Origin of the sequence: Ereboglobus sp. PH5-5, from assembly GCF_029504805.1 — a bacterium.
GTDB lineage: Bacteria > Verrucomicrobiota > Verrucomicrobiia > Opitutales > Opitutaceae > Ereboglobus.
The window spans coordinates 115,103-159,984 of record NZ_JAQFIT010000010.1 but is presented as its reverse complement, the minus strand read 5'-3'; the positions used below and the strand labels follow the sequence as shown (position 1 = coordinate 159,984).

36 protein-coding genes, 1 other RNA gene and 1 pseudogene (1 of these 38 cut by a window edge) are annotated in these 44,882 nt (G+C 58.8%); 17 read left to right on the top strand and 21 right to left on the bottom strand.

The window, feature by feature from the left end:
* Positions 1-283: 283 nt before the first annotated feature.
* Positions 284-439 carry a transposase domain-containing protein gene (locus tag M2103_RS08410; RefSeq protein ID WP_277509927.1) on the bottom strand — a complete coding sequence of 52 codons (156 nt, stop codon included), beginning with the start codon at positions 437-439 and terminating at the stop codon, positions 284-286.
* Between the two features lie 213 nt (positions 440-652).
* Here M2103_RS08410 and M2103_RS08405 point away from each other — a divergent pair, with 213 nt between their 5' ends.
* Positions 653-2,470, top strand: a complete 1,818-nt coding sequence (locus M2103_RS08405; RefSeq protein WP_277509926.1) for a hypothetical protein — start codon at positions 653-655, stop codon at positions 2,468-2,470.
* Between the two features lie 339 nt (positions 2,471-2,809).
* On the opposite strand, the gene M2103_RS08400 is transcribed toward M2103_RS08405, so the two are convergent.
* From M2103_RS08400 to M2103_RS08390, 3 genes are all read right to left on the bottom strand, one after another.
* Complete coding sequence (locus M2103_RS08400) at positions 2,810-4,738, bottom strand: glycoside hydrolase family 127 protein (RefSeq protein WP_277509925.1); 1,929 nt, start codon at positions 4,736-4,738, stop codon at positions 2,810-2,812.
* A gap of 215 nt (positions 4,739-4,953) precedes the next feature.
* Positions 4,954-6,015 carry a FecR domain-containing protein gene (locus M2103_RS08395; protein ID WP_277509923.1) on the bottom strand — a complete coding sequence of 354 codons (1,062 nt, stop codon included), beginning with the start codon at positions 6,013-6,015 and terminating at the stop codon, positions 4,954-4,956.
* A gap of 28 nt (positions 6,016-6,043) precedes the next feature.
* Positions 6,044-6,607 (bottom strand): sigma-70 family RNA polymerase sigma factor, encoded by a 564-nt coding sequence (locus M2103_RS08390; RefSeq protein WP_277509921.1) that lies wholly within the window; start codon positions 6,605-6,607, stop codon positions 6,044-6,046.
* Between the two features lie 323 nt (positions 6,608-6,930).
* Here M2103_RS08390 and M2103_RS08385 point away from each other — a divergent pair, with 323 nt between their 5' ends.
* Positions 6,931-8,007, top strand: a complete 1,077-nt coding sequence (locus M2103_RS08385; protein WP_277509920.1) for a glycoside hydrolase family 43 protein — start codon at positions 6,931-6,933, stop codon at positions 8,005-8,007.
* Positions 8,008-8,326: 319 nt separating this feature from the next.
* On the opposite strand, the pseudogene M2103_RS08380 reads toward M2103_RS08385, so the two are convergent.
* Positions 8,327-8,770 (bottom strand): annotated as a pseudogene (locus M2103_RS08380) (Gfo/Idh/MocA family oxidoreductase); the annotation flags it as partial.
* 348 nt (positions 8,771-9,118) lie between these two features.
* Between M2103_RS08380 and M2103_RS08375 the strand changes: the two are divergent.
* The gene (locus M2103_RS08375; protein ID WP_277509918.1) at positions 9,119-9,682 is read left to right on the top strand and encodes an IS3 family transposase; all 564 of its coding nucleotides are present in this window, start codon (positions 9,119-9,121) and stop codon (positions 9,680-9,682) included.
* Positions 9,683-9,888: 206 nt separating this feature from the next.
* On the opposite strand, the gene ssrS is transcribed toward M2103_RS08375, so the two are convergent.
* The 5 genes from ssrS to lpxA form a co-directional block, all read right to left on the bottom strand.
* A non-coding RNA gene (gene ssrS, locus M2103_RS08370) (6S RNA) lies at positions 9,889-10,071 on the bottom strand.
* A gap of 120 nt (positions 10,072-10,191) precedes the next feature.
* The gene (locus tag M2103_RS08365; RefSeq protein ID WP_277509917.1) at positions 10,192-10,524 is read right to left on the bottom strand and encodes a hypothetical protein; all 333 of its coding nucleotides are present in this window, start codon (positions 10,522-10,524) and stop codon (positions 10,192-10,194) included.
* Between the two features lie 234 nt (positions 10,525-10,758).
* Entirely contained in the window at positions 10,759-11,721 is a 963-nt protein-coding gene (gene folE2, locus M2103_RS08360) for a GTP cyclohydrolase FolE2 (RefSeq protein ID WP_277509916.1), read from the bottom strand.
* 103 nt (positions 11,722-11,824) lie between these two features.
* Positions 11,825-13,477, bottom strand: coding sequence for a S8 family serine peptidase (locus tag M2103_RS08355; RefSeq protein WP_277509915.1), 1,653 nt, complete (start codon positions 13,475-13,477; stop codon positions 11,825-11,827).
* 37 nt (positions 13,478-13,514) lie between these two features.
* Positions 13,515-14,288, bottom strand: coding sequence for an acyl-ACP--UDP-N-acetylglucosamine O-acyltransferase (lpxA, locus tag M2103_RS08350; RefSeq protein ID WP_277509914.1), 774 nt, complete (start codon positions 14,286-14,288; stop codon positions 13,515-13,517).
* A gap of 126 nt (positions 14,289-14,414) precedes the next feature.
* Between lpxA and serA the strand changes: the two genes are divergently transcribed.
* The gene (gene serA, locus M2103_RS08345) at positions 14,415-16,004 is read left to right on the top strand and encodes a phosphoglycerate dehydrogenase (protein ID WP_277509913.1); all 1,590 of its coding nucleotides are present in this window, start codon (positions 14,415-14,417) and stop codon (positions 16,002-16,004) included.
* Between the two features lie 243 nt (positions 16,005-16,247).
* Here the strand turns inward: serA and M2103_RS08340 are convergent, their stop codons facing one another.
* Together M2103_RS08340 and M2103_RS08335 are read right to left on the bottom strand one after the other, a co-directional pair.
* Entirely contained in the window at positions 16,248-16,751 is a 504-nt protein-coding gene (locus tag M2103_RS08340; protein WP_277509912.1) for a hypothetical protein, read from the bottom strand.
* Positions 16,752-16,802: 51 nt separating this feature from the next.
* Entirely contained in the window at positions 16,803-17,231 is a 429-nt protein-coding gene (locus M2103_RS08335; RefSeq protein WP_277509911.1) for a hypothetical protein, read from the bottom strand.
* Between the two features lie 268 nt (positions 17,232-17,499).
* On the opposite strand from M2103_RS08335, the gene M2103_RS08330 reads away from it, so the two are divergent.
* Positions 17,500-17,766, top strand: coding sequence for a hypothetical protein (locus tag M2103_RS08330; RefSeq protein WP_277509910.1), 267 nt, complete (start codon positions 17,500-17,502; stop codon positions 17,764-17,766).
* Positions 17,767-18,093: 327 nt separating this feature from the next.
* Here the strand turns inward: M2103_RS08330 and M2103_RS08325 are convergent, their stop codons facing one another.
* From M2103_RS08325 to M2103_RS08295, 7 genes are all read right to left on the bottom strand, one after another.
* Positions 18,094-18,417: a hypothetical protein gene (locus M2103_RS08325; protein WP_277509909.1), complete on the bottom strand. Its 324-nt coding sequence runs from the start codon at positions 18,415-18,417 to the stop codon at positions 18,094-18,096.
* 214 nt (positions 18,418-18,631) lie between these two features.
* Positions 18,632-18,976, bottom strand: a complete 345-nt coding sequence (locus tag M2103_RS08320; RefSeq protein ID WP_277509908.1) for a hypothetical protein — start codon at positions 18,974-18,976, stop codon at positions 18,632-18,634.
* A 351-nt stretch (positions 18,977-19,327) separates the two neighbouring features.
* Complete coding sequence (locus tag M2103_RS08315; protein ID WP_277509907.1) at positions 19,328-21,316, bottom strand: FAD-dependent oxidoreductase; 1,989 nt, start codon at positions 21,314-21,316, stop codon at positions 19,328-19,330.
* Positions 21,317-21,376: 60 nt separating this feature from the next.
* Positions 21,377-22,792 (bottom strand): sulfatase, encoded by a 1,416-nt coding sequence (locus tag M2103_RS08310; RefSeq protein WP_277509905.1) that lies wholly within the window; start codon positions 22,790-22,792, stop codon positions 21,377-21,379.
* 67 nt (positions 22,793-22,859) lie between these two features.
* Positions 22,860-24,644 (bottom strand): FAD-dependent oxidoreductase, encoded by a 1,785-nt coding sequence (locus M2103_RS08305; protein WP_277509904.1) that lies wholly within the window; start codon positions 24,642-24,644, stop codon positions 22,860-22,862.
* A 293-nt stretch (positions 24,645-24,937) separates the two neighbouring features.
* Entirely contained in the window at positions 24,938-26,383 is a 1,446-nt protein-coding gene (gene pyk, locus M2103_RS08300; RefSeq protein ID WP_277509902.1) for a pyruvate kinase, read from the bottom strand.
* Between the two features lie 225 nt (positions 26,384-26,608).
* On the bottom strand, positions 26,609-29,920 hold the full coding sequence (locus M2103_RS08295; RefSeq protein WP_277509901.1) for a TonB-dependent receptor: 3,312 nt from the start codon (positions 29,918-29,920) through the stop codon (positions 26,609-26,611).
* Positions 29,921-30,189: 269 nt separating this feature from the next.
* Here M2103_RS08295 and M2103_RS08290 point away from each other — a divergent pair, with 269 nt between their 5' ends.
* Both M2103_RS08290 and ndk read left to right on the top strand, forming a co-directional pair.
* On the top strand, positions 30,190-30,372 hold the full coding sequence (locus tag M2103_RS08290) for a hypothetical protein (protein WP_277509900.1): 183 nt from the start codon (positions 30,190-30,192) through the stop codon (positions 30,370-30,372).
* Between the two features lie 81 nt (positions 30,373-30,453).
* Complete coding sequence (gene ndk / locus M2103_RS08285) at positions 30,454-30,894, top strand: nucleoside-diphosphate kinase (protein WP_277509899.1); 441 nt, start codon at positions 30,454-30,456, stop codon at positions 30,892-30,894.
* A 220-nt stretch (positions 30,895-31,114) separates the two neighbouring features.
* On the opposite strand, the gene gpmI is transcribed toward ndk, so the two are convergent.
* Entirely contained in the window at positions 31,115-32,725 is a 1,611-nt protein-coding gene (gene gpmI, locus M2103_RS08280) for a 2,3-bisphosphoglycerate-independent phosphoglycerate mutase (protein ID WP_277509897.1), read from the bottom strand.
* Between the two features lie 133 nt (positions 32,726-32,858).
* On the opposite strand from gpmI, the gene M2103_RS08275 reads away from it, so the two are divergent.
* The 3 genes from M2103_RS08275 (at position 32,859) to M2103_RS08265 (ending at position 35,220) form a co-directional block, all read left to right on the top strand.
* A complete protein-coding gene (locus M2103_RS08275) occupies positions 32,859-34,007 on the top strand; it encodes a ferrochelatase (RefSeq protein WP_277509896.1) in 1,149 nt (382 codons plus the stop codon).
* 170 nt (positions 34,008-34,177) lie between these two features.
* Positions 34,178-34,816: a MotA/TolQ/ExbB proton channel family protein gene (locus M2103_RS08270; RefSeq protein ID WP_277509894.1), complete on the top strand. Its 639-nt coding sequence runs from the start codon at positions 34,178-34,180 to the stop codon at positions 34,814-34,816.
* Positions 34,813-35,220 carry a biopolymer transporter ExbD gene (locus tag M2103_RS08265; protein WP_108825240.1) on the top strand — a complete coding sequence of 136 codons (408 nt, stop codon included), beginning with the start codon at positions 34,813-34,815 and terminating at the stop codon, positions 35,218-35,220. The genes M2103_RS08270 and M2103_RS08265 overlap by 4 nt, the downstream gene beginning before the upstream one ends.
* Positions 35,221-35,295: 75 nt before the next feature.
* Here M2103_RS08265 and M2103_RS08260 read toward each other — a convergent pair whose 3' ends face one another.
* On the bottom strand, positions 35,296-35,991 hold the full coding sequence (locus M2103_RS08260; protein ID WP_277509892.1) for a hypothetical protein: 696 nt from the start codon (positions 35,989-35,991) through the stop codon (positions 35,296-35,298).
* Positions 35,992-36,052: 61 nt separating this feature from the next.
* On the opposite strand from M2103_RS08260, the gene M2103_RS08255 reads away from it, so the two are divergent.
* From M2103_RS08255 to nifJ, 7 genes are all read left to right on the top strand, one after another.
* Positions 36,053-36,712, top strand: coding sequence for a metallophosphoesterase (locus M2103_RS08255; protein ID WP_277509890.1), 660 nt, complete (start codon positions 36,053-36,055; stop codon positions 36,710-36,712).
* Positions 36,713-36,772: 60 nt separating this feature from the next.
* Complete coding sequence (locus tag M2103_RS08250; RefSeq protein ID WP_277509889.1) at positions 36,773-39,319, top strand: DEAD/DEAH box helicase; 2,547 nt, start codon at positions 36,773-36,775, stop codon at positions 39,317-39,319.
* A 122-nt stretch (positions 39,320-39,441) separates the two neighbouring features.
* The gene (locus M2103_RS08245; protein WP_277509888.1) at positions 39,442-40,203 is read left to right on the top strand and encodes an amino acid ABC transporter substrate-binding protein; all 762 of its coding nucleotides are present in this window, start codon (positions 39,442-39,444) and stop codon (positions 40,201-40,203) included.
* 55 nt (positions 40,204-40,258) lie between these two features.
* The gene (locus M2103_RS08240) at positions 40,259-40,909 is read left to right on the top strand and encodes an amino acid ABC transporter permease (RefSeq protein WP_277509887.1); all 651 of its coding nucleotides are present in this window, start codon (positions 40,259-40,261) and stop codon (positions 40,907-40,909) included.
* 22 nt (positions 40,910-40,931) lie between these two features.
* Positions 40,932-41,684: an amino acid ABC transporter ATP-binding protein gene (locus M2103_RS08235; RefSeq protein ID WP_345783550.1), complete on the top strand. Its 753-nt coding sequence runs from the start codon at positions 40,932-40,934 to the stop codon at positions 41,682-41,684.
* 97 nt (positions 41,685-41,781) lie between these two features.
* Positions 41,782-43,320: an ATP-binding cassette domain-containing protein gene (locus tag M2103_RS08230; protein WP_277509885.1), complete on the top strand. Its 1,539-nt coding sequence runs from the start codon at positions 41,782-41,784 to the stop codon at positions 43,318-43,320.
* A gap of 536 nt (positions 43,321-43,856) precedes the next feature.
* Positions 43,857-44,882, top strand: partial view of a pyruvate:ferredoxin (flavodoxin) oxidoreductase gene (gene nifJ / locus M2103_RS08225; RefSeq protein ID WP_277509884.1) — the 5' end (the start) only. The gene runs 2,625 nt beyond the window's last position; 1,026 of the gene's 3,651 nt are visible here — the first part of the coding sequence; it begins with the start codon at positions 43,857-43,859; its stop codon lies beyond the right edge, outside the window.

Sequence of the window (44,882 nt, the reverse complement as noted above, 5' to 3'; positions counted from 1 at the left end):
GTCTTCGCAAAACTCAAAAGCGACGTGCGCAAAGCCTCGCCACGCGAGCATGAGAGCCTGATCAGGGCCGTTGCCGCGTCGGTGCGCAGTTTCACGGCGCGCCAATGCAACAACTTCTTCGCCCACGCACATTATGCGACCAATTAATTAGGAATTGCTCTAGTTCATCCGTAAGTGACAGTTCTGGTGCCTACAAGCGAAGTATTGATGGTAACCAATGATGGATCAAAATAGTCACCATTCATAGATAGCAATGGTGACTATTTCTATATATATTCGCGCGTTATTTCCCGCCGGGAGTGACCCAGTTGGCGGGCAAAAGCGGCACCAGGTCGTCCCGGCTGGTCATCGCCGGCAGGCGCGAGAGCACGTCGCGCAGGTAGGCGAGCGGATCCTTGCCATGTCGTCGGCAGGAGATGACGATCGTCCCATGTGCCATCTGCGTGCAAGATACACTATATCAGGGGTTTTGGGTTCGAGCTTCGCAATGGGCGCGGAGTCTATTTCTCGTTTGGCGGCAAGAGTAAACGTGAGTGAACCCGCTGGTCATGAGACCGCGAGGAAAATCGGATTAAAGGAAATTGTCATGCCGCGCATCTTGTATTGAGTCACCCGCGCAAACATCAAGGAACCCTCCCCCCTCCCAATCATCATGAATTCCGCACGCCGCATATCAGTGATCATCGGACTCCACATGTTGTTTTTCCTCGCGGCGCCCGCGTTTGCGGCGCCCAAGCCCGCGCCCGTGCCGCCAGACAGCGACATTGTCAACTTGCCCACCTACACGGTCACCGATGTGCGCATACTGCCTCCGCCCGAATCGTGGCGCTACGCCGCAATCCCCGGATTCGAAATCCTCTCCAATGCCAGCAATCACACGACCAAGCGTTTCCTCAAGGAGTTTCAGCGCGTCCAAATCGGCATGGCGCTGATCTGGCCCGAAGTCATCACTGCCAAGCCCAATGTCCCCACGCTTGTTCTCTTCTGCGCGAACAATTCGTTCCGCGCATTCATGCCCGACAAGAGGCCGGCTGAGGATATGTTCATCACCCCCACCAGCCTCTTCGTGGAAGACAAGGAACGGGGCGCTATCATCATCAATTTCGACACCTTCGAAATATTCGCCGACAATGGCAGTCGGTTTATTATCGATCCCTACGCGGAATTTTCACGGCAATACTCGCGGTTCGTCATGCACCGCGCCAATGGTGGCCGCCCGATTCCGCTTTGGCTCGAAACAGGACTGTCGCGATTGTTCACAACGATCGAGCTTGAGAAAAAAACACTTGAGTTCGGACAGATTGAGGGCGGGTTCACAGCCAAAGACTTTTCCGTCCCCATTGATTACACGCACATCGACGACGGGAACACCATCGGCATGGAAACACCCTACGCCCTGCGCCCGTTTCAATCCGTTGATTCGGCAAACGGCAATATCAACGGCTTCCCTCACACAACGCACGGAGCCGGCAGTCTCGCGGAATTCACATCGCGGCCCAAATCACTGTGGGTGTTTTCCATCGAAAAACTTTTCAGCGACAATCCCGACGACCGCAAAATCGCATATTGGAGCACCGAATGCTACGCCTTCCTGCACATGTGCCTATACGGGGAACAGAAAAAATACCAACAGGCAGTTCTCGACTTCGCGAAACTCGCCTGCGCCCGCCCCGTGACCGAGGAGGATTTCATCCGCTGCTTTGGCAAGGACTACAAAACCATGACCAATGTGCTGCGCAATTACGTGAACATTCCAAATCATCAATATGTGCAGCTGAAGCCGACACGAAACTCCGCGCCCCTGCCGCGCCCGCGCGCCGTCGCGTTCCGCGAGGCAACGCAAGCGGAAGTCGGACGCATCAAGGGGGAAACCCTCCGCCTCGCCGGACACCCCGAGGCGTCGCGCCAGGAATTAATCGCGCCCTACCTGCGCAAAAAGAGCGACGCCGGACTCCTCGCCTCGCTGGGACTCCTCGAATCACTCGAGGGTCGCAAGGAGCGCGCGCGAAAATTTCTCGAGGCCGCCGCCCGTGAAAACGCCATTCGTCCGCGCGCCTATGTCGAACTTGCGCGTCTGCGCCTCGACGAGGCGCTCGCCGACCCCAAAGGAGAGAACGGCAGGCTCGATGCCGATCAAACCGCCGCCGTGCTCGAACCCCTGTATATAGCCCGCACCCAGCCGCCCTCAATGGAAGAGGTTTACATGCTCATTGGAAGCGCATGGTCGCACAGCGCCGTGCCCCCGGCGCCGGGCCACCTCAACGCGCTTCTCGAAGGCACGCTGATTTTCCCCAAAAACACCGGCCTTTTATATCAAGCCGCGGAACTGCTGGTGCAAAACGGCGACACGCAAATCGGGCGGCAGCTCATCAGGCTCGGCCTCGCCGTTTCAACGAATCAGGCGACTCGAAAACAATTCGAAGTCCTGCGCGCCAAGCTGCCTCAAAACTCCGATGCCTCGCTAAACTGAATGCGGTGAAAAATATTGGCTTCGTCCCGCTTTTAGGGCTGTTCCGGTTTAAATTGGCGCAAGGGAATGCCTTTTGACAGGGCGAACTGTCCCGGTGAGCCCTGCCTAAAATGCGACAGAATAACCCCATAGTTCTAATACCAACGTCCTTAATCAATTAGACCTTTGGTAGGGGCGTCGTTTGCGACGCCCGGTTTGAGAATCATTCGTAGGGTAGGGGCGTCGCAAGCGACGCCCCTGCGACGAAAAATATAAAAACTTTGGGACGTTGGTATAATTGCGCAAAAAACTCGGGCAAGCCCGTGCAAAAAGGCGCGGTTTCACTGTTGCCTTGTTTTATCAATTCAAACCGTCGCCATTTTTATCAATTTTCCAATATATTCCGTAACGCTCAAAATGAACTCTATAAAACGGCTCGAATATTAACCCGTGCGGAGATGTTTCCACGGGGAGGCGCAGCCGCACGGGTCTGGAGGTTGTTTTTTTCATTCGCCGGGGAATCGTTTCAACCGGCCCCCGGAACCGGGGCAAATTTTCCCATGCGATTGTGTTTTCCGCGGTCGTCCCCATTGTTGACCAAAACGAATCAGGCAGGTTTTCCGAGCCAAGCCTCGCCGCGAGCACATAGGGACCGCGCATGAACGCAAAAAAATCATCGCACCCCGGCAACGGCTCGGTGCGCACGCTCATGGGAATTTTCAAACGGATTTCATTCTTGTTTTTCCATGGCCCGGAAAGCTCCCAGTATCCGGATGCGTCACAGGTCGGCGCGGCCCGTTTTCCATTGATCTCAAACTCGCACGCATCGGACGCCCATGACGGCTTGCGAATCAACAATTTCGTCGCGTCGCCCCCGGGTGCGTGCAGGACAAAAGTCACCTCTCCGCTTTCCGGCAAGTCGCTTCGTTGCTCCAGTGTTATGCCACGCTCATGAAGCTCAACCCGGGACGAGATGAAAAGATTAACCATCACCCCGCCCTCCTTTTTTGCATATATGAATTTCCCGAGTTTAGCCGGGCTTTCCATCCCCGTCTGCTGGCAGCACCAGAACGATTTGTCGCGCGAGCCATACACACGATAATGCCCCGGACGCATGGAGGTGAAGTAGCAGCACATCCCGTGTATCGGATCATACGCCGACAATATATGATTCAGCAAAACCCGCTCGTAATAATCCGCCATGCGGGCGCTGGGTTTCGCGGTGAACAACGCCTCCGTAAGCCTGAGCATATTGGCCGAGTTGCACGTTTCCGGACCGCCCTTGAGCAGCACGCGCCGTGGAAATTCCCCGCTTGGGAAAAAATGCTCGCCCGTGCTGTTCCCACCAATGGCCCATGTGTGATTTCCCGTGACAATTTCCCAGAAATTGAAGGCCGCCGTCGCGAAACGTCCGTCACCGGTGTGCGCGTGATATTTAAAAAAGCCCGTAAACTTGGGAATCTGCGTGTTGGCATGCCAGCCGTGCAAAATATCTTTTCCCTCGGACAAAGGTTTCCACATCGCCGCGTCGTGCAAGCGTCCCGCCCATTTTAGATACTTGGGATCGCCGGTCAGCTCGTATGCAAGCACGTAGGACTCGTTGATCGAGCCATGCTCGCACACAAGCATTTGCTGCACTTGCGCGTCGGTGAGCTTGTCCAGCACCTCGGTGCCAAACCAATCGGCCAGTCCCGTGAGCAACGGAAGCGCGTCGCGGCAGTCGCACCCCCGGTATGCCTCGCCGAGCCCGAGCATCAATTTGTTGATCAAATACACGGGAGCCCACGCGCCGTTGAGCGTGGGATTGTTGCTGCGAATGTTTCCCGACGCCACTTGCCCGAACAGCTCCCGTCCGTTCTTTATCCCCATTATAAATCCGTCCTTTCCGGCGCGGCGGCATTCATTGAGCTCGCCCAACGTGTAACGCAACCGATCCATGAGCGCCGGATCGCCCGTCGCCTGCCACATCATTGCAAGCGACGAAATATAGTATCCCAAAAAACCGCCGCGCAACGGTCCCGCGCCCCACACCTCCTCGGATTCCCAGCCAGCGTAAGCATCCGCCTTTGGCGCAAGGCCCGCCTCAACTCTATAAAAATGCAATAATGCATCCGGATTGAGCCATAGAAGATAATCCTTCCCCTTGTTTTGCAGCGCCTTGAACTCGGGATCAACAACCTTGATATCCCCCAATGAAAAGTATTCCACCGCCGGCGCCACCACCGGATTGATTCCCCTTAAGGTTTGCCCAGGCGCGCGCGCGCACACGACAAACAAAACGGCAAGCATGACGCGCGCCAAATGGAGCGAATTACATTTTTGAAAAAAGGCCGGCATTGGAATCATGAAGAGGCTTCGCAAAAAGGACATGATTATAGATGCGCGTGCGGCCTTTCCCTTCTAAATGAATCCGCAAAAAACGACGGGCACCCGAGCAGCGCGCCATTTCACCCCGCTTAAAATTTAAAATCGCCCAAACACATGCCCAATCTCCAATCAACGGGCTATCTGCGGTTTTCTTTATATAAAGTGATCGTGTTGCCCTTGCACTCCGACCTGATGCCGAATCCATTTCGCAGGAGGCTCACAAGATTTTCCACTTGGTCAGACCGCAAGGTTGCGCTGACGATCGTGCCCGCCAGTTCGGGTTCCGCCAAAACCAGCTGGATCGGCGCGTTGCATTTGTTGACCTCCTCCACAATGTCCGCAAGCGGCCGCTCGGAAAAATCCAGCAAACGGGGATGCCACGCGATCATCTCATCCATGCGATGCGTTTCCACCGCCCTCACAACCAAACCCGGATTCATCGACTCCAGCGTCACGACGGCGTATTGCCCCGCGTTTACGAGTGCGTTTGCGACGCTCTTCGTCGAATCGTCGGGCACCGTCTCGCGCGGGGCTTGCACCTGAACCTTGCCTGAGGTTACCAGCACCTCGATGGCGGCTCCTTCGTGTCGCACGTTAAACGAGGTGCCCACGGCCCGCACGTTCACGCCGTTGATATTCACAATAAACGGACGATTGGGATCTTTCGCCACGTTGAAGTTCGCCTCGCCGTGCTCCAGTCGCACATGACGTTCCGTTGCTGTATACAAAACCTTGATCGACGCGCCCCGGTTCAACTCCACGATGGTGCCGTCGTCGAGTTTCTGCTGCTCAATGGTGGAAATCGGCTCGTGCGTGGTGGCGACGCCCGGAATGGCGGCGACTGGCGGCAAATGTCCGGGAGCCGGCTCTAAAAACACCAACGCAAAAATGCAGGCTGCTGCCGCGGGAAGCGCAAGGATGCCCCCAAGCAACAGGCGGCGTTTTGAAAAAAACGCGCGCCAAGCCGGGTGCGACACCGCCAGCAAGTCGCGATTTGGCCGCGAGGCGTGCACGGGCCGCCAATCGGCAAGAATATCGAGCCGGTCCCAGTGCAAGCGTTGGCGTTCCAATTCCGCGCCGTGCGCGGAGTCCGCCATGAGCCATTCCAGAAATTCATCCTGCTCGGCGCCAGTCATGCCGGCGTCAATGCGGATGGCCCATTTTGCGGCCTCTGAGGTTATTCTGTCATGTTTGCTCATTAAAAAATCCTGTGTTTTCGGTCTGCGATCAGCGGAGTTTGTGAGGAATCCCCGTGTTGCTGTCGCGCTTCAAGTGTTCCCTAAAAAATGCGTTGAGTTTTTTGAGCGCAAATACGGATTGCACCTCCACGGTGTGCTCGGCGATGCCGAGTTCGGCGGCGGTCTCCTTCTGGGACATTCCGTAGATTTTTCTTAATGTGAGCACTTGTCTGCATCGGTCTGGCAAGGATTGTATGGCTTTGGTGAGCAGTTCCAGCTCCTCGTTGCGCGCGACGGCATGAGGAACATCGGCCGCTTCATCCATGATGCTCGAGCCGTCGATTTCCGTTATGGGTTCTTCCTTCGCAACCGCCCGGTGACGCGCCCTCATGAGGGCAAGATTGCGGGCTGTCACAAAAAGAAACGCCTTCGGCGAGCGCACCTCGCGATTTGCATGCGCCTGAAGCACGCGCGCAAACGCCTCCTGCACGACATCATCAATTTCGCTGTGGTTGTAGACAAACTGGCTCTTGAGCCATGCGCGAAGCATCGGCTCGTGGGGAAGCAGGTTTTCTTCAAACCACCGTGTTGGGTCCGAGGTATCCGGGGGCATGGGCAAATCTGAACGCACATCCCTTTTACGCGCAAGTCATCAAGTTTTTTTATTTTTAAAAAATCACTAACGGAAAAAAAACTGACGCGCATCGTAGCTTGTAATAAGCAGGAGACAACGTCCCTGGGACAACCGAAGCCGGATTATGCCGCAAGCAAACTCCCATAGGCCTTTCAATCGAACATCAAAACATTCGCGCCACCAACGCATGCTTGCCGCGGAATTCACAGGCGCGCACAACAGACTAACCACAAACAAAATGATGAAACACCGCCGGATTGACACAGCCCCGCCAAACTTCCCATGAGTCATCCGACTTCCCGATGAAACACCGCGCCAAAATCACATCAATCTTCGCATCCGTGTTTGCGGCCGCATGCGCGTTCATCCTCGCCGCCTCATGCCGCGACAAAGGCGCGCCGCGCGCAACTGCCGCCGTCAGTTTCGTCAATCCCATAGGCACCGGCGCCGACCCGTGGGTGGTGCAACACAAAGGTCATTACTACTGGACGCTCACGGACACGGATCGCGGCGTTGCCATTTGGCGTTCCGACAGTCCAGCATCGCTCGGCAAACGCCAGATCGTCTGGCGCGCCCCGGCAACAGGCCCATATTCAAAGGAGATTTGGGCACCCGAGCTGCACTTTCTTGACGGACGCTGGTATATTTATGTCGCCGCGTCGGAAGGCAACAACGCCAGCCACCGCATGATCGTTCTTGAGGGCCCCTCCGACGATCCGGTGGGCGAATACACATTCAAGGCCGAGCTTTACACCGGCGACCACATCGAGACCGGCGAGCTGAACCGCTGGGCGGTTGACGGCACCATCCTCGAACACGAAGGCAAGCGTTACTTTGTGTGGTCGGGCTGGGAGGACGAGCGCGACATCTCGTGGCTTTACGCCGCGCCGATGAGCAACCCGTGGACCGTTTCGGGCAACCGTGTGCGCCTCTGTGCCAATGATGATTTTCAATGGGAGCGAGTGGGCGAGTCCATGAAAGCCCGCGGGCTCAACGAGGCGCCGCAAATCCTCCAGCGCGACGGTCGCGTGTTTATCGTGTATTCGGCGAGCGGCTCCTGGCAACACACCTATAAAATGGGAATCCTCGAGCTCACTGGCGACGATCCGTTGGCGCGCAACGCCTGGCGCAAGCACCCGTATCCGGTTTTTTCGCCGACAGCCTCGACCTTTGGAATCGGCCATGCCTCTTTTGCGAAATCGCCCGACGGCAAACAGGACTGGCTCGTTTACCACGTCAAGGAGGAGCGCAAGGACGGCTGGAGCCGCCTCATCTTTGCGCAGCCCTTTTACTGGACGCCGGGCGGCTTCCCCGATTTTGGAAAACCCGTCACGCGCGCCGTCCCCATCCCCGCCCCCGGCGCGGCCCATACGCGATAGCAATCGTCGGATCATTGTTGAATTTCGGGGGAGAAGTGTTTTTTGGGAGGGTGGAAGTAAAGCGATAAGGCTCGAGAAGGCCGGAGGTGGAGGCAGGACGCGAAGGTCGAGTTGAGGCGCCTTTTCACGGAGCAATTGAGCTGGTTTTTTGTGAGCGCGGGAGAGGTTGGCGCGGGCGAAGTTTTTCATGTCGAAAAACTCATTTTCGATCGTGGCGTGAACGCTTTCGACATCGGCGTTGCAGTTGGGGCGCGCGGGGGATTGAAGCGGTGGCGGGCGCACATGCCTAGGTTGGTGCCGTGGAAGCCGTCGGGGCGAGACCGATGGCGCCGCCTTGGATAAGGTCACCGGCGTGCATCGCGGCTTCGACGTGAAGGCGCTCGCTGAAATACACCATGTATTTGCGGCTGGTGCGCGCGACGGCGGCCTTGGCGTCGTCGAGTTGGGCGAGCGTGGTGAAGGGCGTCTTGTCGGTGAAGTAGTCCTTGCCGGCATCCATGACACGAATGCCGACGGAGCCGCGCTCGTTGGGGATCGCGGCGGCGGCGACGAGTTTGACATCGGGCTGGTCGAGGATTTCGTCGAGGGAGCGGGCGGCGCGGGCCCGCGGAAATTTTTCCTGAAAGGCGGCGACTTTTTTCGGGTCGGGATCGTAGACACATTTCAATTCCGCGCCGGCCTCGATCAGGCTGTTGCACTGGCCGTGGATGTGGCCGTGGTCGAGGTGCGCGGCGGCGAAGACAAACTCGCCGGGCTTGACCACGGGGGGAGGTTTGCCCCGGGGGGCGTAGTGAGGTTACCCCTGATTTGTGGACAGGAGGTGCAGACATAACCAGAAAAGAAAAAGAAACATGCTAAAAACAAAACCAGCCTACACGACGGAATTCAAAAACGGGGTGCTCGCCTATCAGACGAGCACGGGAACGAGCCCCAGGCTCACCGCCGAGCACTTTGGTGTTTCGGCCAACAGCTTGAGGGAATGGCAACGCCGAGCAGGAGCTCCGGCGCCTGCGCCGCGAGAACCGCGCCCTGCAAATGCGCTGCGAGATACTAAAAAAACGGTGGCCATCTTCAGCGACCCGTCCGCGAACGCTATGCCCTGATAAAACACATGAAAAACGATTATCCAATATTGGTGCTGTGCGAGATGCTGAGCGTTTCGTGCGCCGGCTACTATGCGTGGGAAAACGGCTCGCGGGACCGGCGCGCCCAAGGCGACGCGCTGCTGCGCGCCTCGGTGCGCGAAGTCTTCGCCGCCTCCCGGCAAACCTACGGCTACCCGCGGATGCGCGCCGCACTGCGTGCGCGGGGGTGGCGCACTGACATCACCTATCTGGAAACCGCGGAAGGCTGGCTCTATCTGGCGGTTCTCATCGACGCGCACAGCAGGCGCGTCCTAGGCTATGCGTTCAGCGCGTCGCTGGCGACCGACTTTGTCATCGTCGCATTGCAAATGGCCATGTTGCGCCGTCGCGGCAACTGTTACGACAACGCCCAGAACGAGTCGTTTTTCTCGACCTTGAAGATCGAACTGGTTTATCGCACGCGCTTCAAGAGCCGGGCTCAGGGCCGTGCGACGGTCTTTGAGTGGATTGAGGCGTTTTACAATCCCCGGCGTCTGCACTCCTCACTCGGATATCTTTCCCCGGTTGACTTCGAAAAACTTAACAACTGATCTTCCCATCCCGTCTGCGCCACTGTCCGCAATTCGAGGGTAATCCCACTCTAGCTGGGCCCAGAAAGTGGCTTGAAAAAAATCCCGTCGCAACCGCCGGGCGTTTCCGCAAGATGGCGCTGAAACCTCAAGCCCGCCAGTGCCTCAATACAAAGCAAGCCAACGAGTTGATGAATTATATTGAGTTTGGAAATTTATTAAAAATTTGATCCTCCACCTGTGCCGTATGCCCAAAGGCTCTAGTCCTTTTTATGTTAAGGTGGGCGCCTCCTACGCGGCGTCTGCTTTCCGGTGTGCGGCCTAGCATCTTCCACGGCGGGTTTGGCTCCCGTAATGACTCAAAGGCCGAGAGCGGTTATTGAAAAACACCTCGAACACTGCAGAGGATCAAACGAAAAACAGTAGCCTCGCGCGGCTCGCGGTCAACCGATTTGAGCATTTCGTGTCGGGATAAAACTCAATTTCATGAACTTCACTCGCCGGACAATCATGCGCATATTGCGCACAACTCAATATTGCACATGCACTTCCACCTGCCCCGCCAGGCCGCGCGCGCAGGGGTTGCGCTCGTCGGCGGTCTCGCAAGTTTCGCGGGCGGCCTGAAGTTCGCGGCGAACCTCCGCCGCCGCATGCTTGGTAATGCGTGTTATTTTTCTTATGAGCAACCACGCACCCAACGCGCCAAACGCATAACCCGCCGCCACAAGCAGCGTTCCACGTGTCGTCGCCTCGGCCGCCGCGGCATTAAGCGCATCAGGCGCCACAAATGTCGGCACTAACACCGGCAGAAAGCGCATGATAAGCCCGAAGGTCAAAAAGCTGAGTGCGTTTAGAATGTTCATGATGTTTTATGTCTCTCCCCTTTAAGCTACATGCGTGCCAACTTCTCACTTAATCCATAAGAGCATGTTCATTAACATAAAACAAAACTTGCTATTTATATATCCCGCATCGCTCATTGCAATTTGCAACAGCCCGCGGGCAACACTGAATTGCAAGTTGCAATATCCAAAAGCAGGCCGGCGCACGACAAGCGTGGAGCAAAATCGCGCGCCAACCTCGGGCGCGCGCAGTTGCTACATCCGAAAATTCAGCGAATCGGCGTTCATGCCGCCAGGGATGCCTTTGCAAATGACGCTCACGGCATCGTGCGAATGAAGCGATTCGTAATGCGCGCACATCACGCGAAAATCGCGCACGCGCGCATCCGCCGCCAGGCGCGCGTAAAGCAGGCGCGCGGCATCCTCCACAAACTTCAAATGCGCCCCGTTCAGCTCGGCAAACGCCTGCTCGTCCTCGCGCTTCACCATCACCTGGGTCTCCGTGCGGAGCGCTGCGCGGCAATGCGAGAGGAGGGCATCGACGGTGAACGCCCGGCGCGGCGCGATCTCGACGCGAACGCGCGCCCTGGAGCGTTGCGAGTGCCCCATCGCAAACACGCCGCGAGCCTCGCGCGCATGCTCCGCAAGTTCCGCCGAGCACGGACAGGCCGACGAGTATTCAAAATCAATCTCCACATAACGGCGCAGTTCGCCGGCGCGCCCGAGCGCCACTTCATACGCCGCGTCGTAATACTGCCAGCCACCCAGGCCGCTGCGCAGGCTGGCCTGCCACACGGGAAAGGAAAACGCCACGCGCAACCGCGCCTCGAGCGCGGCGTGGGCGCGGCGATATTTTTTCAAAATACGCCCGAGCGATTCCGGCGAACACACATCGGCACCGTGCTCGTAAAACGTCCGCACGATGCGGCTCATGTTGATGCCCTTGCGCGCGGCGTCGAGGGAAACGGTGCCGGTGACGCGAGCCTCGAGCGTGGCCGGGCCGTCGCCATGTTTCGCCGCCGCCCCACCCTTTTTCCCCGCGCCCGCCTTCAACGCGAAACGCATGGGCAGCTTGAACCCGTCGATGCCGACCTGCTGGATGGCGACCCGCGCGCCCTCGATGTCGTTCGGACACTTCATCACGTCGGGCAGCGACGCGCGATAGGCGTCGGTGACTTTGAAGGATGCGTCGTAAGCGCGTTTTGGACGTGTGCTCATTGAAAACGTGAAACGGACAACAAAAACCAACTCGCGCCGCCTGCCAAGTCTGCAAAGCAACGAAGGAGGCCCGCAGGCCAACTCTCGGTCCGCGCGACAAATCTCACTCGCCGCCACCCAGGGAAACGACGCTGGCCTTGTGATTGTTCGCCGGATTTTTGTCGGTCACACCGCCGGCGTTGAGCAGCGTTGTGTTCACAATGGTTTCCGCGCCCTCGGGCACCGGCACTTTCACGACAGTCGTTGCGCGGGCGTCGACCCACGGCAGCGTGACATTCGAGACAGCCCCGTTGACCTCCACCACAAGCGTCATCCCCGACATGGCCGTGGCGCTGCGGTTTTGCACAACGACATCGACCGTGCCGTCCTTGCTGTTGTAATAATGGCTCGAAATGGCCGTGTCCACGCGCGTGGGATCGTTGCTTTCCAACGCCCAGCCAAGGTCGATCACGCCCGCGCCGTAATCATCGTCGCGCCCTTCCGCGCCGGCGTCGTTGACGTGCGCCACCAAAATCGCCCACGCCTCCTGCGCGCTGATTCCGCCATAGGCCGACATCAGCGCCGCAATCGCGCCCGACACCACCGGCGCGCTCGCCGATGTGCCTGTGAAGCCAACCCGCGACTCATCCGCCCACGCGGCCAGTATGGCGTAGCCCGGCGCGGTTATCTGCAACTGCGCGCCCGAGTTGGAAAAAATAAGCTGCTGCTGCATCGCGTCCGTCGCCCCCACCGAAATCACCCGCGAGTAGGCGGCGGGCCACATGAGCTGCGCCGCCTGGTCGTTGCCCGCCGCCGCCACGACAACCGCGCCGCCCTGCATCGCGTATTCAATCGCGCGCAACAACACCGCGCTCGTCCCGTAACTGCCGAGGCTCACATTGATGATCTGCGCGCCGGAATCCGCCGCCTGCATGATCGCCTCCGAGATGGTGTAGAGATCGCCAAGACCGTTTGAATCCGTCACGCGGATGCTCAGGATGTCGGCCGCGGGAGCGACACCGGGCGCGTCGGCGGCGGCGCCCGCGGCGAGCGATGCCACGGCGGTGCCGTGCCCCTCCCCCGCCTCAATTGAAACGCCGTGGCCGGCGTCGAGCCTGCGCACGCGCTGCCCGAATGTCGCGTCCGCCGCCACGCCGCTGTCGAGCACCGCGATCGTCACGCCGCGCCCCCATTGGCTGTTGTCCGCGCCCGCGACGCCGATCGCCCCGAGCAAATTGTCGCGCACGGGAACCTGCGAGCGCGCCGTGCGCGCCTCGGTTTCCGGCACGGTTGGAATCTCCGCGATAAAGTTGCCGCCAACCTCCTCGTAGTCGGATGAGTTGTCCGTGATCTCCGACGCCAGTCCGTCGAGCGACGCATAACGCACGCGCGCCGACAGCAACTTTTCCGAGCTCGACATCACCATCAGCCCCGCGTCTTTCGCCCGCGCCAGAAAACGTTGCAGCGCCCCCGCGTCCTTGAACGCGAGCACGGCCTCGTTTCGCCGGACATGGTCGTTGTCGAGGTGCGCCGCCAGTTGCTCCTTAAACGCCGCCGCGCCGAGTCGCCGCGCCTCCGCAGTCAACGCATTTGCGCGGGCTTTTTGCGCCGCCGCGGTCAACGCCGCCCGGTCATCCGTTGCCTCGGTCCGCGCTTTTTCAGCCGCGGCCAGCCCCTCCGCGCGCCGCTGGTGTTTCACGAGCGTCCACGCCATAAAACCGATCAGCGCCAGGGTGATCAGCGCGGGAACAATCGGGCTTCGCGGTTTTTCGTGCATGCTCTTGGGACAAATTTTTCGGCGCCGTCGTTCCACATTAATCCGCGGCGGGCGAGCCGGATTCGCTCTCGCCGTGCTTGCGCATCAGGCGCGCAAAACCGCGTTTCCCGCCCGAGAAAAACTGCAGGAAAAGCCCCGCCTCGGGCGTCGCGTAGCGCCCCGCCGCGAGCGCGTCCGCCGCCACATTGCGGATGTTGGTCCGCGCGTGATACACCTCGCGAAACGCGTCCTTGATTTCGCGAATCGCCTCGCGCGAAAAGCCGCGCCGTTTCAGCCCGATGAGATTCAGCCCCACGACGCCGTCGCGCTCCGCCACAAGCGTGAACGGCGCCAGGTCCTGAGAAATCGACGCGTTACCGCTGATCATCACGCTTTCGCCGATGCGCACAAATTGGTGCACGACCGCGCCCCCGCCGATAAACGCGCTCGTCCCCACGCTCACGTGCCCCGCCAGCAGCACCGCGTTTGCCATGATGACATTGTCCGCCAGCGCGCAATCGTGCGCCACGTGCGCCGTCGCCATGATAAAACACTTTTCGCCGATCACGGTGGCGCAGCCCTCATGTGTCGCGCGGCTGATCGTGACGTGCTCGCGAATCACCGTGCCCGCGCCAATCCGCACGCCCGTCTTGAGAGACCGGTCGAAACCGATTGATTGCGGCGCGCCGCCGATCACCGAGTATTCACCCACGGCCACGCGGTCGCCGAGCTCGACGCCCTCCTTGATGACGGCCCCCGCGAGAATCTCGCAATCCGCGCCGATCTGCGCGCCCGGTTCGATGATGGCAGTGGGATGAATGAAAGTGGCCATGAGGAAAATTTATGCGCGGAAACACACACCATTCGCCGCCCCGCGTAAATGGAAAACCGCTGTTCTGTAAAAACCACTTGCGCCGCGGTGCCCCAGCCTGTTGCCTGTTCGTTTCCATTTTTTCCCATGAAAATCCTGGTCGCCGACAAAATATCACCAAAAGGAGTTGAATACCTGCGAAAACAAGCGGGTTTTGAAGTCATCGAGGCTTACGGTTCTTCTCCGGAAAAAGTCCTCGAACTCGTCAAGGACGTGCACGCCATCGCCGTGCGCTCGGAAACCAAGATCACCAAGGATGTCCTCGCCGCCGCGCCGCTCCTCAAGGTCGTCGGACGCGCCGGCGTGGGCGTTGACAACGTCGATGTCGAGGCCGCCACCGAGCGCGGCGTCGTTGTCATGAACACCCCGGCGGGCAACACCATCGCCACCGCCGAGCTCACCTTCACGCACATCCTCTGCGGCGCGCGCCCCGTTCCGCAGGCCGCCGCGTCCATGAAAAACGGCGAGTGGAACCGCAAGGCTTTCAGCGGCATCGAGCTCTTCCGCAAGACGCTCGGCGTCATCGGGCTCGGCCGCATCGGCGGCGAGGTCGCCAAGCGCGCCCAGGCGTTCGGCATGCGCGTGCTCGCCTACGATCCCTATCTCGCGCCCAGCCGCGCCAAGGCCATGCAGGTCGAAATCGCCACGCTCGACGACATCCTCGCGCAGGCCGACTACATCACCGTGCACATGCCGCTCACCGAGGACACCAAGTATATGATCGACGAGGCGGCCTTTGAAAAATGCAAAAAGGGCCTGCGCATCTTCAACTGCGCGCGCGGCGGCATCATCAAGGAAAGCGCGCTCGTCGAGGCGCTCAAGTCCGGCAAGGTCGCTGCCGCCGGACTCGACGTTTTTGAGGACGAGCCGCTCGCCAAGGACAGCCCGTTGCGCTCCATGCCCAATGTCGTGCTCACGCCGCATCTCGGCGCCTCGACCGCGGAGGCGCAGGAATCGGTCGGCATCGAGATCGCCGAGCAAATCGCCGACGTGCTCAACGGCGGCATCATCCGCAACGCCGTCAACATGCCCTCGATCGACGAGGCCGCGATCAAGGTTCTCGGGCCCTACCTCGACCTCGGCTCCAAGCTCGGCACGCTCGTGCAGCAAATCTCGCCGCAGCAAATCTCCACGCTCCGCATCACCTATTGGGGCAAGATCGTCGATCTCGACGCCAACGCCATCACGCGCTCCATCCAGCGCGGCTACCTGCGCCGCATCAGCGGCGAACAGGTCAACTTCGTCAACGCCCCCTCGCTCATGCAGCGCCTCGGCGTGCAGGTCGAAACCATCAAGTCCAACAACGACTGCGGTTACACCGAGCTCATGGCGGTCGATGTCATCACGCCGGACGGGAAAATTTATTCCGCGCAAGGCACGCTCATCGGCAAGGGCGGACAACCGCGCATCGTCAACATCAACAGCCGCGAGGTCGAGGTGCTGGCCGAGGGCGGACTGCTCGTGTTGGAAAACTCCGACGTGCCCGGCATGGTCGGCACGATTGGCACGATCCTCGGCAAGGACAAGGTCAACATCGCCGACATGTCGCTCTCGCGCCTCACGCCCGGCGGCACCGCCTACATGGTCGTGCGTGTTGACACCGAGCCGAGCGAGGCCGCCCGCAAGGAAATCAAGGCACTCCCCGCCATCAAAATGGCAAAGTTCGTGCAACTCTGAGGAAATTCAGAAGAACAGAGGCCAGAATACCAGAGGCCAGAGCGCCAGAGAACCAGAAGCCAGAAAACCAGGCCATCGCATTTCGCGGTGCTGGTATTCTGGCTTTTGTTTTTTCTGGCTCTCCGGGCCACGCGCCGCAAAACCCGCCGGCGGGACTCAACAGGACACTCCCCCCGGCGAAGGGTGTCCGTTCGCGTTGCGACTAAAGGGGGGGGGAACCAGCAAAACCCGCCCCGCCCCCTTTTATTCTCCTCTTTCTGCTCTTTTGCCCTCCATGTCGTCTTCGGCTAGGCCCGCACGGTTAATTTTGATTATTCTATCATAAATGCTCTTGTGAATTATTGCCTCGTAAACAATCCGCTCATTCTCTTTGCGACCCAAAATATTCGCCCGTTCAATATCATTCACATCGACTGGCATGATCACATATGAAGAATCGATATAATTAAACTTATTCCGACCAAAGCTAAATCCCGGTGGCTCTTTGTATATGTAAGAGTGAGGCGGCAATAACTTTTCCGATACAAGATCATGCAGGGATGCAGCTAATTTTCCATTTTTCTCATAATATTTTACATAGGCATCAGCTATAAAAGTCTGATTATGAATATCTCGACACCAATTCACATTTCCTGAATGCCAATGTGCGATAAGCCATAGAGAGAGAATAATTGCCAACAATAGACTTGCCAATAAAAACATTAGGAGCGGGAAAGGGAAGATTCGAGATTTCTTTATTTTTGTCATAAATGTTGGATTTTGTTAACAATAGTCAAATTACTCCCTTCGAATTGCTCCCTATTTCCCCGGATCATCCCCCTTCTCTTTGAATATCGAAAGAGATTTTTCCCAATTGGCCCATACTTCAAGTATACTTGAACGAAGTATCATTGCTTCCATCTGTATTGTTTCATTACCATCCCATTCGTTCAGGTCACTAATCATTCTATCAACAAAAGAGCGCATCAGGCGAACCTCTTCCTCATTCCATGGATAGCCTAATTGATTCAATAAAACTACAAGCAGATCGTGATTATCATCCTCAACACTCAGATGACCGATCGCTATGGGCACGAGATGCGCATCACCACTTTTTTTGAGCAGTTCCAGCGTTTCATTAGAACTAAGTTGATTGAGTGGCTTATTCCACGGTGAATTTTTAGATGAATACTTTCCACTAACGCCCAGTATCTCTAGGAGTGTTTTCGAGGAATCAAAGTGTTTCATATAATTTACGCTATGGTCTTATGGGTAGCAGAAAGGGGGCAGGTAGCATGAGAAACAGAGTCGAGAGCCGAGGGCAATCGGGGTAGACTCTGGCTGTCATGAATTATACCGGAATTGATTATCACAAGCGATACAGTGTGGCGGGCATGCTTAACGCGCAAGGCCGCAAGTTGAGCGCGAAACCAACTCGCCCGACGCCTTTGAGCGTTACTTCAAGACGATTGGCGGGGAAAGCACGGTGGTGATGGAGGTGTGCTGGAACCGGGCAATGCTCTACGAGCTGATTGAGGACATCGAACAGGTCGGGCAAGTCGTGCTCTCGCACCCGGCGAAGAACCGCATCATTGCCGAGACGATGCACAAGAACGACCGCTTTGACGCGCACGCGCTGGCGACACTGTTGCGCGACGAGCTCATCAGCCTGATGCTTGTGCCCGCCGAGGTCGTGAGTATTGACACCAAGCCGAGCGAGGCCGCCCGCAAGGAAATCAAAGCCCTCCCCGCCATCAAAATGGCGAAGTTCGTGCAGCTCTGAGGAAATTCAGAGGAACAGAGGCCAGAATACCAGAGGCCAGAGCGCCAGAGAACCAGAAGCCAGAAAACCAGGCCATCGCATTTCGCGGTGCTGGTATTCTGGCTTTTATTTTTTGTGCCCCTCTGGGCTGCGCGCCGCAAAACCCGCCGGCGGGATTCAACAGGACATTACCCCGGCGAAGGACGTTCGCATTGCGACTAAAGGGAAAAATCAACAAAACTCGGCCCGCCCCCTTGTATTCCCTACAAAACTCGGCCCGCCCCCTTGTATTCCCTCCATAGATTTATTGTATAACAGGGAATTGGTCGCAGACTTATTTAGTATCTTTTAATAAACTGCCAGTATTCGTGAGCGTTTTTCTTCATCGGTCAGTTTGAACCATGCGATGTGTGTCACCGCCGGAACATCAACTGCGACGCCTACATTATCCACACTGTGACTTAATGATGTGCTTTTACAACGATAGCACTTCCGCGGCTCGATTTCGAAGGCAGTCCCATCAGGTGCTAAATCACATGTTTGCGCAAAAACCTCCCAGATTCTATCAATCAAATGTGACTTATACTTTCGAATCAATCCATCCACCTCACCCCAAACTTTATCATCGAAAGTATCTAAATATGCATCATGCAGACCGCTGCCAGAGTGCATAATGAATCCTCCATACTGAAAATCTGATAAGACTGGCGCATCAAAAACGTAGCCGCATGACGCACACGTATGTCGAAAACATGCTATATTCATTTCTTAATTCCGGGAAATGGTGATGTAGTTGAGGGCGGAGCTGGTGGCGTCGGCACGGCCAGAGGAATAAAAGGGGCCGAGTTTTGTTAATTTCGTTTTGAGGGAGGCAAAAAGGGGACACTTAAAAGATACGGGGTATTCCTGGCTGCCTGTCCTCAGGCACTTCATTGCCAAGAATTAAACCAAAGCATGTTTGAATTTTGCCTGCCATTTCTTCGAGCTTTTCCCGATTTTCTCCAAAATATGGAGCTTCCGCGCGTAAAACTCCATATGTCATATATAAATCAGCGAGCACATCTTTAGGAATACAATCCTTTCCCTTAAATGCTCGCATAAGCATTACAGCAGCAGCATGCAATTTTTCAAACTCATTGTCCTTTATAACGCGTATTGTTTGAATTGGCCCTATAAAATCCATCATTGCTTGCCGGTATGCTGAAATCGCCTCATCCATATTAGATTTCATTTTTATATTATAATGTTTGATTAATACACAAGGCCTGAAATCGCTGTCGCAGGGGGAACAAAAGGGGGCGGGCCGGAATGCCACTTAAATAAGGGCGTTTGTCGTCTGCTAAGGTAGCACAGGCATTCATGTCTGTGCTTTTAATGCATTGAAATGTAGTAAATTGCGGCACAGACAGGAATGTCTGTGTTACCTTAACCAAGCGCCATTCGGGGCGGCCCGGGTTTTGTTGATTTTCATAGACGTTAGTTTGATTTCTACACATGCGGGAAAGGCCGAAGAGAGAGAAAAGACCTTCAGATCGCTGGCTCTCTGGCATTCTGGCCTCTGGCTCTCTGGATTTTTCTGATCTCACTTCCCGGGTCGCGTGAGTTTTTCCAATGCGGCGATCAGTTTTTCCGTGCTGGCGCCGGTGCAGGTTTTGCCTTTTTGCGCATAGCGCTTCCAGTCGGCGGGACGGGACATCAGGCCGGCGGCGTGCAGGTAATCGCACGCCTCGTCGAGCGTCACGCCGGGCTTTTTCTTCGAGACGGCGTTTACGATCAGTGTCGCAACGGACTGGCCGGCGCAGGTTTTGCCGGGACGGGCGTTTTTCAGCCAGTAGTCGGGCTGTTGTATGATTCCGCGCGCTTGCAGCGCGGCGAGGTTTTTCGCCAGTTCGCCGGCGTCGGCGGCGGTTGTTTTTGTGCCTGAATCCGCGGGGCGTTCGAGAATCTGGCCGTCCTTCAACAGGCGGGCGCGGAGTTTCTTGTAATCAACTTTTTGCAGCGAAACATTGTCCTCGATCGCAAGCGCGGCGGCGGTGGCGGCGGACTGGCCGAATACCATGAAAACCGGCTCCATGCGGATCGAACCGTAGGCGATGTGTGAAGCGGACATGCACACGGGGACGATGAGATTCGAGCACTCGCTTTCGCGCGGCACGATCGAGCGGTAGCCGACGGGATAGGGCGGAAATTTGCCGACCTGCACGTCGCCCTCGTTGCGAACGTGGCCGTTTTTATCGACGTAGCGCTGGACGTGGTGCGAATCCATCGTGTAGGCGGCCATGCCGATGGAGTCGCTCACGGTTTCGCGGCCCTGGCAGTGGTGCTGGGTCATCACCAAATCGGAGACCATGCGGCGCGCTTCCCGCACGTATAATTGTCCCTGCCAGCCGCCGCCTTCGGTGAACTCGTCCTTGGTCATGCCCCAGCGCGAGACGAATTCGCGGATTTCGGCGGGCACGCGCGGATGGTAGGCGAGCGACCACATGAGGCCTTGTTGATACAGCAGATGACTGCGTGCGATTTGCTCGCGGGTCGCATAGTCGGCCTCGGGATAATCGTAATTCTGGCCGATGAAATCGGTGGAAAAACCGCCGCGATTGTTGGTGTCGGTTTTGCGGTTGGGCATGGGGGAGTTTATCCATATCCACTTTTTCACGGTGGCGAGGTCGGGCGCGGCCTCGATGTTGCGGAAAAGCAACTCATACCAATCCTCGCGGTAGCCATCCGGTTTTATAAACGGGATTCTGTTTTCGGGATGGTCGGTGAGGCACATGCGGTAGCAATACGCCTGCACGCGCTTGTCGCCCGAGCCCTCGACGCCGGGGCCGGTCGGGTCAATGAACGGCAGCAGGCCGCTGGCCGGATCGCCTTTTCGCACATAAGGGTCAACGCCCGGGAAAAACTGGTGCCATTTGTCCATGGCGGTTTGCACGCCGTTTAATGTTTCGCCATACAACGAATTGGCCTCGCGTCCGACGGTGTAGGTGATGCCGGCGAGCGCCATGAGGTCGCCCTCGTAGGTGGCGTCGATGAAAACTTTGCCGCGATACTCGCGCCCCGCCTCGTCGCGGATGGCGATGATGCGGGCGCCGTTTTTCACGATGCCGTTTTTCGAACGGTCGAGGCGGGCGTTCTTAACATACTCGATGCCGTCGCGCGCGAGCCAGCCGTTGTAGATATCGAGCGCGACGTGCGGCTCGAAAATCCACCAGACATCGGCCTCGGTGCGGTTTTTGGAGGCGCGAAGCTCCTCCGGATTCTGCCATTTCCACGCCTCGGGTTTTTGATAATGGTCGCGGACGGCGCGGTAAAACTCGCGTGAGATGCCGCCGATGACATGGCGGTTGCCGATGTCGGTCTGTCCGAGGCCGCCCGTGGTGAGGCCTCCGACGCGGGAGGAATGACCGACGATGACAACGGATTTGCCCATGCGGCGCGCCTGGACGGCGGCTGCGACGGCGGCGGAGTTGTCGCCGTAGATGACGATGTCGCGTTCGACCGGCGCCGGCGCGGCGGTGGCAACGAGCGTGAGGGTAATGGCGAGTGCAAGGGTGATGATGCGGGTTTTCATGGATGAGTGAGATTTATGGTTGGTTTGTCATGCCGCGCAAAGCGGCAGCATGCCCGGTGTTCACCGGGGGGCAATGGAGGGGCTGCGGTTATTTTTGCCGACGACGCCGGTGAGGTCGTCGCCGATGTCCTCGCGGATGGCGGCGGCGATTTGCTCCAACTTGGCGCGAACTTCGGGATATTGCCCGATGACGTTGTAGCGTTCGCCCGGGTCGCGACGGAGGTCGTAGAGGAGCGGGATTTCCAGTTTGGCGTTTCCATTCACGGGGCCGGGTTTGCCGTCAACGCCGGGCGCGAAACCTTCGTAGGTGCGATGGGGATGGGGGAAGATGAGTTTGAAGTTTCCGTCGGTCACGGCCTCAAGGTTGTTTTTGCGGTAGTAATAACAAAAACTCTCGCGCGGGTTGGCGTCGGCTTCGTGTCTCAGGAGCGAGATGATATTCACCCCGTCGATTTTGTGCGGGGGCAGGGGCGCGCCTGCGATATGGGCGAAGGTGGGCAACAGATCCAGGGTCGAGGAGAGTTTGTTGCAAATGGTGGCGGCGGGAATGGTGCCCTTCCATTGCATGATGCAGGGGACGCGTTGCCCGCCCTCGAAGCTGGTGCCCTTCCCTTCGCGCAGGCCGCCGGTGGTTCCCGCGTGATTGCCGTAGTTGAGCCAGGGGCCGTTGTCGGATGTGACGACGACGAGTGTGTTTTCCTCCAAGCCCTCGCGCCGCAGCTTGTCCAGTATCTGGCCGACGCTCCAATCGATTTCCATGATGACGTCGCCGTAGAGTCCCTGCCGGCTTTTGCCCTTGAACTTTTCGGAGACCGCGAGCGGAACGTGCGGCATGGGATGCGCGAGATATAAAAAGAACGGTTTGTTTTTATTTTTATCTATAAACTGCAACGCCCTGTTTGTGAAATTGGTGGTGAACTGGCTCTGGTCGGGATTCAGCTCGATGGTTTTGTCGCCCTCAATCAAGGGGAGGTCGGGAAATTTCCTCGTGGGATGACGCGGCCACATGTCGTTTGAATAGGGAATGCCGTAGTATTCATCGAAACCGTGACGCGGGGGAAGAGCGTGGGGAAGGTGGCCGATGTGCCATTTGCCGAAGGCGGCCGTGGCGTAGCCTTTTTTCCTCAAAACGTCGGCGATGGTTTCCTCCTTCTCGCCAAGGCCGATGCGGGATGACGGCCCAAGCGCGCCGGAATAGCCGATGCGATTGGGATAACACCCGGTGAGCAAGCCGACGCGCGAGGCGGTGCACACGGCTTGCGCGGCGTAGAAGCGGGTGAAGCGCATGCCCTCGGCGGCCATTTTGTCGAGGTTGGGCGTTTCGTATCCGATGGCGCCGGTGGTGCCGATGTCGCCGTAGCCCATGTCGTCCATGAAAATGACGATGACGTTTGGCGTCTGCTGCGCGGCCACCGCCGCGAACGGCACGAGCATGGCGGAGGGGAGGAGCAATTTTTTGAGCAAATTTGTTTTCATGGGAGTTTTTTTGAGGCGGCAACGCTCACGAACGGAACCGGAATCTTTGCGCAAATCATGCGGCATATCAACCCTTCGCCTTCGGTTGTTTGGCACCCGTCCTCGTTGGCGCCTCCTCAATGCGCAGCCGCTGGCCGCGCGTCTTCAGTTTTTCCTGCAATTCCGGCACCGGCACGTCCTGCACCGCGAGGTTGCCCCGGATAGCCATCACCGCCGCCACGCCCGTGCTCTCCGAAAGAATCATGAACACCGGCTCCATCCGCAGCGAGGCAAAGCCTATGTGCGTCGCCGAGACACAGAATGTCGCGAACAGGTTGTCCGCGTCCCCGCGTCGCGGCGTCAGGCACCGGTAGGGAATCTCATACGGGCTGTGCCCGATCGCGCGGTCGTTCGGGTTGCCCTCGTTCCGCACGAATCCGCCCGGCCCCTCAAGGCGCTGCACGAGATGCGAGTCCACATTGTAAGAACCCATGCCCACCGAGTCGGGCTTTCGTTTTTGCTTCTGGATGTCCTGCTGTCTCATCACATACGCGCCCACCATCCGCCGCGCCTCGCGCACATAGATCTGAGGCGTCCAGTGGCCGTTGTCCGTGTATTCATCCTTTGGATACCCCCAGCGCAGCATTTGCGTCCGGATGCGCTCCGGCACGCGTTCGTCGTTGCCCAGAAAATAGAGCAATCCCTTCGTGTAATCAATGTGGTCCCGCAATATCCGCTCGCGGGTCGCGCGGTCGCCGTCCGGATAATCCCAGTTCGCGCCGAGGTAGTCGGTCGAGAACGGAGCCCCGTCGTTGATGTCCGTCTTCATGTTCGGCAGGCGGCTGACAAGGAGCAGCCGCTTGCCGTTCGGACCCGTAAGCGCCACGCCGTCGCCCTTCTTCTTGATGTAGAGCGCGAGCAGGTCGTAACGGCTTGGGTCATAGTTCTCCGGGCGCGTGATCGGCAGCTGGTTTTCCGGCGCGTCGGTCAGGCAAATCCGGTAGTTGTAAGCCTGCACCTTTTTGTCGCCCGCGCCATCCTCGCCGCGCGTCGTGTCCTGCACGCCAAAGTATAATTTCCCATCCGGACGGCGCGCCGGGATGTCCACATCCCACTGCTTGCGCGTGGACCAAGCCACGGGCACCACACCCGCAAGTTCCTCGCCGTATTCGTCGCGTCCCTCGCGCCCCATGCGATACGGCACCCCCGCCATGGCCAGCAGGTCGCCCTCATAGGTCGCGTCGATAAACACGCGCCCGGAATAGACGTCCCCGTTTTCCATCGTGATCGCCGTTATGCGCGCGCCCGATTTTTTCACCGACTTCAGCCGCTGCTCCGTCAACACCGTCACTTTGGCCTCGCGGGCCATCCCCTTCAGCACGTGCATCGCCACCGACGGCTCCGGCCGCCACCACACGCGCTCCGCGGTGTCCGCCGAGCGCCGCCCATGCCGCTTCAGGTGCGCCTCGCGCGTTTCTTGTTTCCATGCCGATGGCTGTTCGTAATGCGCGTAAACCCGCCGGTAAAATTCCCTGCTCATCCCGCCGATTGAGCTTTTCACCCCCGTGTCCGTCGAGCTGAGGCCGCCAGTCAACATGCCGCCTATGTGCTTCGTCGGTTCGAGCACAATCACACTCGCGCCCTCCTGCGTCGCGGTGATCGCCGACACCACGCCGCCCGCGGTGCCGCCGTAAATCACGACATCAAAATGTCGCTCGGCCGCGTCCATCCGTGCAAAGCCAGCGAGCAACAAAAAAACGGTTATCCATGCGCATGCAAAACGCCCCGGTTTCCGCGCCGCTGTTGCAGTCACAAGTTTTCGTTTAATAGGCACCAGACCGTGAAGACCGTGCCGGGATTCGTTTTTGTTCATTGTGATCACAAGGTTCAGGCGTTGTTTTTTTGTCATTGGGAAGAAACATTACGAGCGTGGGGGAAAAAGCTCATGGGGAACAAAGGGCTTCGATCAAAACGCTCTTCAATGGCAGGCCTCCGGCATTTTCAATCATAAAGTTGCGCTGATTGGGAATACCGTGGGCAAGTGGCCGACAATGAAGTGGCGGGCAGAAATTCAAAAGCGTCCACCAAGGTCGTGTTTTCAAAGTATATTGCGGCAAAGCCGCGGGTGACTTTATGCCTGCCACCCGCTACGACTCGCCACTGCCGTTACCGCACTGTTCGCAATTGCACGCTGTCAACGAGACGGTCGTGCGAGAGGATGTCGGTAACCACCACCAGCTTGTCCCCGATGTCCACTTGCTTGGTGTGTTTCAAATGCGCGATGGCATGGTCAATCGTGTCGTCGGGATTCGCCTCGAACGGCATCAGGATTCCGATGACCGAGCGCAACAATCGCAACTGGCGCAGCGTTTCCACATACGGCGTGAACGCGATGATCGGCGCGCGGCCCGGGCGCAGCGCCGCCAGCCCGCGCGCAATCACGCCCTGTCTCGTGAAGGTGATGATGCGCGCGTCGTCAATCTCGCCCGCCATCATCGCGGCCGAGCGCAGCACTTTCAGTTTTTCGGGAATCGCCGGAATCTCGACTTTGACCAGCCTGGCCTCCCCCGTCTCCAATTGCTCGATGCGACGCGAAATTTTGTCGAGGTATTCGATGCTCTCAATCGGATATTTGCCCACGGTTGTTTCGCCCGAGAGCATCACGCAATCCGCGAGCTCAAAGACGGCGTTTGCCACGTCGGTAATCTCCGCGCGCGTGGGCATCGGTTGCGTGATCATCGACTCGAGCATGTGCGTGGCGATGATGACCGCCTTGCCGTGGCGGAGGCAGGCCTGCACCGCCTTGCGCTGGATGATCGGCAGCTCCTCGACCGGACACTCGATGCCGAGATCGCCGCGCGCCACCATGAGCGCGTCGGTCGCCATCACAATTTCGTCGAGGTTCACGATGGCCGACTGGTCCTCGATTTTTGCAATGATGCCCGCCTTTGAATCCTGCTTCTTGAGAAAATCGCGCAGCGTCTCGATGTCCTTTGCCTCGCGCACAAACGACAGCGCCACAAAATCAATTCCCTCCTCGATGCCGATGATCGTGTCGCCCTTGTCCTTGGCCGTGAACGAGGGCAGGTTGACGCGCACGCCGGGCAAGTTGATGTGGCGCTTCGATTTCAGCTCGCCCGGAATCAGCACGCGGCAGCGAATGCGCGCGTCGCGCTTCTCGAGCACTTCCAGCCGAATGAGTCCGTTGTCGACGAGCACGGTGTCACCGACCTTCACATCGTTGACGAGGTCCTTGTAATTCACATGCACGGAGCGTATCTCCGTGCTGCTTCCGCCATCGTCGCCCGGTTGCATGGTGAAGTCGAAAATTTCGCCCGGCTTGAGTTCGATGGGCGCGGCGACATCGCCGGTGCGGATTTCCGGCCCCTTGATGTCCATCATGATCGCCACCTCGCGCCCGACGCGCTGCGAAACCCCGCGAATGCGGCGGATGATTGCGCGCGTCCAATCGTGCCTGGCGTGGGCCATGTTGAGCCGGAACACATCCGCCCCCGCGCGAATGGCTTTCTCAAGCATCTCCTCGCTCTCGGTGGCGGGCCCGATGGTCACGACAATCTTGGTTCGGCGAAAACTGGCGGCGGATGAGTTCATAAAATAAAGAGACCAATGATTCGGGGCGCGTCATTAGGCAAGTCATTGCCTTTGATTGCAAATTCCTCCCCTCCAAAAACAGAAACTTGCCCCGTGGCATTGGAGTCGCCCGGCGTCGGCCTCCCGGCAGACCGGCGGAATTTGGACTGGCGTCGGAATGCCTGCCCAAAGCAACAAAAAGCAGCCTCACCGGAGGCTGCCTTGTTTGTGAAACGCCGTGAATCCTCAGAACAGATATCGCACGCTAAGCAAAACTGACCAGCGTGTCGCGGCAGGTTCCCCGGCATAAGAGTTGATCCAGGGGTCCTGGCGGGAATAGTTAACCGGGCGGCTATATGTGTATTTTTTTGTGTTATTGTCGTAAACCACATTGGCCATCGCCTCCGATTTCACGTAGGCTTGGTCGCTGCCCCGAATGAGACCCCACTTGTCATTGAGCATATTGCCGACGTTGAGAACATCCACGGCAAGCTCCAGCTTATGACGCCACCCGGGCAGCTTGATCTGCTGGGCAATATGCAAATCAAATTGATTCACCCACGGATAACGCTGTCCGTTGACCTTGGTTTTTTGACCTTCCGCGAGGCCGTAGTGCTTTACGAGTTTATAGAAGGTGTCACGATCCGCGGCGCTCGCAAAAATGTAATTACTGGCCGTGTTTCCGTCACCCGCGACGCTGGTGTCCCCGAAGGAGGGAATATACATGATGTCGTTGTATTGTCCGTCACCATTCACGTCATTATAGGCTCTCAAACTGTAAGGCAGGCCGCTGTGCCCGTTATAGGTAAGCGTCAGGGTTGTCGCGCCGATGGAAAACAGATTTAGTCTTTTTGTAATATTAACCAGCACGCGATGGCGGATTTCACCGTCACCGCGATGCGGCTCGACGGCATTGGGGTCGAAAACCGTGCGGCTGCGCCAGCAGGACAGCGCCACAGACGAATTGCCATAAACCGCCTCAATCGTGTTGGTGTGGGTGTATGCCACCATCCATTGCCAGCCGTCCGACTTCATGGGCCGCTCCAGCGAAAGCGTGACCGCGGTGCTCTGCCCCTCGTCGCTGTTTGTCAACTCGATGCATGAGCTTGAGAAATTCGTGTTGATACGGTTGAGCGTGGAATTACCCACGCCGGTGGCCGTGTTATATCTTGCCCAATACATGGGGCGCCCGTCAGGCGCGGCCTCCCCGTGGGTATTGGCAACAATGTTCATATTCCTGTAAAAAACGTCTTTATCAACACGCGTGTGCTCAATCTCGACGGCGGCTTTCATCCCCCACCATGGCAATTCCTGCTCAAAGGCGATGTTGCCCTTCCATCGTGTTGGCAGCTGAAAATCCGAATTTATATAACTCACGCTTTGGGTTGCGGGCACGTTCACACCCGATGTCGGTTGCGCGTTCGGATCCGAGGAAAGCGTGGGCGCGTTGGCCGCCGTCGTGCATTCGTAGGTGGTGTAATTGAACCCGGTGTTGGAGTAGCTGTTGCCCAGCCACACGCGGGGCATGCCGCCGTAAAACAGGCCGACACCGCCACGAATGACCGTCTTTAGCTTGCCGCTGTTGATTTTCGGCTGCCAGTTGAACCCGAGCCTGGGCTGCAGCACCACTTGGCCGTCGTAAGTGGAATCGTTGCGAATTTTAAAGGCGTCGTAAAATTTTTGATTATAGGCCGGCTTTTCGTCGATAACGGGAATGTCCATGCGCAAATTTATATCAAGCGTGAGACTCTTGCCCACGCGCCAGACATCGCGAACAAACATGCCCACGTTGGCCTCCGTGAAATTCGCGGCGGCGTCCACGTCCGGGTCTATCTTGTTGTAGCGATAAGTGTATATATCCGTGCCGCTCCCGCTCACGTAGGCGTTGAATTGATTCCAGCTGTTGAAAACATAATATCCGGCCGTGTTCTGGACGAACAGGTTATACACATCATTGGTGTTATATTGGAACCCGGCGTCAATCGTGTGCCCGTGCCCGAGTTTGTATGACGCAAAAGCCTCGATTGTCCGCGTCTTGACGCTCAGCTCGTTCGTTTGATAGCTGTTGTCCGTCCCCAGCATGACATGGGCGGCGTTGCTGGAGCCGCTCGCGGTCAGGTCCGTGTATACGGGAACATACTGAATCTGAACATACGGCTGAATTATATCATAGTCATTTGAAACATCGTATTTTTTATATCCGACGTTCACCTCCGTGTATAATTTGTCCGACCAGTTGGCCGTCCACGCGCCGGTTATGGCGGAGCTTTTCTTTTTCAAGTTATACCAGGAGTTACTAAATGAAAAATTATTCTGGGATGACCCGCCCGACGAGCCAAACCCGGGAAAGCTGGGGCGAGAGCCCTCGGAATACTGGTAACCGGCCGTGATCCGGTGGTCATTATTGACCTGCCATTCAAGCTTGGCCGTGGCGACGGTGTTTTTGATCTTGTTGGATTCGCCGTCTGTCGTCCCCACGTCAAACGGCACCGTGCCTGTGTTGATGACGTTTCCGTTGGCGGCGGTTCCTGAGTTTAATGCGGCTATACCGTCCAAAAGCTGCCGCATCGTGTCGTTCGCCAGGGGATAGGCGGGCGAGGGCATGGGTTTGTTGAAGTCTTTTCGCTCTATGTTTCCCATGAAAAACAGCTTTTTGGGTATAATTGGGCCGCGGAGCGAAGCTCCATAGGTTTGCTCCTTGAAATTCGAGACCGGCGAGCTCTTGCCGTCCAAATGCTCGCCCACCAAATCCTGATTGCGGAATGTGTAATAAACCGACCCGTGAAAATCATTGCCGCCGCTCTTTGTGACAACATTGACATACGCCCCGGTAAATCCGCCCTTGCGCGCATTATACGGGGACGTGCTGACGGCAATGCTTTCGATTGCCTCGATCGGAATGACATTGTTCTGCGCGGCCAGGTTGTTTGAGTTGAGGCCAAAAGGATCCGCCACGCTCACACCATCAACCATGATCTGATTGTAGCGATTATTAATGCCGCTGACCGATATGTATTGTTGCTCCGGATTGCGGTTGTAAACAACACGGGGATCGTTGGCCAGCAAGCTGCCCAGCGTGCGATCCCCGGCAACCATGTTTTGAATGTCGCGGGTGCTTATAAAGGAGCTCTTGTCCGTTGCCCCGGGGTCAAACAGCGCCGATGTCGAGTTCGCGGACACCGTATATTTTTCCATCGTGACCACGTCTGATGGAAGCACGGCCGGCACATGCGCGCCCGACTCGGCGGCGAGATACACGTCCGTCACCTCGTAAGAGGCATAACCGTCGGCGGCGATGGAAACCGTATAGGGGCCGCCAGGGCGCAAATCGGCGCGGCCATAATAACCCGTGGAATCACTGGTGGCCCGCGTTACGGATGAGGTCGGATTGTGGGTGATTGTGATTTTGGCTCCGCTGATGGCGCGGCCATCCTCTGTTCGAACGACACCGGATATCGGCGCGGTGTTGATTGCTTGAGCATGTGCTGAAACCGCAAAACCTATGGTAATTGCGGCCAATGTCAGCATGCGGGTTATACGAGCGGTAGTTGGTAGCATGGTAATAACAGACTGACGGGGTTGGTGTGGCAACCAATCGGGAGAGACTCTTGTTTGTCGCAAACAATTCCGAGGTTTGAGTGTAAAGATTCTAGATGCTCAAGGACCTGTCAAGCATGGCGACATTCCGCGCATTTATTGCCAATTTGGGCAAAAAATGAGCCGCCCCCCGATAAGTCCATCACATTGAGAACATTCGAGAAAACCACCATTAAGTGTGCCTGGCGCGGGTTATGTTGACCCGCCAAAACATATCCGCTTCCGCGCACATGACTTTCTTGCGCAATGCATCAAATAAACATCGCAAAAAAACAGTGGTTGGCGAAATGGACACGGAGGCTTGGAACGACGCTCAAGCCCGCCAACCGCCTTCCGAAAATGGCCATGCCATTTATGAAAACGAATTATTATTACCCGCGTCCGGGGCATTTTTGCGTCAAATAATGCAATAAAAAAGGGTTTTTCGGCTTAACATACGCAGATATTGCTTCACTTTGTGCGGATTTGCGTCGTAGCGTGATGGGCTTTCCTACATGCAAAGAACATTTATCATATTCAAACCAGACTGCCTCGACAAAAAACTTGTCGGCACTGTCCTTGCCCGTTTTGAGCAGGCTGGTTTTTCCATTATCGGCTGCAAAATGATGATTCTCACGCCGGCACTGCTTCGCGTTCACTATGCGCACGTCACCCATTTTCCATTTTACCCGAAACTCGAGCAGTTCATGAGCTCGCGTCCGGTGGTCGTGGTCGCGCTTCAAGGCGAAAACGTCATCGCCCGCGTCCGGGAGATGCTCGGCCCCACCGATTCCTCAAAAGCCCCCAAGGGCACTATTCGCGGAGACTTTGGCGAGTCCGGCATGATCAACGTCGTGCATGCCTCCGACAGCGTTGAAAACGCGGAAATCGAAATCAAGCGGTTCTTCAAGCCCGAGGAGGTTTTTGAAGTGGCTCCCGCCGCCCCGGCGCGCTAGTTCGCGCCCGTTGGGGCTGTTTGGGTTTGTTCAGTCGCGTTTCGGGCGGAGCGACAGTCTGGCTTCGTCCCGGTGAGCCGGGAATGTTGCGGCTTAGTCTCCTGAAAAAGGCGTTTTTCGGCGATAAAAACATCGCCGGAAAACCGCACGACTGAACGGTTCAAAATGTTTTTGGAAGGCGGCCTCGCGGTAATCGCGCCGGCCGCCTCCGGAATCCGAATCAATACGGGGGACGGGTTTCCTCGTCCACGACCAGGCTCACGCCGGACATTTCGTCGGGCTTGGGCAGGCCCATGAGCGCGAGAAGCGTCGGGGCGATGTCGGCGAGGCGTCCGCCGGTGCGCATCTTGGTTTTGCGCGCGGAATATTTTTCACCGACGACAAACACTTCCACGAGGTTGAGCGTGTGCGCGGTGTGCGGGCCCTTGGCGGAGGGGTCATACATTTGTTCGCAGTTGCCATGGTCGGCGCAGACGACGGCGCTGCCTTGCATTTGCGCGACGGCCTCAAGGAGTTCGCCGACGCCCTTGTCGGTCGCCTCGACCGCCTTGATCGCGGCGGGGAGCGAACCGGTGTGACCGACCATGTCGGGATTGGCGTAGTTCACCACGACGAGCGAGAACTTGCCCGAGAGAATCGCCTCCTTGGAGAGACGCGTAACCTCGGTGGCGGACATTTCCGGCTGCATGTCGTAGGTCGGCACTTTCGGGCTGGCGGGACACGCGCGCTCCTCGCCCGGGAACGGGTCCTTGCGATAGTTGTTGAAGAAGAAGGTGACGTGCGGGTTCTTCTCGGTCTCGGCGCAGCGGAACTGCGCGAGGTTGGCGTTGCTGACAACTTCACCGAGGATGTTTTTCAGCTTGGGCGGTTTCGGAAGAATCACATGCACGGGCAGGCCGGTTTCATATTCGGCCATCGTGGCGAAATAGAGGTCGAGTTTCTGGCCGCGATCGAAGCCGTCGAAATTGTCGAGGACAAAGGCCTTCGTGATTTCGCGGGGACGGTCGCCGCGGTAGTTGTAGAAGACAACGGCGTCGCCGTCGGCAATCGTGGCAACCGGCTTGCCGTCGGCGCCGAGGATGGCGGTCGGCGCGACAAACTCGTCGCCCTTTTGCGTCTCGCTGAGGGGCTTGTCGTAGTATTGCTGGACGGCGGCGATCGCGTCCGGCGCGGTGGCGACGGCAGCGCGGCCCGTGAGCAAATCGTATGCCTTGCTGACGCGCTCCCAGCGATTGTCGCGATCCATCGCCCAGAAACGTCCGCACACCGTGGCGATGCGGCCGATGCCGAGCTCCTGGCACTTGTCCCCGACTTGTTTCACAAAGCCGATGCCGCTGGTCGGGGGCGTGTCGCGCCCGTCTGTGAAGGCGTGAATGAAAACCTTGTCCGGCGCGACACCGTCGGCCTTGGCTTGCGCAAGAAGCCCGTAAAGGTGCTCGAGCATTCCGTGCACGCCCGCGTCGGAAACGATGCCCATGAAGTGCAGATTGGAACCGCGGGTTTTGACACGCTCGAGGGCTTCCTTCCAAACGGTGTTTTCGGCGAGGCGTTTTTCGGAGAAGAGCTTGTTGATGCGGACGAGCTCCTGGTCCACGATGCGGCCCGCGCCGATGTTTTCGTGGCCGACCTCGCTATTGCCCATCACGCCGTCGGGGAGGCCGACGTCGAGGCCGCTCGCTTTGACAAGCGTGCAGGGGTATTTTGCATGCAACATGGCGTCGGTCGGGCAATTGCCAAGTTCGACGGCATTAAAGGCGTGCTGCTCGGCGTGGGGATTTTTTCCCCAGCCGTCGCGGATGATGAGAACAACGGGCTTCTGTGGTTTGCTCATAAGAATTTAAGAAACGAGCATTAAAACAACGCCACCGCCGTAACAAAAGGCAAAATTCCGACTCTTTTTTAGGACGCTCCGTTGACATTTTTGGCAATCCAACGGCCAATCAATGGTTTCAAACCAATCCGCAATGTCTTCCAAACGCGCAGTTCTCCTCGTGAACCTCGGCTCGCCCGATTCGCCCGCCGTGGCCGATGTGCGGCGTTATCTTTCCGAGTTCCTCGGTGATTCGCGAGTGATTGACCGTCCGCGGTTTGCGTGGATGAGGTCGTTGTTGGTGAACCGAATCATCATCCCGCGCCGCGTCGAAAACTCGGCCCATGCGTATGCTTCGATTTGGACGGAGAAAGGCTCGCCGCTGGTCGTGACCTCGATGTCGGTGCGTGAAAAACTGGCGGCGGTGCTGGGCGGCGATGGTAGGGCGAAGCCTCAGGCTGAGCCGGAATCGGCGGCGCCTGCGAATGATCCAACCGAGACGCCAAACAACGGCTCACCCGGAGGGTTCGCCCTACCCTCGCCACCGACGGTTTATCTCGCCATGCGCTACGGCAAGCCCTCCATCGCGTCGGTGGTCGCGCAAATGGCCGCGGACGGCGTGGGGCATGTTTTGCTTTTCCCTCAATATCCGCACTACGCGATGTCGTCGTGGGAAACGCTCGTCGTGGAGGTTTATGCGCAGGCCGCGCGCCTCGCGCCGCAAATGCGCATCGACTGCGTGCAGCCGTTTTACAAGGACGACGATTATCTGGCCGCGCTTGTCGAGTCGGCGAAACCGTATCTCGCGCAACCGCACGATCACCTGCTGATCAGTCTTCACGGAATCCCGGAGCGCCACCTGCGCGAAGCCGACAAATCGCGCGCGCATTGCCTGTGCGCGAAAGACTGCTGCGAAGTCGATTCGCCCGCGCACGCGACATGTTATCGAGCTCAAGTGCTCGGAACCGCGCGTGGATTTGCCGCGCGCGCCGGAATCGCGCCGGAGCGGTATTCGATCACCTTTCAATCGCGCCTCGTCGGCGAACCGTGGCTCTCGCCCTACACCGACGAGACGCTCGCGCAACTGCCCGCGCGCGGCATCAAGCGCCTGCTCGTGCTCTCACCCGCCTTCGTGACCGACTGCCTGGAGACGCTCGAGGAACTCATGGTTGCCGGACAAAAAACCTTCCTCGATGCCGGCGGCGAGTCCTTCCAACAAATCCCGTGCCTGAACGACCAGCCGGCGTATGTCGATTTTCTGGCGAACCGAGCGCGACAATGGATGCGCTCGGGAACGGCTTGATGCCCGCGCAAGCGCGCGCTTGCGAAGCGAAACGCGTTTCGCGCCGGAATTTCGAGTCGCGCGCGATTTTGGCGGAAGCCGTTTTTCTTATCGCAGGGAAGGGTCAAAAAAATATTCTGAACATTTTTCTATAAAACCGCGTCAGATCACGCCATACATTCACGACATACATGTTAATGACGACCCTCCTTTCCGCCATTGATGGCATGCGCATCATCAAGGAAGCCGGCCTTCTCGCCTACCCGCTCGGTTTCTGTTCCGTCGCCGCAATCTTCATCATCTGCGAACGCAGCATCGCGCTCCGCGAATCCGCCATCATCCCGATCGACCTCGCCGACTCCGTGCTCGGCGGGCAAAACATCGTCTCCGGCGTGCATTCGGCGCTCGGACGCATCATCGGATTTGTTGAACGGCATCCCGGCGACATGGAGGGTGCCAAGGCCTACGCCCGCCTCGAAGTCATGAAAATGGAGCGCGGCGTCAGCTACCTGGATGTCATTTACACAGGCGCGCCGCTCATCGGGCTGATCGGAACGGTGTCCGGCCTGCTCGCCGCGTTTTCCAAAATCGACCCGGTCACAAAAATGCCCGACCCGGTGCAATTCACCGAAAGCGTCGGCTACGCGCTCTCGGCCACGCTGCTCGGCCTTGTGGTCGCGGTCATCGCGCTCATCGGCAACGGCTACCTCCAGCGACGCATCGACGCGCAGGCCGCCAAGCTCGACGTGCTCCTCGAGCGCGTGCTCCAGTATCGCAAAACCGACGGCGGCGACGCCTCCGGGGGCAACCAACTCACCAAGTCCGCATGAGCGCAACGGGATTACGCGTCAAACGCCGCCACCGGCCCGAACTGCCGCTGGTGCCCCTGATCGACGTGCTCGTGCTGCTCGTCTTTTTTGCGTTTGTGACGATGCGTTTCGCCAACACGCAAACGCTCAACCTCACGCTCCCCAAAGTCGACACCGCCGGCTCCAACCAGTTCAACGTCGAGGGCGTCACCATTGCGATTGAGAAAGACGGCACCATTCTTTTCGGAGGCAAACCAGCCACAGAAGCCCAACTCGTCGATCTGCTCCAACAAGTGAAACAGGTCAGCCGCGACATTCCCGTGCTGATCAGCGCCGACGAGGACACCCCGCTCAAAACACTCGCCTTCGTGATGGACGCCTGCCGCAAAACCGGCCTGAACAAATTCAGCCTGCAATCGCGGTAGGACAAAGCCTCAGAAGCCTCAGACGGAGGCGGTTTCATATGCCGCATTGTTCGCGGCTCACCGGGACGGAACGCCCTACCCTTCCTGCGTCACCGGCTTCTCGTCGTCCTGCTGTTCCTGCGAATCTTGCGCCGGCTCCTGCTGCGGTTCCGGCACGTCCTGCGAAAGCGCTACTTGCGGCGCCGGTTCTTGCGGCGATGCGGGCGCGGCTTCCGTTTCGGCTACGGCCTCCGTTTTCACTTCCGCATCCGGCTCCGTTTCCTTCGGTTCGCCGCCGCCCACGAGCACGCTCAGCTGCTCCTGCACTTGCACGAAAAATTCCGGCGTCAGCTCGCCGCCCGGCACCTCGATCATTTGTTTTGTTTTTGCGTGCTCGTAGAGATTCTTGCTTCCGTCCGCCGAGCGGCCTTTCGGGCGCAACACGCGTTTTCGCTCCAGCATCAGCGCCAGAAACTTCACCAGCCGCTCCGTCTCCGGCGTCAGTTCCGTTGCCGGATCGACCAGCGTCATGAACAGGTTTTCCGCGGTCAGCTTGAGCTCGCGCTCCGGGTTTTCGTTGGCCTTGCGCGGCTTGTATTCGCGCACCCAGCGGCACATCAACGGCCCATCGGCGACGAAGTTGCCCGCTTCCGACTCCAGCATGTCTCGCCTCATAATCTCATCCGGATTCTGCCGCCCGCGCAGCAGCACGCTCACCACGCGCCGCCCCTCCACGAAAGGCTGCTGCGAAACCCAACAAACGGTTGCCTGAGGCTGTATCGATATTTCCATCACCCAACTTGTTTACTTGAGGCGGCCCGTGCCGCCAGTCAATTTCTGCAAATCGAAAAAAATGACCGGACGCATCATCGCCATCGGAGACATCCACGGCTGCCACCAAGAATTTTCTGACCTGCTCGCCCTTCTCAACCTAGCGAAAGACGACCGGCTCATCCTGCTCGGCGACCTCGTCAACCGCGGCCCCGACTCCTGCAAGGTCATCGACCTCGCGCGCCAGCACCACGCCACAGCCCTCCTCGGCAACCACGAGCTGCGCCTCCTCGCCTACCACAAAACCAAAGATCCCTCGCATCTCCGCGAAACCGACATCGACACCTTCTCCAAGCTCCGACCCGCCGACTGGGAATACATCGGTCAAATGCCACTCACCCACCACGAGGAAACGCTCAACACCGTCTTCGTGCACGGCGGTTTTCTTCCAGGAATCCCCTGGCAAAAACAATCCGCCGAAACCGTCACCAACATCCAGGTCATCGACTCCGGGGGCCGACCCCGCAAGCGCGCCGACGCGCCCAACGCGCCCTTTTGGGCCGATCTCTGGAGCGGCCCGCCCTTTGTCGTTTACGGCCACACTCCGCGCCCCGAAACCTACAAGCTCAAATGGTCGCTCGGCATCGACACCGCGTGCGTCATGGGTGGCGCGCTCACCGCCTACATCCTTCCTGAAAAACGAATCGTGCAGGTGAAAGCCCGAAAAAAATATTTCCCCTGACTCCGGCAGTGGCGCGGGCAGCTCGCCCGGAAACCCTGATATCCAATTCTCTTCTCGCTGATGCTCCGTATTTACCTGCCGCCCAATCTTCCCGCCGCCGCCGCGCGCGATGCGATCCCGATCAAACTCGAAATCGATCTCGCCGCGCCGCCAGCCGCGGCCCTGCTCCCGGCGCTCGCGCTCATCCAAACGTGGTGCAACTCGCAAAAACCGCCCGCCTTCATCCAGCTCACCCGCGCCCAACTCCGCCAGCTCATCGCCGCCCTCGCCGGACAACCGCTGTTTTTCTGGATAAACAAACCCGCCGCCCCACTCCCCTGGAACGGCATCAACCTCCCCGGCATTAACGAACACCTCGTCGAAAAATCACAACCGCCACCGCCCTCCCCTCCTCCCATTCCGCACTCCGCACTCCGCATTCCGCATTCACAACAAGCGGCGCTCACGCCGCCGCTTGTTGACGGCTCCGAGCACTACCTCGCCATCTCGCTGCCAAGCCGCGAATCCGTTTCCTACCACACGATACTCGATTTGCTCAAAACCAACGGCTTCGCGCTCGAACCGTCGAATCGCAAATGGTGGCTGCGCAACCGCCACAAAGTCCTGAATTTCCTCGCCGCCCACGGCGACGATCTCCGCGACACCTACCACGCCGGTTTCACCGACAACTTCAAGAAGAACACCGCCCGCATCACTCGCGCCGAAGTTGCCTGCGACGCCACGCCCGCCGCCTCCGGCGGCTACGACCTGACCCTCGGACTCCGCGCGGAGGGTGTGTCCGAAAACAAAATACACGACGCCATCGCCTCCAGCCGCTCCTATCTTGAGGACGCCGAAAACAAACGCATCTACCTCGTCCCGCCCGCGCAACTCGACCGGCTCGCGCGCGCGCAAAACGCCCTCGCATCGGACAACACCGGCCTTGCGCCCGCCGCGCGCCGCACGCATCGCATCCCCGCCGCCGCGCTCGCCGAGGCCGAGAGCATAATCGAGGAAATCGCCCCGCACTTCCAGCCGCCCGCCGCCTGGCGCGCGCGCAGCGAGGCGCTCCGCAATCTTTCCAAACTCGCGCCCGCGCCCCTGCCCGCGCAACTCGACGCCCTGCTCCGCCCCTACCAGCGCATCGGTGCCGCCTGGCTCTGGCATCTCCGCAACCACAAGCTCGGCGGAATCCTCGCCGACGAGATGGGTCTCGGCAAAACCCTTCAGGCGCTCGCGCTGCTCGCCGCCGCGCACTCGGAATCACCGGACTCCGGCGCGACGCCCGGTCTCGTCGTGTGCCCCGCCAGCCTTGTCGAAAACTGGCGGCGCGAGGCCGCGCATTTCACCCCGCGGCTGCGCGCATTCATCCATCACGGCAACAACCGCCTCGCCCGCGCGCCCGACGCGGCCTCGCACGACCTGATCATCACCTCCTACGGCACGCTCGCCCGGGACAGCGCGTTTTTTTCAAAAATCGAATTCGACATTCTCATCGCCGACGAGGCCCAGCATCTCAAAAACCGCCGCACGCAAAATGCGCGCACGCTCCGATCTCTTCGCGCCCGCTCGCGTTTTCTGCTCACCGGCACGCCGCTCGAAAACTCGCTCGACGACCTCCGCTCGCTTTTCGAAGTCCTGATGCCCGGCTACCTCGCCCCCGTCCCGCCCGGCGCGCGTGGCGACGAACGCGCATGGCACGACGAGCGCCTCCGCGCCCGCACCGCGCCCTACATCCTGCGCCGCACCAAGACTGCGGTCGCCCCCGAGCTCCCCGAGAAAATCGAGCAGGTCATCTACTGCGAACTCGAGCCCGCCCAAGCCGCCCTCTATCGCAACGTGCAGCAAAACACCGAGCGCGAACTCCTCGCCCTCGAAACCAGCGGCGCCAGTGAAAACGCAATCCGCCTCGCCACGCTCACCCAGCTTCTCCGCCTCCGCCAAGTCTGCTGCGATCCGAGGCTGCTGCCGAGGACGGCAGCAAAGGAGACAGGAGTCAGGAGTCAGAATTCAGAAGATAGGACGATGAAAGAGGGTTCAGTATGCCGGGGTGCATTTTCTCCTGACTCCTGTCTCCTGACTCCTGACTCCTCCAATTTCGCCTCCGCAAAACTCAACGCCTTCCGTGAAATCCTCTCCGAGGCCATCGACGACGGACACCGCCTGCTCGTTTTTTCCCAGTTCACAAAACTCCTCGCGCTCGTCCGCGAGGAGCTCGACGCGCAACAAATCCCCTTCGCCTATCTCGACGGTGCCATGTCCGTTCGCGCGCGCCAGGCCGAGGTTGACCGCTTCAACAACCCGCCCGCCGGCGCGCCCGAACCTCCCGTTTTCCTCATCTCGCTCAAGGCCGGCGGCACCGGCCTCAACCTCACCGCCGCCGACACCGTCGTGCACTTCGACCCGTGGTGGAATCCCGCAGTCGAGGCGCAAGCGACCGACCGCGCCCACCGCATCGGGCAAAAACGAGTCGTCACCAGCTACAAACTCATTTGCAGCGGCACCGTTGAGGAAAAAGTCCTCCAGCTTCAGGAAAACAAACGCGCGCTGCTCTCCGACGTCTTCGAGGCAAGCGACACGCTCAGCGCAAAACTCACCCTCTCCGACCTCAAGTCGTTGCTCGCATAAATAAAGAAGCTACTAACGCACAATCATTTTCAGGCCTGATAACAGTTTTCCATCAGTTTCCTCGATATCAAATTGAACACGCGTCTTGACCTTTTCCGCCGCTTTTCAGACCTATTGCCCGAATGAAATTCCGCGCGCTCTCCGCACTTGTCGCAATCACCGCCAGCCTCCTCTTCACGGCTTGCAGTCCAAAATCCAATAAAATCGTCGTTGGCCTCGACGACAGTTTTCCCCCGATGGGCTTCCGCGACGAACAGCACAACATCGTCGGTTTCGACATCGACATGGCCCGCGAGGCGTTCAAACGCATGGGCCGCAGCGCCGAGTTCAAGCCCATCGACTGGAACTCCAAGGAGGCCGAGCTCGCCAGCAAGCGCATCGACGTCCTCTGGAACGGCCTCACCATCACCGAGCAGCGCAAGGCCAAAATCGCCTTCACCGCCCCCTACATGGAGAACCACCAAATCATCATCGTCCCCGCCAAGTCCCCCATCCGCAACAAGGCCGGCCTCGCCGGAAAAGTCGTCGGCGTGCAGGAGGGCAGCACCGCCGTCGACGCCATCGAGCGCGACGCCGCCACACGCAAGACATTTCGAGAAATGAAAACCTTCGCCGACAACGTCACCGCGCTCATGGACCTCGGTGTCGGACGCCTCGACGCCGTCGTGCTCGACGAGGTTGTCGGCCGTTATTACATTTCCAAAAAACCCGGCGAATACGTCGTGCTCACGGAAGACTTCGGCACCGAGGAATACGGAGTCGGCCTGCGCAAGGAGGACACCGCCCTCCTCTCCGAACTGCAAAAGGCGCTCAACGACATGAAAAAGGACGGCGCCTCCGCGAAAATCTCCACGAAGTGGTTCGGCGCCGATGTCGTCAAATAACGCGCCCGCCCGCCGCCGCCCGATTCCACCGCACCTTCCCGCGCGCACAGCCTGAATGGACACCGTGATCAACAACCTCGGCCCGCTGCTCGGAGGAGCGTGGGTCACGCTCAAGCTGTTTTTCATCACGCTGCTCCTCTCGCTGCCGCTCGGACTCGCGCTCGCGCTCATGCGCATCTCGCGCTTCCGCGCGCTCGGCGCCGGCGTCAACGGCTACATCTGGCTCATGCGCGGCACCCCGCTCATGCTCCAGATGTTCTTCATCTATTTCGCGCTGCCAAACCTCCCCGGCCTCCCGATCATCCTCCCCGATTTTCTCACCGCCGTCGTCGCCTTCACGCTGAACTACGCCGCCTACTTCGCCGAGATTTTCCGCGCCGGCATCCAGTCGATCGACAAGGGCCAGTATGAGGGCGCCAAGGTCCTCGGCTACACCTACCCGCAAACGATGCGCCACATCGTCATGCCCCAGGTCGTCAAGCGCATCCTCCCCCCGCTCAGCAACGAAACCATCACGCTCGTCAAGGACACCTCGCTCATCTACGTGCTCGCGCTCAGCGACCTGCTGAAGGTCGTCCGCGGCATCGTGCTGCGCGAGTTCAGCGCCGCGCCCTTCATCGTCGCCGCCGTCTTTTACCTCTGCATGACCTTCGTGCTCACGGTCGTCTTCCAACGCCTCGAAAAACGCTACGCCGTCTATGATTGAAAGCGCGCCCGAAAAACGAAACATGATCCGCGCGGAAAACATCCGCAAAAGCTTCGGCGCGCTCCAAGTGCTCAAGGGCGTTTCGCTCAGCCTCGCCGAACGCGAAGTCGTCGCCATCATCGGCCCGTCCGGCTCCGGCAAAAGCACCTTCCTGCGCTGCCTCAACCACCTTGAGAAAATCGACTCCGGGCGCATCGACATCGAGGGCGCGACCCTCGCGCGCACCGAACCCGGCGGCCATTGCCGCTACGCGCCCGAGCCCGAGATCCGCCGCATCTGCTCGCGCATGGGAATGGTCTTCCAGCACTTCAACCTCTTCCCTCACATGACCGTGCTGGAAAACGTCATCGCGCCGCCCATGACCGTGAAAAAACGCGCCCGCGCCGACATCCTCCCCGAGGCCGAGACCCTCCTCGAAAAAGTCGGCCTGCGCGACAAGCGCGACGCCTACCCCTCGCAGATTTCCGGCGGGCAAAAACAACGCCTCGCCATCGCGCGCGCCCTCGCCATGCACCCCGAGATCATGCTCTTCGACGAACCCACCTCGGCGCTCGACCCCGAGCTCACCGGCGAAGTCCTGCGCACCATGCGCCAGCTCGCCGACGAGCGCATGACGATGCTCGTCGTCACGCACGAAATGGGCTTCGCGCGCGAAGTCGCCAGCCGCGTCGTCTTCATGGACAACGGCGAAATCATCGAAACGAACACCTCCGCCGAGTTTTTCAAGAACCCCGTCCACAAACGCACCCGCGCCTTCCTGGAAAACATGCTCTGAACCGGCGTAAACACCTCCGCGTCAGCTTCATCATCCGCCCCGGCTTAAATCGACTTGAGTCGACTTAAGTCGATTTAAGCCGATCATCTTTTCCGCAATGTCTTCCGCACAACTCACGCTCACCGACATCGAGTTTTCCTATCCCGGCATGGGCGCGCCAATCTTCGAAAACCTGACCGTGCAATTTCCCGCCCGCACCTGGACCGGCATCGTCGGCGCAAACGGCTCCGGCAAAACCACGCTGCTCCAAATCGCCACCGGCGCGCTCGCGCCCGCGCACGGCAGCGCGCACGCAAACGGCCTCGCGCTCTACGTCGCCCAGCGCACCGACGACCCGCCGCCGTTCTTCGAGGATTTCATCTGGGCGCCCGACGCCTCCGCGCTCAAATCGCGCCTGCGCATCGGCGACGACTGGCCCGAGCGCTGGCACACACTCAGCCACGGCGAGCGCAAGCGCGCGCAAATCGCGACGGCCTTCTGGAGGGAGCCTGCCATCCTCGCGCTCGACGAACCGACCAACCACATCGACTCCGACGCGCGCGAGCTTCTCATCCAAGTCCTGAAAAACTACCACGGCGCCGGCATCCTCGTCAGCCACGACCGCGAACTCCTCGACGAACTCTGCACCCGGTGCCTCATGCTCGACCATGGCCGCGCCACGCTCCGTCCCGGAAACATCACCGAGGCGCTCGCCCAGCAGGGCATTGAGGAGCAAACCGCGCAAAACGAAAGCGACGCGCTCAAGCACGCCGCAGCCCGCCTGCGCGCCGAGGCGCAGCGCCGCCGCGTCATCGCCGAGCAAAAAGCCGCCGCCGCCCGCGGCTCGCACCAGAAAAAGCTCACCAAAAACGACCCCGACGGACGCGCCATGCGCGGCCTCGCCAAGCTGACCGGAAAGGATGCCTACGCCAACAAACTCGCCGGGCAAATGCGCGGCCGCGCCGCCCGGGTCGAAAAAGAGCGCGCCTCCATCCAAGTCACCAAGCGTTACGAAACCGGCATCTGGATCGACGGCGCATCCTACTCGCCGCGCGACTTCCTGCTGCGCCTGCCCGCGGGCAAGCTCCCGCTCGGCGAAAACGAAAACCGCCATCTGCATTTTCCCGAGCTCGCCATCGGGGGCGCCGACCGCATCGCGCTCACCGGCGCAAACGGCTCCGGCAAAAGCACGCTCATCCGGCACATCCTCTCCAATCTGCAAATCCCCGGGGACAAACTCGTGCGTGTGTCGCAGGAAATTTCCGCGGAGGATTCGCGCACGCTGTTGGAAAAAATCAAACTGCTCCCCAACGCCGAGCGCGGCCGCATCATGACAACGATCAGCCGACTCGGCTCGCGCCCCGCCCGACTGCTTGAAAGCGCGCAGCCCAGCCCCGGCGAAATCCGCAAGCTCCTGCTCGCGCTCGGCATCGTGCGCGGCCCTCACCTGATCGTGATGGACGAACCCACGAACCACATGGACCTGCCGAGCATCCTCTGCCTCGAGGAAGCGCTCGCGGATTGCCCTTGCGCCATGCTGCTCGTCAGCCACGACCGCGCCTTCCTGAAAAAAATAACCCGCCAGAGCTGGCATCTAGCCACCCTTCCCAACGGCGACACCAATCTGGAAATCCTGCCCGCGATGGACGAGGAATAACACCAGTATCCCTAATTTTTTACTTTGCCTGGCGTAGGGGCGGCGCTTGCGCCGCCCGGTTTGGCAGCCACCCGGTGGACATGCAGAGGGTGTCGCAAGCGACGCCCCTACGGTGAAAAATCAAAACGGTTAGGGACAGTAAAAAGGTTCGGGATGTTAGCTCTACGTCGAAAATGTCATAAACGCCCAGCAACTACGCATAAATTGACCGAGATTCGCTGATTTTGAACAAAATACACACATTAGAGTATATCTATTGTGAATAGTGCCTGACGGGCGTGGTATTCGGCATCCACAAAAAAACAAAATATGCGCAATATTTGGCCAAAATTAGCTCAGTTTTTTCCATTTTATCTTTCCAAAACCCATCCCGCTGGTTGACTCTGCTACTTCGCCGAATATCTATTTAAATAATTACGATATATTTCTCCCCGATTTCAAAAACCTCCCGCCATCAATCAGCCCAGTTTTTAATCATTTTCATTTAATTTCATAATTTTTTCAAAACAAACAGGTTAATTCATAATTTAGAAACAATGAACGCAACTCAAGCCGCCTCCGAAACCACCAAATCCAAACCGGCCACCATCGACGCCAATGAAGCCGTCGCGCATGTCGCCTATAAAATGACGGAGGTCTTCACGATCTATCCCATCACGCCGTCCACCCCGATGGCGGAGTTCATGGACGACTGGGGCGTTCAGAAAAAGACAAACCTCTTCGGCCACATCCCCGAAGTCGTTGAGATGCAATCCGAAGCCGGTGCCGCGGGCGCGATGCACGGCTCGCTCATGGGCGGCACGCTCACCAGCACCTTCACCGCCTCGCAGGGCCTTCTGCTCATGATTCCCAACATGTTCAAGATCGCCGGCGAACTCACCCCCTGCGTCATGCACGTCACCGCGCGCACACTCGCCACGCACGCGCTCTCCATTTTCGGCGACCACTCCGACGTCATGGCCTGCCGCCAGACCGGCTGGGCAATGCTCGCCGCCAACTCCCCGCAGGAGGCGCACGACATGGCCGCCATCGCCCACGCCGCCACCCTCAAGTCACGCGTCCCCTTCCTCCACTTCTTCGACGGCTTCCGCACCTCGCACGAAATCAACACCGTGCATCGCATCAGCGACGACATCCTCCGCTCGATGATCGACCCCGACGCGCTCGCCGCCTTCCGCTCCCGCGGCCTCAACCCCGACGCGCCCGCCATCCGCGGCACCGCCCAAAACCCCGACGTCTTTTTCCAGGCCCGCGAATCTTGCAACAAATTCTACGAAGCCGTCCCCGCCATCGTGCAGGCCGAGATGGACAAGTTCGCCGCCGCCACCGGCCGCAAATACGGCCTCGTCAACTACGAGGGCGCGCCCGACGCCGAGCACGTTATCGTCATCATGGGCTCCGGCGCCGAGACCGCCGCCGAGACCGCCGCTTGGCTCAACAAAAAGGGCAAAAAAACCGGCGTCCTCTCCGTCAACCTCTACCGTCCGTTCCCCGTCGACGCCTTCCTCAAGGCGCTCCCGAAAACCACCAAGGCCATCGCCGTCCTCGACCGCACCAAGGAG

Bases quoted from the DNA above. Each gene is read 5' to 3' on its own strand.
- M2103_RS08275 (WP_277509896.1), top strand. From the start codon at position 32,859: ATGTCTTCCAAACGCGCAGTTCTCCTCGTGAACCTCGGCTCGCCCGAT.
- M2103_RS08310 (WP_277509905.1), bottom strand. From the start codon at position 22,792: ATGAAAACAAATTTGCTCAAAAAATTGCTCCTCCCCTCCGCCATGCTC.
- M2103_RS08295 (WP_277509901.1), bottom strand. From the start codon at position 29,920: ATGCTACCAACTACCGCTCGTATAACCCGCATGCTGACATTGGCCGCA.
- M2103_RS08400 (WP_277509925.1), bottom strand. From the start codon at position 4,738: ATGCTTGCCGTTTTGTTTGTCGTGTGCGCGCGCGCGCCTGGGCAAACC.
- M2103_RS08330 (WP_277509910.1), top strand. From the start codon at position 17,500: ATGCTCTACGAGCTGATTGAGGACATCGAACAGGTCGGGCAAGTCGTG.
- M2103_RS08260 (WP_277509892.1), bottom strand. From the start codon at position 35,991: ATGGAAATATCGATACAGCCTCAGGCAACCGTTTGTTGGGTTTCGCAG.
- M2103_RS08410 (WP_277509927.1), bottom strand. From the start codon at position 439: ATGGCACATGGGACGATCGTCATCTCCTGCCGACGACATGGCAAGGAT.
- gpmI (WP_277509897.1), bottom strand. From the start codon at position 32,725: ATGAGCAAACCACAGAAGCCCGTTGTTCTCATCATCCGCGACGGCTGG.
- M2103_RS08375 (WP_277509918.1), top strand. From the start codon at position 9,119: ATGAAAAACGATTATCCAATATTGGTGCTGTGCGAGATGCTGAGCGTT.
- M2103_RS08320 (WP_277509908.1), bottom strand. From the start codon at position 18,976: ATGAAATCTAATATGGATGAGGCGATTTCAGCATACCGGCAAGCAATG.
- M2103_RS08390 (WP_277509921.1), bottom strand. From the start codon at position 6,607: ATGCCCCCGGATACCTCGGACCCAACACGGTGGTTTGAAGAAAACCTG.
- M2103_RS08395 (WP_277509923.1), bottom strand. From the start codon at position 6,015: ATGAGCAAACATGACAGAATAACCTCAGAGGCCGCAAAATGGGCCATC.
- M2103_RS08305 (WP_277509904.1), bottom strand. From the start codon at position 24,644: ATGAACAAAAACGAATCCCGGCACGGTCTTCACGGTCTGGTGCCTATT.
- M2103_RS08240 (WP_277509887.1), top strand. From the start codon at position 40,259: ATGGACACCGTGATCAACAACCTCGGCCCGCTGCTCGGAGGAGCGTGG.
- M2103_RS08230 (WP_277509885.1), top strand. From the start codon at position 41,782: ATGTCTTCCGCACAACTCACGCTCACCGACATCGAGTTTTCCTATCCC.
- ndk (WP_277509899.1), top strand. From the start codon at position 30,454: ATGCAAAGAACATTTATCATATTCAAACCAGACTGCCTCGACAAAAAA.
- M2103_RS08335 (WP_277509911.1), bottom strand. From the start codon at position 17,231: ATGAAACACTTTGATTCCTCGAAAACACTCCTAGAGATACTGGGCGTT.
- lpxA (WP_277509914.1), bottom strand. From the start codon at position 14,288: ATGGCCACTTTCATTCATCCCACTGCCATCATCGAACCGGGCGCGCAG.
- M2103_RS08405 (WP_277509926.1), top strand. From the start codon at position 653: ATGAATTCCGCACGCCGCATATCAGTGATCATCGGACTCCACATGTTG.
- M2103_RS08385 (WP_277509920.1), top strand. From the start codon at position 6,931: ATGAAACACCGCGCCAAAATCACATCAATCTTCGCATCCGTGTTTGCG.
- M2103_RS08270 (WP_277509894.1), top strand. From the start codon at position 34,178: ATGTTAATGACGACCCTCCTTTCCGCCATTGATGGCATGCGCATCATC.
- M2103_RS08315 (WP_277509907.1), bottom strand. From the start codon at position 21,316: ATGAAAACCCGCATCATCACCCTTGCACTCGCCATTACCCTCACGCTC.
- pyk (WP_277509902.1), bottom strand. From the start codon at position 26,383: ATGAACTCATCCGCCGCCAGTTTTCGCCGAACCAAGATTGTCGTGACC.
- M2103_RS08325 (WP_277509909.1), bottom strand. From the start codon at position 18,417: ATGCACTCTGGCAGCGGTCTGCATGATGCATATTTAGATACTTTCGAT.
- M2103_RS08290 (WP_277509900.1), top strand. From the start codon at position 30,190: ATGACTTTCTTGCGCAATGCATCAAATAAACATCGCAAAAAAACAGTG.
- M2103_RS08250 (WP_277509889.1), top strand. From the start codon at position 36,773: ATGCTCCGTATTTACCTGCCGCCCAATCTTCCCGCCGCCGCCGCGCGC.
- serA (WP_277509913.1), top strand. From the start codon at position 14,415: ATGAAAATCCTGGTCGCCGACAAAATATCACCAAAAGGAGTTGAATAC.
- M2103_RS08355 (WP_277509915.1), bottom strand. From the start codon at position 13,477: ATGCACGAAAAACCGCGAAGCCCGATTGTTCCCGCGCTGATCACCCTG.
- folE2 (WP_277509916.1), bottom strand. From the start codon at position 11,721: ATGAGCACACGTCCAAAACGCGCTTACGACGCATCCTTCAAAGTCACC.
- M2103_RS08255 (WP_277509890.1), top strand. From the start codon at position 36,053: ATGACCGGACGCATCATCGCCATCGGAGACATCCACGGCTGCCACCAA.
- M2103_RS08235 (WP_345783550.1), top strand. From the start codon at position 40,932: ATGATCCGCGCGGAAAACATCCGCAAAAGCTTCGGCGCGCTCCAAGTG.
- M2103_RS08340 (WP_277509912.1), bottom strand. From the start codon at position 16,751: ATGACAAAAATAAAGAAATCTCGAATCTTCCCTTTCCCGCTCCTAATG.
- M2103_RS08245 (WP_277509888.1), top strand. From the start codon at position 39,442: ATGAAATTCCGCGCGCTCTCCGCACTTGTCGCAATCACCGCCAGCCTC.
- M2103_RS08265 (WP_108825240.1), top strand. From the start codon at position 34,813: ATGAGCGCAACGGGATTACGCGTCAAACGCCGCCACCGGCCCGAACTG.
- M2103_RS08365 (WP_277509917.1), bottom strand. From the start codon at position 10,524: ATGAACATTCTAAACGCACTCAGCTTTTTGACCTTCGGGCTTATCATG.